The organism is Streptomyces sp. NPDC004609, assembly GCF_042873655.1.
In the GTDB taxonomy this organism is placed as follows: Bacteria; Actinomycetota; Actinomycetes; order Streptomycetales; family Streptomycetaceae; genus Streptomyces.
The window spans coordinates 1-57,671 of record NZ_JBIALS010000018.1 but is presented as its reverse complement, the minus strand read 5'-3'; the positions used below and the strand labels follow the sequence as shown (position 1 = coordinate 57,671).

The following is a 57,671-nucleotide window of genomic DNA, read 5'->3' as shown; positions in this document are numbered from 1 at the left end:
GAACGTTTCGAGTACGCGATGACCGCGTCGTTGTCGGTGTGGTGGAAGTGGATGTCCCGCAGCTGCTGGAGCGCGGGGTTGTGGCGGCGGATGCGGTTGAGCGCGGTGATCAGGGGGGCGATGGTGCGGCCCTCGCGCTCGGCGGACTCCCAGTCGCGGGGGCGCAGTTGGTACTTCTCGGAGTGCAGGTACTCCTCGCTGCCCTCGCCCGCCGCCGTGTTCTCGCACAGTTCGAAGCCCGCGTACACGCCCCAGGACGGTGAGAGGGTCGCCGCCAGCACGGCGCGCACCTCGAACGCGGGACGGCCGCCGCACTGGAGATAGGCGTGCAGGATGTCCGGGGTGTTCACGAAGAGGTTGGGACGCATGTACGAGGCCGTCTCGCCGGACAGCTCGGTCAGATACTCCGTCAGCTCGTGCTTGGTGGTGCGCCAGGTGAAGTAGGTGTACGACTGCTGGAAGCCGACCGCCGCGAGGGCGCGCATCATCGCCGGCCGGGTGAACGCCTCGGCCAGGAAGATCACATCCGGGTCGGTGCGGCCGATGTCCGCGATCACCTGCTCCCAGAAGACGACGGGCTTCGTGTGGGGGTTGTCCACGCGGAAGATCCGGACACCGTGGTCCATCCAGAAACGCAGCACCCGCAGCGTTTCCCGGACCAGTCCGCTCATGTCCTGGTCGAACGCGATCGGATAGATGTCCTGGTACTTCTTCGGCGGGTTCTCGGCGTACGCGATGCTCCCGTCGGCGCGGTGGCTGAACCACTCGGGGTGCTCGGTCACCCAGGGGTGGTCCGGTGAGCACTGGAGCGCGAAGTCGAGGGCGACCTCCAGCCGCAGGGCGCGGGCCGTCTCCACGAAGTGGGCGAAGTCCTCGAAGCCGCCGAGGTCCGGGTGGAGCGCGTCGTGCCCGCCGTCGGGGGAGCCGATGGCCCACGGCACCCCGACGTCGTGGGGGCCCGGGGTGAGACTGTTGCCGGGGCCCTTGCGGTGGGTGGTGCCGATGGGGTGCACGGGTGGCAGATACACCACGTCGAAGCCCATCGCCGCGACCGCGGGCAGCCGCTCGGCGGCGGTGCGGAACGTACCGGAGACGGGCGGCCGGCCCTCCTCCACGACCGCGCCCTCGGAGCGCGGGAACAGCTCGTACCAGGAGCCGTACAGGGCGCGGCGGCGCTCCACGAGCAGCGGCAACGGGCGTGAGATCGTGACCAGTTCACGCAGTGGATGCCGGCCGAGCACGGCGGAGACCTCGGCGGTCAGCGCCTCGGCGAGCCGGGCCCCGGGGGACAGGGCGTCGTCGCGCAGCGCGTCCACGACGGCGAGTACGGCCTCCCTGCCGTCGTTCTTGGGCACGGAGTCCGCGGCGCGCTCGTACAGCCGTGCGCCCTCCTCCAGGACGAGCGCGGTGTCGATGCCGGCCGGGATCTTGATCTCGGCCTGGTGGAGCCAGGCGGCGACCGGGTCGCCCCATGCCTCCACCGCGTAGGTCCACCCCCCCTCGGCGTCCGGCGTGATCTCGGCGCCCCACCGGTCCGTGCCGGGAGCGAGCTCCCGCATCGGGGTCCAGGGGCCGGAGTGGCCGTTCGGGTCGCGCAGGACGACGTTCGCGGCGACGGCGTCATGCCCTTCACGGAAGACGGTGGCGCTGACCTGGAAGGTCTCGCCGACCACCGCTTTTGCGGGCCTCCTCCCGCAGTCGACTTGGGGACTGACGTCCAGGACGGGGATGCGACCGATCATGGGTTCACCTGAGGGCTGTGCGGGCAGGGCAGGTTGAGATGTATGTGTTGTTTTACCGTTTTTGTTGAAGATTTCTGGTATTTGTAACTGCTCGGTCGACGACTGACGTGCTGGGGGCATGGCCGCTCCTGTCCGCGTTCACTCGGTGGGCGGAAAGAACTGGGCGGATGACGGTCGACGAGGGGGTCTGCCAGGGGTCGTGCCCGGCGCGCGCCACGACGCTCACGCGATGCGCACCGGTCGCTCGGGTACGCGTACCGGTTGAGCCTTCCCGCGTCCGCGGGGAGGGCAACCCGGTGTCCCGCTTCCTATCGCCCCCCGACCGGGCGCACAAGGTGGCACGGGGGTGCGGGAGCGGCGCGAAGGGGACCGGGCGACTGGGCCACGGGTGCGCCGGTGTGCGCGGTGTGCGGGGTGCCGGCGGGTGCCCGTCCCGGGCCGGTTTCTGCGCGGCGGCCGTGCGGGCCCGGTTTCTGCGCGGCGGGCGTGCGGGGTTCGGGTGTCCCGGCGGGCTGGCCCGGGCCCGCGCGAGGCTCGGGTGTCCCGCCGGGCGCCCTCTTGGTGTCGCCGCCCCTCACGGTGCGGCCGTCCGGCTGGGGCTCTGCCCCAGACCCCGCGCCTCAATCGCCGGCGGGGCTGGTGGTTTCGGTTCCGCCCTCTGGAGGGCAGGGGTCTGCACCGCCTGATGGGGCTGGTGGGTTTGGTTCCGTCCGGGGGAGGGCGGGGCTTTCGTTGCCTGGCGGGGTTGGTTGGTAGAGCTACCCCGACCGTTGGCGGGCGCCTTTACCGCCCGGTGGGGCTGGTGGGTTCGGTTCCGTCTGCGGGAGGGCGGGTCGCCTTGCCGGGGCGGTGGGTTCGGTTCCGCGTTTCGGAGAGCGGGGCCGCCATCGCCTGGCGGGCTGGTTGGCAGGGCTGCGCCGACCGGTGGCGGCGGGGGCGTTGCGCCTTCGTCGTGTGCGGGGTTGGTGCCGTCCCGGCCGTGTCGCGGGGGTCGGCAAACTCAGCCTCGCCGGCGATTGAGGCGCGGGGTCCGGGGCAGAGCCCCGGTGGGTGCGGTGGGGCAGCGTGCCCCCTCGCCCGGGCGTGAGGCGTTCCGGTGTCCGGAGGCCGGCGCGGCGATCCCGTCCCGCCGGCATGGAGACCTCTGGTGTCCACCAGGCTCGCCGCCGACCGCGGACGGCAGGTGCACAGCGTGCCCCGCCGGTACGCGGAGGACTTCGGTGTCCGCCGGGGCGGGGCCGTGTCGCGGGGGTCGGCGAACTCAGCCTCGCCGGCGATTCAGGCGCAGGGGCCCGAGGCGCGGCGCCCCGGCGCGAGCGGCGGCGTCAGGCGGGGGCGAGTTCCCAGCTCGGCTCGCCCGGGAGGACCCCCGCCGGAAGCAGGCTCACGCCTCCGCCTCCGTCCACATCCGCCACGGCTGCCGCGCCACCCACTCCTCGACGGACGCGGGCTTCACCGACAGCGCCGTCGCGGACGCTCCGTCGTCGCCCGCCATCAGCTCCGGCTCCACGCCGCTGGCCATGTAGTGGTAGACGCCGGACACGCCGGACGCCGACTCCGCACCCAGGAACTGCGCGAGCCCCTGCTCGAACACCGAGGGCTCCAGCGGCACGTACCGCACCGGGCGCCCGAGGCCCTGGGCGAAGCACTCCGCCAGCTCCGCCCCCGTCACCGTCCGCGAGCCGCCGATGCCGAAGACACGCCCGGCGATGCCGTCCACGGTGAGCGCAGCGAAGACCGCCTCCGCGAGGTCGAGGTGCGAGATCCACGCCGTCGGCGTGTCGGCGGGCAGCGGATAGGCGAGGACGCCCTCGTGCACCAGGGCCGGGCCGTTCCACGGACTGAACAAATTGTCCAGATAGACCGCGGGCCGAATGACCACGAGCTCCACGCCGCTGCGCGCCAGACTCTCCCGGAACACCGTCTCCGCCAGTCGGCGGGTCTCGAACGCGACGACATTGGTGGTCCGGTCGGGGATCCGCGTATTGGTGTTGTAGACGAGCCGCCGTACGCCGGACTCACGCGCCGCCTCGGCGATGTGCTGCGCGTAACGCATGACCTTCTCCGCCTGATATACCAGCGGCATCACGACCGCCGCGTGGGTCGCGCCCTCGAACAGCTGCCGTACATCCTCGTAACGCCCCAGGTCACCACTGCCGAAGGTGACTCCGGGCAGCTCCGGCCGGTCCGCCTCGGGCCTGCGGCTGAGCGTACGGACCTGATGTCCCCGTTCGACGAGCAGCCGTGCCGCGGCACCTCCCTGGAAGCCCGTCGCCCCCACGACGGCCACGCGCATCGGAATGTGATCGGACATGAGTCTGATGAGCCCTTCGATAGGGTGTCTTCGTTGCCGTGTACGGCCCTACCAGGCTGGCGGCGGCGGCTTCGGCCGATCAATTAACAAACCGGGTCGGAGGTTGAAGGATCGTCCATGGACTCCGTTGAGACTGCTGCGACCGAAGGCGACGACCTCCTCAGCGAACTGCTGAAGCCCCTGCGCCTCACCGGGGTGTTCGACAGCCGCTGGCATGTGCGTGCCCCATGGGCCATCGAGGGCGACGCGGAAGAGAGCTGCGCCGTCCTGCACTTCATCACCCAGGGCGGCTGCTGGATCACCGCGGACGGCCGCACCCCGTTCCAGTTGCACGCCGGTGACCTGGCGGTTTTCCCCACCGGGCTCGCTCACCGGCTGTCGGACCACCCCGAGCGCCGGGGCGGTGTCGCGCTCGGCACGATGCTGCCCGAGCGGGAGCCCGGCACGTCCGGGGAGATCCGGATCGAGGGCGACGGACCGGTGAGTCGGCTGCTGTGCGCGGGCCTGCACTACGACGCGTCCGCCGCCACGGGTCTCTACCAGGCCCTTCCCTGGGCCCTGGTCCTCGACTGCTCCCAGGTCGACCAGGAGCCGCTGCTGCGCGACACGCTGAGGCTGCTCGCCACCACCGACCGCCCCGTGGGCCCGGGCGACCGGCTGGTCACGCTGCGTGCCTTCGAGATGGCGCTCGTCCTGGCCCTGCGTCCGCTGCTGCGCGAGCTGGCGGACAACCCCTCGTCCCTGCCCGTGCTGCGGCACCCCGGAATCAGCAAGGCGATGGTGATCATCGCCACCCGGTTCGCGGAGCCCTGGACGATCGAGTCGCTCGCCAGAGAGGTCGGTATGTCCCGTTCCGCCTTCACCGCGGCCTTCCGTGAGCTGGTCGGCGAGGCGCCCGCGCGCCATCTCGCCGGACGGCGGATGCAGGAGGCCGCCCGGTTGCTCGGCGAGACGTCGATCCCGCAGTCCGCGGTACCCCAGCGAGTCGGCTACCAGAGTTCGGTCGGATTTCATCTGGCGTTCAGGAAGTGGTACGGGATGACTCCCGGGGAGTATCGGGCAGGACGTCCCTCAGCTGCATGACTGGCCGGTTCTTAATCACCGCTGGACGGTCGTTCATTGCCCCGTGTCCGTAGCGGGAGCGAGGCTCAGCTTTGTCGGGGGACGTTCCGTTTGAGGAGAAACGTTGATCAGGTCTGGTCGGAAATACCTCGATTCGCTGGATGACGGGCGTGAGGTGTGGCTGGACGGTGAACGCGTCAAGGACGTGACCAGCCATCCGGCCTTCCGCAACACCGCGTCCTCCATCGCGCGTCTCTACGACCTGGCCCACGACTCCGAGCACAGCCACCTCCTCACCTCGGACGGTGTCCACCGGGCCTACGTCGTCCCCCGCACCCACGCCGACCTGGTCGCACGCCGGGAGGCGTACAAGGTGTGGGCCGAGTCCAGCTTCGGCTTCCTCGGCCGTACGCCCGACTACATGGCGAGCGGCGCGGCCGGCTTCGCCGCGATGCCCCGGCTGTTCACCACCGACACCTTCGACGGCTCCGACAACGTTCTCGCGTACCACCGCAGACTCGCCGAGGAGGACCTCTACTGCGCCTTCACCATCAGTGATCCGCGGTCCGGCACCGGCGAGGACGACCTCGTCGTCCGGGCCGTCGAGGAGCGCGACGGCGGGATCGTGGTGCGGGGCGCCAAGATGATCGGCACGGGCGCCGTCTTCGCGGACGAGGTCGTCGTCGGCACCATAGAACCCCTCGCGCCCGACGACGTCGATCACGCTCTGTGTTTTTCCCTCCCCATCGACACGCCCGGGCTGAAATTCGTTTCGCGCGTGTCGTACGAGGCGCAGGCGCGGGGCGTCTTCGACAACCCGCTCTCCTCCCGCTTCGACGAGAACGACTCGCTGCTCGTCTGCGAGGACGTCTTCGTGCCGTGGGAGCGCGTACTGACCTACCGGAACGTGGCAGCCACCGCCGCGATGTGGTGGGAGACCCCCGCGTATCTCAACTTCGTCCACCAGGCCTCCACCCGCTTCTGGACCAAACTGGAGTTCCTCGCCGGCGTCGCCATCCTGCTCACCCGCTCCAACGGCACCCATGAACTGCCCGCCGTCACCCAGTCCGTCGGGCGCCTGCTGGGGATGGTCGCCCAGGCGAAGGCGTTCGTCCTGGCGGCCGAGGCGTCCTGGGAGCACGTCGACGGCGGCTGCGGCGGGGTCATGCCCGGCACCGAGATCTCCTTCGCCCAGCGCATCATGGCCGGTGAGCTGTATCCGCGCGCCGTCCAGGAGATCAGGCAGCTCGCGGGCAGCTCCGTCATCCAGCTCCCCGCGTCCGCGGAGGACCTGCTGCACCCCGAACTGGGCCCGGTCGTGGGCACGTATCTGCGGACGCCCGGCACCCCCGCGAAGGACCGGATCAAGCTGCTGAAGCTGGCCTGGGACGCGCTGGGGTCGGAATTCGCCGCGCGCCACGAGCAGTACGAGCGCTTCTACCACGGCGCGCCGCACGTCTATCTGACGATGCAGAACTGGGCCGGCGGTGCGCAGAACTGCGAACGCCTGGCCACGGCGTGCCTCGACGGCTACGACCTGGACGGCGCCCCCACGCGCTCACCCGGGGCCTTGCAGTGACCACGGGCCCGAGATCCACCCGGCGCGTCCCCGCCCGCGCCGGGAACGCGCCCGCCCACCCCCCACCCGGCGCGGCACCAGGACCTCCCGTCACCTCACGGCCCAGGGCCGCGCTCGCACTGCTGGCCTGCACCCAGCTGCTGGTCATCATGGACACGGCGATCATCAACGTGGCGCTGCCCTCCATCGGCGGGGAACTCGGCGCCGGCGCCGCCGGGATGGCCTGGGTCGCCAACGGCTTCCTCATCACCTTCGGCGGGCTGCTGCTGCTCGGCGGGCGCGCCGCCGATCTGCTCGGGCACCGCCGGGTCTATCTCACCGGGCTCGCGGTGCTCGCCGCCGCGTCCGCGGCGGGCGGGCTCGCCACCGGCACACCGGCACTGATCGCCGCCCGCGCGGTGCAGGGAGCCGGCGCCGCGTTCGCCGCGGCCGCCGCCTTCGCCCTGGTGCTCCGGCTCTTCCCGCACGGGCCCGCGCGCCACCAGGCGCTCGGCGCGTTCGCCGCGATGGGCGGGCTCGGCGGAGTCACCGGAACCGTCCTCGGGGGAGTGCTCACCGACACCCTCGGCTGGCGCTCCACGTTCTGGCTCAATGTGATCGTCGGGCTGCTGCTCGGCGGGGCGGCGCTGCGACTGCTCAACGGGGGCAGCCGCAGCGCCGCACGGGGTTTCGACCCGGTCGGCGCGCTCACCGCCACCGGCGGCCTCGGCCTGCTCGCGTACGCGCTCGTCGGCGCGGGCGAGGCGGGCTGGACCGCCCCCCGCACGCTCGCCGCGGGCGGTGCCGGGCTGGCCCTGCTGGCCGCGTTCGCCGCCGTCGAGACGAGGACCGCCCACCCCCTGGTGCCGCCCGCCGTGCTGCGCCGGTCCGCCCGGCGGGACGCGAACATCATCAGCGCCCTCGCACAGATGGCGCTGTTCCCGATGTTCTTCCTGGTCAGCCTGTTCCTTCAGGCCGTCCTCGGTGTGTCCCCGCTCGTCGGCGGACTCGGGCTGCTGCCGCTGTCGCTGGTCGTCATCGCCGTGTCACCCGGGGCCGGAGCCCTCATCGCCCGGCTCGGACTGCGCGGCACGATGACCCTCGGCTTCGCCCTGCTCACCGGCGGACTGATCTGGCTGGCGTTCGCACTCACGGCCGAAGGAACCTTTTTCTCGACGATCTTCGCGCCCAGCCTCCTCATCGGAGTGGCCCTGCCGCTGGTCATGGTCACCACCAACGCGGCCGCCACCGCCGACGCCGCGCCCGACGAGGCCGGTCTCGCCTCCGGGCTCGTCAACACCAGCCAGCAGTTCGGCGCGGTCCTCGGACTCGCGATCCTCGTCGCCGTCGCCACGGGCGGCACCGGCTCCGGAGCGGGCCCGGACGCCCAGACCGCGGGATTCCGCTCGGCCCTGCTCACTGGCGCGGGCTTCGCGCTCCTGGCCGCGCTGCTGTCCGTACGACTGCGCGTCCCGGCAGCGGATACCCCGGTATCCGTACCGGAGCAGGCGTCCGCCCCCGGGCGGGCCTCCCGCACCGGGAAGACCCCGGAGGATCTGCCGGAGCACGCGCCCGGGAAGCCCGCCGTCCCCGGGGAGCCCGCGCCCGGACAGCCAGCGCCCGGACAGCCCGCGCCCGGACAGCCCGCGCCCGGACAGCCCGCGCCCGGAGAGCACGCCCCCGCCCCGGGGACGGCCGGGACCGGTCCCTTTTTCCGCCCCGGGTCCTTACCCGGTTCCGCCACCGGCTCCGGATCGGTACGCCCGGACCGGTAGGCGGAGCCCCGGAGTGACGGTGCACGCACGGCGTGCGGCGCAGCACAGGCGCCGGGGCGGCTGGGGGGCCGTCCGCCACGCGAGAACCGCGCAATCCACCACCCAACCGATTTCCTCGACGCGTCCGAGGGGGGTCCATGATGACCATGTACGACCTGGTCGCACCCGGTCTCACACAGCGCGGTGACCCGCGTTACCGCATAGCCGAGATACGCGCGGCCGATCCACTCGGGGCCGACGCCCCGCTCGCCACCGTGCCCGCCATGAACGCCGCCGCCGACGTCCCCGCGCTCACCCGCGCGCTGCGCGGCCTGCTCCCCCTGCCGGAACAGCTCGCCGGATTCGGCATCACCGACGCTCTCGCCGCCATGCGCGACCTGGGAATCCTCCTCGGCTCGCTGAAGAAGCACGGAGTCCAGCCCGTCGCGGCCGTGCCCGAGGTCCTCCCCGTACTGCTGCGCCTCGGCCGGCTCACCGACATGGTGCCGCGCGACACCGTCCACCACTACACCACCTGGAACCCCCTCGGCCGCCGTCAGCGCATGTACACCGGCGACGCCATGGAAACCGCCCTCCAGGACGCGGTCCGCATGGTCTTCCCCGGCCTGGTCGCCTCCCTCGACTCCTGTTCCGATCTCGCCCGCCGTGAACCGTACGACCCGGGCTTCGCCGTCGCCCTCGACCGCACCGCCCACCACGTCCAGGCCATGGTCGACTCCATCGACTTCACCGTCGCCCATGTCTCCCCGGTCTTCTTCGCCACCGAGATGCGCTCCTACTTCGAGGAGATCGATGTCGCCGGGGTGGACTACCTCGGCCCCGCCGCAGCGCAAGTGCCGCTCTGGCTCATCGATCTGACGCTCTGGCAGTGCGACCGCAGCAACCCCGCCTACGACGGCTTCCTGGAGGAGTCCGTCGTCTACAGCCTCCCGGCGTGGCGCGCCCACTACGCCGCACACCGGGGCGGCACCTCCGCCGTCTCCAAGCTGTCCGCCGCGATCAGCTGGGAGGCGGACGACCGGATGCCGCCGCAGCTCGCCCGGTCCGCGGTCTCCCTCGCCCGGGTGCTGCGCATCCTCAAGGCGTTCCGCGCCCGGCACATCACCATCGCCCGCAAGGCGTACAGCGAGGAGGTGCGGATGTACGAGACGGGCAGCGGCGGCGCCCCGATCGCCCTGCTGCGCTCGGTGCTCGACCTCACCCGGGACAACGAGACCCTGGTGCGCCGGTCCGTCGAGCCCCGCCGCGCCCCCGCCCCCATCACCGACGCGCCGGGAGAGCCGATCCCATGACCCACTTCATGATCGCCGGTGGCGGTATCGCCGGGCTCACCACCGCCCTCGCCCTGCACGCGGCGGGCTTCCGCCGCGTCACCGTCGTCGAGGCGGCCCGCGAGATCCAGCCGGTCGGCGCGGGGCTGAACATCATGCCCAACGCGGTACGCGAACTCGACGCGCTCGGACTGCTCGACGCCCTGGAGAGCCGCGGCCTGCCCACCCGGGAGCTGCGCTACTACCACCGCAGCGGCGCGCTCGTCTCCCGCGAGCCGCGCGGACGCGGGGCCGGATACCACTGGCCCCAGCTCTCCATAGCGCGTGGTGACCTCCAGCTCGTGCTCGCCGACGCCGTACGCGAACGGCTCGGCCCCGGCTCGGTCGTCGGCGGGGTCCGGGTGACCGCCGTCGAACAGCTCGTGGGCGGCCGCCCGCGCATCCAGCTGGAGCACCGCGACGGGGCACGCCGGGGCAGCGCCTCGCTCGAACCGGACGTGCTGATCGGCGCGGACGGCATCCGCTCGGCCGTCCGCGCCAGTCTCAACCCCGGTGAGGGCGAGCCGCCGTGGAACGGGATGCTCGTGTGGCGCGGGGTGTCCCGAGTACCCGCCCGGCAGATCGGCGGCTTCATGTTCATCGCCGGTGACGACCGGCAGAAGGCCGTGATCTACCCGATGAGCGCTCCCGACAGGACGGGGAAGGTGCTGGTGAACTGGGCGCTGGCGATGCCCGCCGACGCGTCACTCACCGGCGCGCCGGACTTCCCGGAGCCGCCGGGTCCCCCGGGCACACCGACTTCCGCGGGCACGCCGGGTCCCCCGGGCGCCCCACGTGAGCCGGGCACGGCACACGCGCCGGGCACGGCACATCCGCCGGGCGGGCCGGACGCACCGGGCGGGCGGGTCTCCCCCGGCGGGCGGGACGCGCCGGGCGGATCACCGGCACCGCGCACGTCACACACGTACGGGCACATGTCCGGCGCCCCCGTCGCCCCCTTCCGCGGTGACTGGAACCGGGCCGTCCCCGTCGAGCGATTCCTCCACCACTACCGGGGCTGGGAGTTCGGCGGAGTCGTCGTCGAGGACATCCTGAGGGCCGCGGACGGCGCCTGGGAGTACCCCATGGTCGACCGTGAGCCCCTCGCCCGCTGGTCCCACGGCCGTACGACCCTGATCGGCGACGCCGCCCACGCGATGTACCCCATCGGCTCCAACGGGGCGACCCAGTCCATCGTCGACGGCCGCGCCCTCGCCCACGCCCTGGCCCGGCACCCCGACCCGGTCGACGGCCTCGCCGCGTACGAGGCCGACCGCCGCCCCGCCATGACCGAACTCCAGCGTGCCAACCGCCGCCTCGGCCCCGAGGTGGTCATCAACCTCGCGCACCAGCGCGCCCCGGAGGGCTTCACCGACATCGACGAGGTCATCCCGCCGGACGAGCGCACCGAGATAGCGGCCCGGTACGCCACGGCCGGCGCGTTCGACCCCGAGTCGGTCAACCTCGGCTCGCCGTACGCCACGGCGGTGCGCCCGAGGGGGTGAACGGGAAGCGCTCGCCCGGGGCCCGTGCCCCGGCGAGCGCCCCAGCGCGCGCCCCCGGCCGACGTACTCCCGCGCACCGGCGACCGCCCTCCCCCGGGACCGGCCCCACGCCCGTCCGAACCCGGCCCGGCACCCGGACGACGCCGGTCCCGCGCCTGTCGGGCCCCGGTTCCGCGCCCGTCGGGCCGCGACCTCGCGCCCGGCCGGCCCGGCCCGTACCCCCGCCCCGGCGCACCCCCACCGCCGGCGCGCGCCGTCGCCGGTACGGGCGGCGTGGGGCTAACGTCGTCGGGTGACGGGGAGACGCACACCGCCGTGCGTCCCCTCGGATGCGTACCTCCCCTGCGAAGGTGGGACCCGTGAAGGCCATTCGTCGATTCACCGTCCGCCCCGTCCTCCCCGAACCGCTCTGCCCGCTCAGCGACCTCGCCCGCAATCTGCGCTGGTCGTGGCATACCGAGACCCGTGATCTCTTCCAGACCGTCGACCCCGAGGGATGGCAGGCGGCCGGGCGTGATCCCGTACGGCTGCTCGGCTCCGTGTCGGCCGCCCGGCTCGCCGAACTGGCAGGGGACCGGCGCTTTCTGCGCAGACTGACCGCCGCCGCCGACGATCTGGACGACTATCTGCACGGCCGCAGGTGGTACCAGACACACAGTTCACCCACCCCCCGAGCCCCCGACGGCTCCGACGAGTCGTTCCCCGCCGCGATCGCCTACTTCTCACCCGAGTTCGGCGTCACCGCCGCCCTCCCGCAGTACTCCGGCGGCCTCGGCATCCTCGCCGGTGACCACCTCAAGGCCGCGAGCGACCTCGGCGTACCGCTGATCGGCGTCGGCCTGCTCTACCGGCACGGCTACTTCCGCCAGTCCCTGTCCCGCGACGGCTGGCAGCTGGAGCACTACCCCGTCCTCGACCCGAACGAGCTGCCGGTCGCCCTCATGCGCGAGCCCGACGGCACCCCCGCCCAGGTCTCCCTCACCCTCCCCGCCGGCCGGCTGCTGCGCGCGCACATCTGGATCGCCCGGGTCGGCCGCGTACCACTGCTGATGCTCGACTCCGACGTCGAGGAGAACGAGCCCGGCGAACGCGATGTCACCGACCGGCTCTACGGCGGCGGCAGCGAGCACCGGCTCCTCCAGGAGATGCTGCTCGGCATCGGCGGAGTACGGGCGGTACGGGCGTACTGCCGGCTCACCGGACACCCCGGACCCGAGGTGTTCCACACCAACGAGGGCCACGCGGGCTTCCTCGGCCTGGAGCGCATCCGCGAGCTGGGGACCGGCCCCGAACCACTCGACTTCGACGCCGCCCTCGAAGCGGTCCGGGCGGGCACCGTGTTCACCACCCACACCCCCGTCCCCGCCGGAATCGACCGCTTCGACCGGGAACTGGTCACCCGCCACTTCGGCGAGCGCGGCGAACTGCCCGGCGTCCCCGTCGACAAGATCCTCCGCCTCGGGATGGAGACCTACCCCGGCGGTGAGCCCAACCTCTTCAACATGGCCGTGATGGGCCTGCGGCTCGCCCAGCGCGCCAACGGCGTCTCCACCCTCCACGGGGCCGTCAGCCGGGGCATGTTCGCCGGACTGTGGCCGGGCTTCGACGACGACGAGGTGCCGATCACGTCCGTCACCAACGGCGTCCACGCGCCCACCTGGGTCGCGCCCGAGGTCTTCCGCCTCGGCGCCCGCCAGATCGGCGCGGGCCGCGCCGAGGACGCGCTCACCGTCGGCGGCTCCGATCTGTGGACCTCGGTGGTGAACATCCCCGACGCCGAGATCTGGGAACTCCGCCGCGAACTGCGCGAACAACTCGTCACCGAGGTACGGCGGCGGCTGCGGGCCTCCTGGCGCCAGCGCGGCGCGGGCGCGGCCGAACTGGGCTGGGTCGACGGAGTGCTCGACCCCGACGTCCTCACCATCGGCTTCGCCCGCCGGGTCCCCTCCTACAAGCGCCTCACCCTCATGCTGCGCGACCGCGACCGGTTGATGGAACTGCTGCTGCACCCCACCCGCCCCGTCCAGATCGTCGTCGCGGGCAAGGCGCACCCCGCCGACGACGGCGGCAAGCGGCTCGTCCAGGAACTCGTGCGGTTCGCGGACGATCCACGGGTCCGCCACCGGATCGTCTTCCTGCCCGACTACGGCATGGGTATGGCGCAGAAGCTCTACCCCGGCTGCGACGTCTGGCTGAACAACCCGCTGCGCCCGCTGGAGGCGTGCGGCACCAGCGGAATGAAGGCCGCGCTCAACGGCTGTCTCAACCTGTCCGTCCTCGACGGCTGGTGGGACGAGTGGTTCGAGCCGGACTTCGGCTGGGCGATCCCCACCGCCGACGGCTCCGCCACCGACGAGGACCGCCGCGACGACCTAGAGGCCGCCGCCCTCTACGAGCTGATCGAGAACCGGGTCGCGCCCCGCTTCTACGACCGGGGCGCGGCCGGGCTCCCCGAGCGCTGGATCGAAATGGTCCGCCGCACCCTGGCGACACTCGGGCCCAAGGTGCTGGCGGGCCGGATGGTCAGGGAGTACGTGGAGCGCCTCTACACCCCCGCCGCCCACGCCCACCGCGCCCTCGACCCCGTCACCGCCCGTGAACTCGCGTCCTGGAAGGCCCACGTCCGGGCCGCGTGGCCGAAGGTGGCCATCGACCATGTGGAGGCCCTGGAACAGACGGACTCCGCCGAGTCGGCCACCACCGCCGAACTGGGCGCCACCCTCGCGCTCCGGGTCCGCGTCTGTCTCGGCGAGCTCCAGCCGGACGATGTGGAGGTCCAGGCGGTCGCGGGCCGCGTCGACCCCGACGACGCGATCGCGGACGCCCGCACCTTCCCCCTGAAGCCGTCCGGCGGCCCGGACCTGGAGGGCCGCCGGGTGTACGAGGGCCCGCTCTCCCTCGACCGCACCGGCCCCTTCGGCTACACCGTCCGCGTCCTGCCCGCACACCGGCTCCTGGCCGCGAACGCAGACCTCGGCCTGGTCACCCTCCCGACGGACACCCCGGGGGAGGACGCGGGCCTGCTGATGCGGTAATCGCCTCGGGGGGTGGCCATGGAGCGCTTCGGGGGTGGTTGTGAGGCGCTTCGGTGGTTGGTGCTTGGTGGGTGGCTTCGGTGGGTGGTGCTCGGGGGGCGGTGCCCTGGTGGCGCTGATGCGGTAGCCGCGTCGGTGGGGGGAGTTCGGCGGGGGCGGGCCCTCTTCGGGGCTTCGTCCGGGAGCCGCCCGCCGGCCTCACGGCGAGGCGTCACCCGACGCGCGGTGCTCCTCGTTGGCGACGTCGACCACGATCGCCTTCGACACCAGGCGCCCGTCCTTGAAGCAGAGCCGGTACGCGGGGGTGTCGCTGAATCTCTCGACGCGGTAGTACACACAATCGCCCGCGTCCGGGGGCTCCCGGTCGACGCCCGCGGGCCGCTCCTTCAGGGAACGCTCCGGCAGCCGGGCCGAAACGACCGCGCGCGTGTCGCCGACCCGGATCGTGTCGTACTGGCCCCGGTCGAGAACCGTACGGGTCCGCGTGTACTGATCGAACCCGAACATCAGCACCCCCAGCACACCGATCACGGTGACCGGTACGACGACCGCCTGCACCAGATTGCGCCGCACCCGCCGCTTCGCCCGGACCAGTTCCCGCTGCGACGTGGACGCCTCCGGCCCGGGGGCGAGCGGCGGCAGGCCCGTGCCGGTGGGCAGCCGGGCGGTGACGGTGAAGCCGCCGTCCGGCCGGAGCCCGTGGGTGAGCGTCCCGCCCGCGAGCCGTACCCGCTCGTCGAGACCGACCAGTCCCGTACCCCCGGACGCGAGCTCCGCGGCCGCCCGGTCCGGAGGGCCGCTGCGCACACTCGCCGTCACCGAATCCGCCCCGCGCACGATCTCCACGGTCACCTCCGCGCCGGGCGCGTGCTTGGCCGCGTTCGTCAGGGACTCCTGGACGACCCGGTGGACCGCCCGCCCGGTCATCTCCGGCAGCCCGTCCCCGGGTCCCTCCTCACGCAGCTCCACCGCGACCCCGGAGTCCCGCGCCCGCTCCACCAGCGCCCGTACGCTCTCGTCGCGGGGCACGGTCGACGCGCCCTCCTCCCCGGTCCGCAGCACCCCGACGATGTCCCGCAGCCGTGCCGTCGCGTCCGCCGCGGCCTCCCGCAGCTCGCGGGCCGCCGTCCGCTGCCGCTCGTCGAGGGCCCGGTCGACCTCCAGGGCCCCCGCCCGCAGGGCGATCAGCGACAGATCGTGGCCGAGTGAATCGTGCATGTCCCCCGCGATACGGGACCGCTCCCGCAGCCGCTCCCGGTCGGCGACGGCCCGCTGCCCTCGCTCCAGCCGGTCCGCGAGCTGCCAGCCCGTGCGGACGAGCTCCGCGTACTGCCGGACGTTCCGCCCGAGCAGCCACGGCACGACGACGATGAACAGCAGCGAGCCGGCCTGGACGAACCAGACCATGAGGTCCTCGCCGGCGATGAGCGTCACCACCAGCCCCGCGCCCACCGCCCCCGCGAAGGTGTACAGCGCGGGCCGCGCCCGCTCCGAGTGCCGTCCGGCGAGATACCCGAAGACGGCCATCGCGGGGCCGTGCGCGGGACTGACCAGCTCCACGCTGTGCAGGGCGCACAGGACGAGCGCGATGCCGAGCGACACCAGCGGCACCCGCCGCCACACCGCCACGGCACCCCCGAGCGCCAGGACCCCCACGGCGACGCCCCACCAGGAGCCGCCGTCGTTCGGATCCCCCTTGAGCAGCACGGGGATGCTGATGAGCCCCCAGAGCGCGAGATCGAGGGCGAGGGGGCGGAGCTGTTCTCTGTGCATGACACCCACTTTGCCGGAGGTTTGTTTTTGTGGTTCGTCCGGCTCCGGACGGAGTGTGGGGGGAGCCCACCGGGGGGCGTTTGGTGGGGGGTGGGGGAGGTGGTGCTGGGTGGGTGGGTGGGTGGGTCGGGGGCGGGGCAGGGCGGGCGGTGGGCCGTGGGGCCGGAGGGGGTGGGCCGGGGGACGTGGGCTGGACGGTGAACGACGCGCTGTGTTTTTGTGGTTCGTTCTCCCCTCAGACTCCGTGCGGGGGGACCTCCACCGCCTTTGGTGGGGGGTGGCGGTCGATGGTGCTCGGCCGGGGGGCCGTGGGACCGCAGTCCGGATGGTGACCGACGCGCTGTATTTTTTGTGGCTCCCTCGCCTCCGGGGGCCTTTAGTGCGTGTCGACGGTCGATCGTGCTCGACCGCTCGTTCCTCACGGCCTCCGCGCGTTCTCCCTTTCGACACCCACGGCCCCCTTCGGCTCACTCACCAGGCCCAAGGCGTGAGGTGATCCGCCCGGGGTCGGCCTACCCTTCCCAGCCTGTCCGGCGTTTGAGGACGGACCTTGTGTCTGGGGGCGGGTGCTTTGTTCCAGCCCGTCCGGCGTTTGGGGACGGACTTTGAGCGGGAGGTGGGTTGCTTGGGGTGGGGCGGGTCGGGGTGCTTTGTTCCAGCCCGTCCGGCGTTTGGGGACGGACTTTGAGCGGGAGGTCGGTCGTTTGGGGAGGGGCCGGGGTGAGGTGCCTCTTTCCAGCCCGTCCGGCGATTGAGGACAAAACCCTGCGCGGGGGCCGGGCACTCGGCGAGAACCCGGGGCGGAGACCGGGCCCCACCCCGTGGCAGACGCACACCGGGGCCAGGCCCGACGGAAGGGGCCTACGTCACACCGGGCGCGGGCCCGACGGCGCCCGCCTCGTACGCCAGGATCGCCAGCTCCACCCGATTCCGCAGGGCCAGCCGCGCGAGGACCGCGCTGACGTGGGCCTTCACCGTGCCCTCCACGACATGGAGCCGGGCTGCGATCTCGCCGTTCGACAGGCCCGCCCCGACGAGGGCGACGACCTCGCTCTCCCGGCCGGTCAGCGGCTCCAGCCTGCGCCGGGCCTCGGCGGCCCGGGACAGCCGTCCGCCGCCGAGTTGGGAGATGACGCGCGCCGCCACCTCGGGCGAGAGGAACGCGGCACCCTCCGCGACGGCCCGTACCCCCGCGATCAGATCCCGGGGGTCGCCGGACTTCAGCAGAAACCCGCTCACCCCCGAGTCCAGCGCGCGGGCGATGTACTCGTCCTCCGAGAACGTCGTCAGCATGACGAGTGCGGCCTCCGGCAGCACCCGCCGCAGTTCCTGCGCCGCCCGCAGTCCGTCCAGCCCCGGCATCCGGATGTCCAGCAGGACGACGTCCGGCCGGTGACCGAGTGCCAGCTCCACGGCCTCCCGCCCGTTCCCGGCCTCGGCGACGACCTCGATACCCGGCTCACCGGCGAGAATGGCCCGCACCCCGGCGCGGATCACGGCCTCGTCATCGGCGAGCAGCACACGTACGGGCGGGTCGGTGGTGGGCGCATTCATGACGACCAGGGTAGAGCGGGGCCGTCGGTCCTGGACCCGGAGCCGGCACGCCGGGCCGCGACCCCGCGAGGGAAGGCCCCGTACGACTCTCGCTCCGGCCCGTCAGCTTCCGCGCTTCAGCCGGCCCCGGATCGCCAGCGCCGCCAGACCCATCAGGACCGGTTCGGTGAAGCGGGACACCATCTCCACATAGCCGCCCGCCGTCGTCAGATCCTGGCCGCTCGTGCGGAAGACGACCGAGTTGAGCGTCACCGAGAGCGCCTTGTCGAACCGCTTGCCGGTGAAGCGGTCGGCGAAGGGCTTCGTCAGACGCGGATCCGGCTTGTCGAGGACGGTGACCGTCCCGCTGCCGGAGGCGACCCGGCGTATCTCCTGCCGGGGAGTCTCGTCGGGCAGCCCGAAGCCCATGATCAGCACGATCGTGGTGAACATGGCGAGGGCCAGCCAGCCGAGGGCACGGGAGGCGCGCAGCCCGTACCCCGACAGCAGCCAGTAGGCGTCCAGCAGCCAGCGTTCCGCCCGCCGGCGGGTCTGGCCGTGCCGGCGCATCTCCATCTCGCCGTAGTAGAGGTCGGCGGCCCCGGGCTCGTCCTTCGCGTCCTCGCGTGCCTTGCGCAACTGCCGGTAGACCGTGGTGAGCGTGGCCAGCCCGGGGGTGTCCTCCGGGGCCTGCGGCGGCTCGCCCCACCCGGCCCGCGCCCGCGCCGAACGCCCCGGCCAGGCCCGCCACAGCCGCTCCTCCGCGAGGACCTGCCGCCGGGTCCTGCGCAGTCCGGGCGGGGAGTACGCCAGGATCCATCTGCCCTCCAGATGCACCTGGTCCAGATGGAACGAGCCCGCGAACCGGCACTCGGACAGATCCGTGTGGGCGAGCGACAGCATCGCCGCGTCCACGCCCCGCAGGGACAGGATCCGTACGGCGGGATCGAGCGCGGCGAACGCCGACTCGTCGGCCGCGTCCCCCTCGAAGGGAGAGGAGCGCGCGCTGACGGCGACGGGCTGGAGGAAGACGGCGTCGGTGAGATCGACCGTGGTATAGCGCAGCACGACGGTCGACTTCTCCTCGAACCGTGCCCCCTTGAAGAGGACCTCCGGCGCGCAGAGGGAGAGCCCGGCGGGGGCGCGGAAGGCCGCGCGGGTGAAGTCGGCCGCGGCGTGCAGCCGGGCGACACCGACGAACTCGCCCCCGAAGTCCGCCCCGATGAACCGCGCCCCGGCCTCGAAGACCGCGCCGTCCAGGTTGACGTCCTGGGCGACGCGCAGACCGTCCAGGACGGCCGGACCGGTGACGCGGCAGCGGGAGAGGTCCGTAGGGCCGTCCGCGACCGTGGTGTCGTTGAGGGACACGTACTGCCGGAAATCCGTACCGCTGAGGTCCAGCCGCTCCGTGATCCGCATCTCGGAGAGCGTGGCGGTCGCGTCGACCGTGGACCCGGAGAAGCTCAGCCCGCCCTCGACCTCCACACGGCGCAGCTGCACCTCCCCGTGGTACCGCCCGCCCGCCAGACCGAGGTAGTGGCCGAAGGTGCCGCCCTCCAGATACAGGGTGCCCTCGATCTCCGTACCGCCGAAGTCGATCCCGCCGGGGGCGGTGAGGGACGGCGCGTGGACGTCGCCTCCGAAGCGGGTCCCCGCGAAGTCGACGAACGCCTCGAAGGTGGCCTGGCCCAGGAAAACCGGCCCCGCGAAGTGGAATCCGAAGAGATCGGCCCGCCCACCGGTGACCGTGCCCCCCTGGAACTGGAGCCGGCCGATCCGCGGTATGCCGTGCTCGTCCCGTACGGCCGCCCGAAGGCGCGGGAACACCTCGGCGGACAGCCGGCACTCCCGCAGATCGAGGTCCGTGCCCGGAGTCAGCGACGCCAGCCAGTCCGTCAGCCGGTCCTCCGTCAGATGTCCGGGGCACCGCCCGTCCAGGACACCCGTTCCCCCGCAGTCGGTGACCGCGCACACGACCCGGGCCTGCGGCGGTGTGATCATGCGCAGATCCTGCCATGAACGCCGACGCGCCCGGAAGGAACCGGAGTTCCTCCCGGGCGCGCGGATCGGACGTCGGGTCGTGACGGCCGTGACGGCCGTGACGGCCGTACGGCCATGCCGGGTCGTGCCGTGCTCAGGTGGTGCGGTGGGGCGTCAGTCGCTCGGGCGCTGCGTGTCCCGGCGGTACGTGCCCCGGTGGTACGGGAGTGGCGGCGCCGGCGCTCAGAAGGTGAGCCGCACCTTGTTGATCTGGCCCTCGTCCTGGGCCGCGAGGTCCTGGACCCGCAGCCTCCAGGCGCCGTTGGCCGTCTCGGAGGAGGCGTTGACGTAGTACGTCTCCTGGACGTTGTCCGCCGAGTCGGAACCGCTGAACGGCTTCAGCGGGTACACGGTCCCATCCGGGGCGAGCAGGTCGACCACCAGGTCGCCGCGCCAGGGGTGGATGATGTCGACGTCGACCTGGAGGGCGGCAGGCGCGTTGCCCGGGACGCCGGAGACGACGACCGAGGAGTTCACCGGCGGGCCGTTGTCCGGGATGGAGATCACGGCCGCGCTCTCGAACGACGGGCGGTTGGGGTCGGTCGTGCGCGGGCCGACGTTGACGCCCGCCCAGGCGTCCGTCACGGACTTGGCCTCAAGGCTGTTGGGGCCGTACAGCTCGGCGGCGACCGCGAGGGTGCCGGCGCGGGCCGCCGCGTAGTTGGTGGTCGAGTTGAACTTGGTGGTGAGGGCCTTGTACCAGATCAGGGCGGCCTTGTCCCGGCCGATGCCCGCGACGGGGAGACCGTCGGAGGTCGCCGAGTTGTAGTTGACGCCGTTGATGGTCTTGGCGCCGCTGCCCTCGGAGAGCAGGTAGAACCAGTGGTTCGCCGGGCCCGAGGAGTAGTGGACGTCGACCCCGCCGATGCCGGAGTACCAGTAGTCCTTGGACAGACCGTCCTTGCTGGGCGTGTCCATGTGACGCAGCGGGGACCCGTTGCCCCTGATGTCGATCTTCTCGCCGACGAGGTAGTCGCCGACGTCCTGGGTGTTGTTGCCGTGGAATTCGACGGCGGCGGCGAAGATGTCGGACGTGGCTTCGTTGAGGCCGCCGGATTCGCCGCTGTAGACGAGCCTGGCGGTGGCGGAGGTGACGCCGTGGGTCATCTCGTGGGCGGCGACGTCGATCGCGGTGAGTGGCTTGAGGTTGGCCGCGCCGTCTCCGTAGGTCATGCAGAAGCAGGAGTCCTGCCAGAAGGCGTTGACGTAGTTGGTGCCGTAGTGGACCCGGGAGGAGGCTCCGGCGCCGTCGCCGCGGATTCCGGTGCGGCCGTGGACGTTCTTGAAGTAGTCCCAGGTCAGGCCGGCGCCGTAGGCGGCGTCGGCGGCGGCGGTCTCCGGGTCGGCCGGATTCCCGTTGCCCCAGGTGTCGTCGGGGCCGGTGAAGAGGGTGCCCGCGCCGGTGGTGCCCCGGTTGAGGTTGGTCGTCTGGTGGCCGCCGCGGGCGGTGTCGGTGAGCTGGTAGGCGTTGGTGGTGCGGGTGCTGTTGACGTTCACCTGGCCGCTGTACTGGGTGTTCCCGGTGCCGGTGTGCACGCCTTGCCACTCGAAGAGTTTCTTGCCCGAGCGGGCGTCGGTGACGACGTGGAGTTCGTTGGGGGTGCCGTCCTTCTGGAGGCCGCCGATGACGGTCTCGTAGGCGAGGACGGGTGTGGTGCCCTGGGCGAGCCAGACGACCTTGCGGGGGGCGCGCTGGGCGTCGGCGGCGGTGGTGCCGTCCGCTCTGGCCAGTCCCAGGGCCTGCTGTTCGGCGGTGGCCGGGGGGAGGGCGGCGGTGGTGTCGGTGCCGGCGAGTTTTGTCTTCGACGCTTTGGTGACGGATTCGGTGGTGCCGGTGCGGGTTTCGGAGACGAGGAGGTCGCCGCCGAGGACGGGGAGGCCGGAGTAGGTGCGTTCGTAGCGGGTGTGGGTGGTGCCGTCGCGGTCCTGGGCGACGTCGCGGACGAGGAGTTTCTCCTGGGGAGACAGGCCCAGTTCCGTGGCGGTGGCGGCGGTGGTCGCGGACTGCTTGCGGATGAGTTCGGCGCGCTGGGAGGGGGTCAGGCTCAGGGGGAGGGCGCCGGGGTCGGCCTTCCCGGCCTTCACCACGGGCGCGGCCGTGCCGGTGGTGGCTGCTGCGGAGGTGCCGGACTGGAAGCCGGCGGCGAGCAGGGCCGCGGTGGCGATGAGGGCACCGGTCGTGGTGGTGCGCCGACGGGGCGTGGATCTCACGCGAACTCCTTCTGCGAGGGGGTTGCCGGACAGCGAGGTGCCGGCGTCCGGACAGGGGGATGCGAAGCAGGTCGGGCGTGGAACGGAAAACGGGGGAAGAGTTGCAGGAGTGAAAGCCCCCTGTCAGGGCCGCGTCAACGAAATGGCCAAAAATGGTTCGTTCATCGCTTCGTCATGTTCGCTGAGCGGACGCTTCGTCGATCGTCAGGGCGGCGCCATGGGCAGGCAAAGGGCGGGTATAGCCCGGACTTCGCGCGCCTGTACGAGTACCGGGCACCTGTCCGCCGGACCCCTCGGGAAGCCCGCCCTATTCGAACAGAGCACCCACGCACAGGTTCCGATGCCGCCGGGCCGACTCTGTGGAGTGTGGCGTGTTCCGAACGGGGCGGGAGGTACGGAAGGGGCGCGCCGGGCGCGGGGCGCGGTCGCTGTCAGGCCGTCGCGGGATCCGGATTCCCGTCAGCCGCACGGTGCGATCACGCCAACGGGCCCTGAACCGACCGATGGTGTTCCCGCACGCCGGGGTGTGGCCCCTGCTCCCCGACCACGGGGGTCTCCGCGTACCGGAGACTCCTCGTACTCCGCGACCGGCTCCCGCACCGTGTCGGCCAGGACCCGCGGCCTGCCCGCGCTCTGGTCGGCGGTGACCGCTTCAGGGGCCGCCCCGGTCGCGTACTTCTTCCCGAGGCGGTTCACCTCGCCGGTGCGCGACTCCTGAGTGTCGAGCCAGACCGCGAGGAACGCGGGACGCGCCGGATCCGCGCCTTCGAGCTTCGCGATGACCGACGCGATGAGGGAGGCACGCCCTCGTGCACGGTCAGAGGGCGATCCCGGACAGCTTGGGCCGCTTCACCAGGCCCGGGTTGCTGCGGCGGTGGAGAGAGGAGACGACCCGGAAGACTTCCCGTCCCATCGGATGGATCCGTGCCATCTGGGGGGCGATGTCCCACGCCCGGGCCAGGTCTTCCAGCGCGCCGTCCCGGTCCCCGACGTCGAGCTTCGCGCGCGCCGCATTGATGTACGTCGGTGCCGTACGGGTCGCGGGCAGACCCGCCAGCGAGGCGGACAGGTCGTCGGTCAGGCCGAGCGCTTCATGAGGCCGCCCCAAGTCCACATAGGTCGCCACCTCATTCTTCCCAGGGTGCGCGGATGAACGCCCGGGCGCTGACCGCGTCCGCGCCCGAACCGCTCACCGCCGTGTGCCTGCACTGTGGGCGGCCCACCTCCGCACCCGTGCCCATCCGTTGGAGGGAACGCTCGCTCCACTACGCATGCCCCCAGTGCGCACCCCACCTCACCCCCGGGCCCACCCCCGGCGAACACGAACCGCGGGAGCCCGAACCGCACCCACGCGAACCGTGGGAACGCTGCCCTGAGGTACACACCCCCGCCTGAGCCTCCGCCCCCGCGGGGGCGGGCCCGCGTACAGTAACGACACGCGGGCCGGGGGTCAGACCAGGCTGTCGCGCCAGGCGCGGTGCAGATCCGCGAAACGGCCCGTGCCGCCGATGAGGTCCGCCGGGGTGCCGTCCTCCACGATCCGGCCGCACTCCATCACCAGCACCCGGTCGGCGACCTCCACCGTGGAGAGCCGGTGGGCGATCACCACCGCCGTGCGCCCGTACAGGACCGTGTCCATCGCGCGCTGCACCGCCCGCTCACCCGGGATGTCCAGCGAACTCGTCGCCTCGTCCAGGATCAGGACCGAGGGGTCGGCGAGCAGCGCCCGCGCGAAGGCGACCAACTGCCGCTGACCGGCCGAGATACGGCCGCCCCGCTTCCGTACGTCCGTGTCGTACCCGTCCGGCAGCCCGGCGATGAAGTCGTGCGCGCCGATCGTCTTCGCCGCCTGCTCGATCTCCTCGCGGGTCGCGTCGGGCCGCCCGATGGAGATGTTCTCGGCGACCGTGCCGGAGAACAGGAACGCCTCCTGGGTCACCATCACGACTCCCCGTCGCAGTTCGGGGGTGCCGAGATCGCGGATGTCCACGCCGTCGAGAAGGACCCGGCCGTCCGTCGGATCGTAGAAACGGGCCAGCAGCTTGGCGAGCGTGGACTTGCCCGCGCCCGTCGAGCCGACGACGGCGACCGTCTGACCCGCCGGGACGGTCAGATCGAAGCGGGGCAGCACTTCGCCGCCCGTGCGGTAGGCGAAGCGCACGCCGTCGAAGACGACCTCACGGCCCGGGTGCTCACCCCGGCGCGGCGGCAGCTCCCCGGGGTCGGCGGCCTCCGGGACCGACGGTGTCTGGGCCAGCAGGCCCGCGATCTTCTCCAGGGAGGCGCCTGCGGACTGATAGGAGTTGAGGAACATGCCGAGCCGGTCGATCGGGTCGTACAGCCGCCGCAGATAGAGCACGGAGGCGGCCAGCACACCGAGCGCCAGGGTCCCGCCCGCGACCCGGTACGCGCCCCACAGGACGATCCCGGCGACGGCGGTGTTGGCGACGAGCCGTGAGCACAGGACATAGCGGGCCATCTCCAGCATCGCGTCACCGTTGCTGCGGCCGAGGCTGTCGTTGAGCCCCTTGAACGCCGCGTCGTTCGCCGGCTCGCGACGGAACGCCCGTACCGGACGGATCCCGTTCATCGTCTCCGCGAACTTCACGATCACCGAGGCGAACGCGGTCGACCGGGCGCTGTAGATGGCCTTCGCGCGCCGCTGGTAGACCCGGATGAACGCGTACAGCGGTACGAAGGAGGCGACGGCCACCGCGCCGAGGCCGAGGTCCAGCCAGAGCAGCATCGCCGAGATGTAGACGAAGGCCAGGACGACGTTGATCAGCTCCTGGAGCCCCTCGTCGAGGAGTTCGCGCAGGGACTCGACATCCGTCGTCGAACGGGAGATCAGCCGCCCGGAGGTGTAGCGCTCGTGAAAGTCGATGCTCAGGGCCTGCGCGTGCCGGAAGATCCGGCCGCGCAGATCGAGCAGGACGTCCTGGTTGACACGCGCGGAGGCGGTGATGAAGAGGTACTGGAGCAGCCCCGCCCCGAACGCGCTCACCGCGTATCCGACGGCGACGGCGATCAGCGGGCCGTAGTCGTTCTCCCGGAAGGCGGGGACACCGCTGTCGATGGCGTACGCGACGAGCAGGGGACCGGCCTGGACGGCGGTCTGCTGGAGGAGCAGCAGGACGGCCACGACGGCGACCCGGCCGCGGTGGGGCGCGAGCAGCGAACGCAGCAGGGCGCCGGTCGCGCCCTTGGGCGTCGGCAGATCGTCCTGGTCGAAACGGTCGGTGCCGGACCCGTCCTCGTCGCCGGGCGCCGCGGTGGACGTGGTCGTGGCGGTCATCGGGCCTCCCCTTCCATGACGCTTCCGGAGCGTTCGTCCTGGTCCGCGTCACGGTCCCGGCTGTCCCGGCTGTCCCGGCTGTCCCGGCTGTCCCGGCCACCCGTGCCGTCCGCGCCGTCCTGGTCCGCGTCGCTGTCCCTGCCACCCGGGCCATCCGGGACACCCGCACCGTCCTGGTCCGCGTCGCCGCCTGGGCCGTCCAGGCCACCCGCGCCGTCCGCGCCGATCGGGCCCTCCGGCGGACCCGCGCCGTCCGCCCCCGCTCCCGACATCAGCCACGCGTACTCCGCGTTCGTCCGCAGCAGTTCCTGATGGGTGCCCACCGCGGCGATACGGCCGCCGGAGAGCAGCGCCACCCGGTCCGCGAGCAGGACGGTCGACGGGCGATGGGCCACCACCAGGGCCGTCGTGTCCGCGAGGACACGGCGCAGGGCCGCCTCGACGAGGGCCTCCGTATGGACGTCGAGCGCCGACAGGGGGTCGTCCAGCACCAGGAAGCGGGGCCTGCCGACCACCGCGCGGGCCAGGGCGAGCCGTTGGCGCTGACCGCCCGAGAGGCTCAGGCCCTGCTCGCCGACCTCGGTGCCCGTGCCGTGCGGGAGGGACCGTACAAAACCGGCCTGCGCGATCTCCAGAGCGCGCTCCACCTCGGCGTCGCCGGAGCCGTCCGCCGCGCCCATCAGGACGTTCTCCCCGACCGTCGCCGAGAAGAGGGTCGGCTCCTCGAACGCCACCGCCACCAGGCCCCGCAGCCGGTCCCGGGGCATCGCGGCGATGTCCTCGCCGTCGAGGGTGATCCGGCCGCCGGTCACCTCGTGCAGCCGTGGCACGAGCGCGGTGAGCGTGGTCTTCCCGCTGCCGGTGCCGCCGACCAGGGCCATGGTCTCGCCCGGGCGTACGGCCAGATCGATCCGCGCCAGGACGGGCGCGGAGTCCGCCGGCGCGTCCGGGTAGCGGAACTCGACCCCCTCGAACCGCAGCCCGGCCCCGGCACGCTGCCCGGGCTCCTTGCGCAGCCCGGCCCCCGTACGCCGTCCGCCCCCGCCGCCCGGCCGGGTCGCCCCGGCCGGAGGCGCCTCGCGTTCCTCCTCGGCGTCCATCACCTCGAAGTACCGCTCCGTCGCGGTCGCCGCCTCCTGGCTCATCGCCAGCAGGAAGCCGATCGACTCCACCGGCCACCTCAGCGCCAGCGCCGTCGACAGGAAGGCCACCAGCGTGCCCGCCGACAGACCCCCGTCGGCGACCTGGACCGTGCCCAGCACCAGCGCCGCACCGATGGCGATCTCCGGAATGGCCGTGATCAGCGCCCAGATGCCCGCCAGGAGCCGCGCCTTGGCCAGCTCCGTGCCGCGCAGTTCCCGCGACAGCTCACGGAACGCGGCGGCCTGGCTGCGGTGGCGGCCGAAGCCCTTGATGATCCGGATGCCGAGCACGCTCTCCTCGACGACCGTCGTCAGATCGCCGACCTGGTCCTGCGCCCGCCGCGCGGCGCGCGAGTACCGCGACTCGAAGTACGAGCAGAGCACCACCAGCGGCAGGATCGGGACCATGAGCACCAGGCCGAGCGTCCACTCCTGTCCCAGCAGAATCACATAGCCGACCAGGATGGTCGTGCCGTTGACCACCAGGAAGGTCAGGGGGAACGCCAGGAACATCCGCAGCAGCATCAGATCCGTCGTACCGCGCGAGAGCAGCTGTCCCGAGGCCCACCGGTCGTGGAACGCCACCGGCAGCCGCTGGAGATGCCGGTACAGATCCGCCCGCATCGCCGCCTCGACTCCCGCCAGCGGCCGGGCCACCAGCCACCGCCGGAAGCCGAACAGGACCGCCTCCGCGATGCCGAGCACGAACAGCGCGAACGCCCCCAGCCACACCCCGCCGGGGTCCCGGCCGGCCACCGGTCCGTCCACGATCCACTTCAGGACGAGCGGGATGACCAGGCTCAGACAGGAGGCGACGATCGCGACGAAGGCCGCGCTGAACAGGCGGGTGCGCACGGGCCGCACATACGGCCACAGCCGCAGCAGCGAACGTACGGCCGAGCGTTCCTCGGCGGGGGCAGGTGTCGTGGGCATCAGGAGCGAGCCTACGGTTCACCACTGACAGCCCTCATCCCCATTTCCCGCCGGGATCCTCCGGTCGTACCCGGCGATCAACCGATCGGCCGATGACTCCTCCAGCGTGATGGGCGATGTGCGGGACGATCTCCGGCCGGGACCCTCGGGGGTATGAAAGCGGTCGAAGTGCACGAGCTGCACAAGGCGTACGGCGGACGGACCGTCGTCGACGGGGTGGGCTTCTGTGTGGAGGAGGGGGAGATCTTCGGGATCCTCGGGCCCAACGGCGCGGGCAAGACCACCACGGTCGAGTGCGTCGCAGGGCTGCGGATGCCCGACTCCGGGACGGTGCGTGTCGCCGGGTACGACCCGGCCGTGGACCGTGCCGAGGTCACCCGGCTCCTCGGCGTACAGCTCCAGGAGAGCGAACTCCAGGCGAAGATCACCGTCCGCGAGGCCCTGGAGCTGTACAGCGCGTTCTACCCCCGGCCGGCCCCGTGGTCGCCGCTCGCCGAACGGCTCGGGCTGGCGGAGAAGCTGGACACCCGGTTCGCGAAGCTCTCCGGCGGCCAGAAGCAGCGGCTGTTCGTCGCGCTGGCGCTCATCGGCGGGCCCCGGGTCGTGGTCCTCGACGAGCTGACCACCGGGCTCGACCCGCGCGCCCGCCGTGACACCTGGCAGCTGATCGAGGAGATCCGGGACTCGGGCGTCACCGTCCTTCTCGTCACCCACTTCATGGAGGAGGCCCGGCGCCTGTGCGACCGGATCGCCGTCATCGACCGGGGCCGCATCGCCGCGCTCGACACCCCGTCCGGGCTGATCCGCAGGTCCTCCGCCGCCATCGTCGTCTCCTTCGCCCCCTCGGCCCCGCTCGACCGGCGCGAACTGACCGCGCTGCCGGGAACGGCCTCGGTCGAAACCGGTGAGCGGGTCGTCATCCACGGCAGCGACGAGACCGTCACCGCGCTCCTCTCGCTGCTCGCCCGCCTCCGGGTCACCGCGCACCAGCTCCGCGTCGCCGACGCCGGTCTTGACGACGCCTTCCTCGATCTGACGGAACGGGAAGTGCCATGACCTCCTCCTCCGCGTCCGCCGCCGTACTGAAGGCCGAGGCCCGGCTGTTCGCCCGTGAGCCCGGCTTCCTGTTCTGGATCACCGCCTTCCCGACCGTCCTGATGACGATCCTCGGGCTCGTCCCGGCCTTCCGCGAGGTCTCCGACGACTTGGGCGGGCGGCGCCTCATCGATCTGTACACGCAGGTCGCCGTGCTCCTCGCCCTGATCTTCGCCGGACTCCAGACGATGCCGCCCGTCCTCACCGGCTACCGGGAGCGCGGCATCCTCCGCCGGATGTCCACCACCCCCGTCCGTCCCGGCTCCCTCCTCGCCGCCCAGCTCCTCGTGCACGGCGCGGTGGCCCTGTGCGCCGCCGTCCTCCCGATCACCGTCGGGAGGATCGCCTTCGGCGTACCGCTCCCGCGCAGCCCCGCCGGGTACGCGTCGGCGCTGCTCCTCGCCACGGCGAGCGCGCTCGCCCTCGGAGCGGCGGTGTGCGCGATGTCCCGTACCCAGAAGGCGGCCGGCGCCATCGGCTCCGCCGTCGTCTTCCCCACCATGTTCACGGCGGGGGTCTGGCTGCCCGTCCCGTCGATGCCGGACACGCTCGCACAGATCGTCGGCTTCACCCCCTTCGGGGCGGCGGCCGAGGCCCTCGGCAGCGCGGCCACCGGCTCCTGGCCCGCCTGGGACACGTTCGCCGTCATGGCCGTCTGGACCCTGCTCCTCACCGCCGCGTCGGCCCGGTGGTTCCGATGGGAGTGACCGCGCTGCCCCAGGGGTGGCCGGGTGAGACTGAACCCATGACCGATGCGCACGGCCCGGCCACCACGGGCGCAACGAGGGGCCGGGCCCCGGACGGGCACGCGACGGGGAAGTCCCCGGACGAGCACGAGGCGGGCGGGGCCGCGGGGGTACGTAAGCCGGGTGAGGCTCCGGGGCCGAGGGCCTGCGGGTCAGCCCCGGGCCCCGCGACGGCCCTCGCCGCCCTGCGCTGGGGCCAGTTCGTCCGGTACGGCCCCTTCGCGGTACTCGCCCTCGCCACCCTCGTCTCGGCCGCCGCCCACAACCTCATGAACCGGACGGAGACGTACGCCGCGGGCGTCCTGGTCGTGCTCGCGGTCGTGCTCCAGCTCTGGTGGCACGGCCCCAGCCGTCCAGAAGCAGCACCCGCGGACGAGCCGGCGTCCGCGCACCGGAAGCGGCCGGTGGCCGGGCAGGTCTACTACTGGCTGCGGTCCGTCATCGCCCTGGGCCTCAGCTGGGCGAACCCCTTCTTCTGCATCTACGCGGTCATCGGGTTCTACGACGCCTCGCATCTGCTGTCCGGACGGTGGATCCGAGGCGGGCTGCTGTTCACGGCCGTGGTCATGGCGGGCTCCCAGTCCGGCGGGCTGCCGCCCCGCACCCTGATGAACTGGGCCCTGTTCGGTGCGCTCTTCGCCCTGAACGCCTCCCTCTGTCTGCTGTTCGCGCACATCGGCGACCACGAGGAAGAGGCCGCCCGCCAGAAGGCGGCGACGATGGACGAGCTGGAGCGCACCAACGCCCGTCTGGAACAGGCCCTGGAGGAGAACGCGCATCTGCACACCCAGCTCCTGGTGCAGGCCCGCGAGGCGGGCGTCGCCGACGAGCGGCGCAGGCTCGCCGCCGAGATCCACGACACCATCGCCCAGGGCCTGGCCGGCATCATCGCCCAGCTCCAGGTGGTCGCCGCCGCGGGCGACGAGCGGCTCGCCCGGGAGCATCTCGCCCGCGCCGCCGCCCTCGCCCGTTCCAGCCTGGGCGAGGCCCGCCGTTCCGTGCAGAACCTCAGCCCCGCCGCCCTGGAGCACGACACGCTCTCCGAGGCGCTGGAGAAGACCGCGGCCGAGTGGTCCGAACGCCATCGAGTGCCCGCCCGGTTCACCGTCACCGGCACCGAGGAGCCCCTGCACGACGAGGTCGCGGCGACCCTGCTGCGCATCGGCCAGGAGGCCCTGTCCAACGTGGCCCGCCACGCGCGCGCGGCCAGGGTCGGGGTGACCCTGTCGTACATGGGCGACGAGGTCACCCTGGACATCCGCGACGACGGCCGGGGCTTCGACCCGCTCGCCTTGCCGCCCCCGTCGGGCGACGGCGGCTTCGGCCTGCGCGGCATGCGGGCCCGCGCCGAACGGGTCGCGGGAAGCCTGGAGGTGGAGGCCGAGCCCGGAGGTGGGACGGTCGTCTCGGCTCGCGTACCGTTGGTCCGCCATGGCTATGCGGAATGAGCGGGACGAGCGGACCGTCACCCTGATCGTCGTCGACGACCACCCGGTCGTACGGGACGGTCTGCGCGGCATGTTCGAGTCGTCCCCGGGCTTCACCGTCCTCGGCGAGGCGGACAACGGCGTGGACGCCGTCGACCTCGCCGCCCGGCTCGACCCCGATGTCGTCCTGATGGACCTGCGGATGCCCGGCGGCGGGGGAGTGGACGCGATCGCCGAGCTGACCCGCAGACGCGCCCGCGCGAAGGTGCTGGTACTGACCACGTACGACACGGACAGCGACACCCTCCCCGCGATCGAGGCGGGCGCGACGGGCTATCTGCTCAAGGACGCCCCGCGCGAGGAACTGTTCACCGCGGTCCGTGCCGCCGCCGACGGACGTACGGTCCTCTCCCCGGCCGTCGCCTCCCGGCTGGTCTCCCGGGTCCGCACCCCGTCGGCCCCCGGCCACGAGGGGCTCACCGCGCGGGAGCGCGAGGTCCTCGTCCTGGTCGCCAGGGGAACGTCGAACAGGGAGATCGCGCGGGAGCTGTTCATCAGCGAGGCGACGGTGAAGACCCATCTCACGCACATCTTCGGCAAGCTCGGCGCGAAGGACCGCGCGGCGGCGGTCGCGGTGGCCTACGACCGGGGCATCCTCGGCTGACCGCGCCGGCCCGTGACACCCGCCGCCTCTCAGGCGGTGACCTTCAGCAGGACGACCGACCGCGCGCCCACCGGCACCGTCGTCCCGCCGCCGTACACCGTGCCCGGCGCTTCGCCCTGGTCCTCCTCGGCGGTGTCGACGAGCACCTCGTACGACGATGCCCACGGCTCCCCCGGAAGCCGGAAGTCCACCGCGCCGCCACCCGCGTGCAGGATCACCAGAAAGCTGTCGTCCGTGATCTGCCGCCCGCGGGCGTCCCGGCCGGGTATGTCCCGCCCGGAGAGATAGAAGGCGACCGTGGCCGAGGGCGCGTACCAGTCCTGTTCGGTCGCCTCCGTGCCGTGCGCGGTGAACCAGGCCAGATCCCGCAGCCCGTCCGCCGTGTGCGCCCGGCCGGAGAAGAAGGCGCGGCGGCGCAGCACCGGATGGTCCCGGCGCAGGGCCAGCAGCCGGACGGCCAGGGCGAACAGCCCGCGCGGACCCGGATGCTCCAGAAGCGACCAGTCGACCCAGCTGACCTCGTTGTCCTGGCAGTACGCGTTGTTGTTGCCGCCCTGCGTACGGCCCATCTCGTCGCCCGCGACCAGCATCGGGACACCCGTGGAGACCAGCAGGGTGGTGAGCAGATTGCGCAGCTGCCGCCTGCGCAGCGCGTTGACCGCCGGGTCGGCGGTCTCCCCCTCGGCGCCGCAGTTCCAGGAGCGGTTGTCGTTGGTGCCGTCGCGGTTGGACTCGCCGTTGGCCTCGTTGTGCTTGTGCTCGTAGCTCACCAGGTCGCGCAGGGTGAAGCCGTCGTGCGCGGTGACGAAGTTGACGGACGCGTACGGCCGCCGTCCACCCCACGCGTACAGATCGCTGGAACCGGACAGCCGGTAGCCGAGGTCGCGGACGTCGGGCAGCGCGCCGCGCCAGAAGTCCCGTACGGCGTCTCTGTAGCGATCGTTCCATTCCGTCCACAGGGGCGGGAAGGCGCCCACCTGGTAGCCGCCCGAGCCCACGTCCCACGGCTCGGCGATCAGCTTCACGCGCCGCAGCACCGGGTCCTGCGCGATCACCGCCAGGAAGGGGGAGAGCATGTCGACGTCGTGCATCGAGCGCGCGAGCGCCGCCGCCAGATCGAAGCGGAAGCCGTCGACTCCCATCTCGCTCACCCAGTACCGCAGCGAGTCGGTGATCAGCCGCAGCACCTGCGGCTGCACCACATGGAGGGTGTTTCCGCAGCCGGTGTAGTCGCGGTACGCCCGGGGGTCGTGCTGGAGGCGGTAGTAGCCGCGGTTGTCGATGCCCCGCAGCGAGAGCGTGGGGCCCAGCTCACCCGCCTCGGCCGTGTGGTTGTAGACCACGTCGAGGATGACCTCGATCCCCGCCGCGTGCAGCGCCCGCACCATCCGTTTGAACTCGCCGACCTGCTGTCCCCGTGTCCCGCTCGCCGAGTACGCGGCGTGCGGGGCGAAGTAGCCGATGGAGTTGTACCCCCAGTAGTTGCGGAGGTTCCGCTTCAGCAGGTGGTCCTCATGGGCGTACTGATGCACCGGCAGCAGTTCGACGGCGGTCACCCCGAGGCGTACGAGATGGTCGATCGCCGCCGGGTGCGCCAGGCCCGCGTACGTGCCCCGCAGCTCCCGGGGAACCCCCGGGTGCAGCCTGGTGAACCCCCGTACGTGCAGTTCGTAGACGACGGAGTCCGCCCACGGCGTCTTGGGCCTGCGGTCGTCCATCCACTCGTCGCCGGGGGAGTCGTCGTGGACCACGACCCCCTTGGGGACGTACGGAGCCGAGTCGCGGTCGTCGCGCACGGTGTCCGCGACATGCTGCTGCGGCCAGTCGCGGACATGCCCGTACACCTCGGGCGGCAGCGAGAAATCGCCGTCCACGGCGCGCGCGTAGGGGTCGAGCAGCAGCTTCGCCGGGTTCCAGCGGGCCCCCGTCCAGGGGTCCCAGCGTCCGTGCACCCGGTAGCCGTACCGCCTGCCGGGGCGGACACCGGGGACGAAGCCGTGCCAGATCTCGTGCGTCAGCTCGGTCAGCGGCAGCCGGGACTCGGTGACCCGCCCGCCCTCGTCGTCGAAGAGGCACAGCTCGACGGCCTGTGCCCCGGCGGCCCAGAGCGCGAAGTTGGTACCCGCGACCCCGTCCGGGCCCACCCGGAATCTGGCCCCCAGCGGGGTCGGCGACCCCGGCCACACCATCGGCCCGGACTCGGCTGCGCTCGACACCTGCGGCCTCCCGCGGCTCGTGGGGACCGCGGGCGGCCGGTGGCACGGCGTCCCGGCCGCTCCACCGCGCGTGGTCCTCCCACCTGTTCTGCCCGTACTGCCCTTCTCCCAACATCCGCCCACGTTTCCCCCGGAGGTCCGTGATCGTTGGGTGGGCGTGAGACACGTACTGAAGCGGGCAGGGCGGGGCGCGGCCGTCGCCCTGACATGGGCAGGACTGATGGCCGGGCTCTCCGGCTGCACCGACGGGACCCTCAACATCAGCAGCAAGCAGCGGTCGGTCGAGGACACCATTCGGGTGGTTCCCGGGGACGGGGCCAGGGGCGTCGCCCTCGGGACCCCCCTCCAGGTGCGGCTGCCCAGCGGGCGGCTCGAACGGGTCAGGGTCACCCAGATCGAGGACGAGGCCCCCACCGAGGTCCCCGGCCGGATCTCCGAGGACGGGCTGCGCTGGAACCCCGCCCCGGGGGCCGGCCTGAGCCTCGCCGCCAAGTACAGCGTCGATGTGGTGGCCATCGACGGACACGGCCGCCGGACGGCCCGTCACACCACCTTCACCACCGAGGTTCCCGACCACCGGTTCATCGGCTACTTCAAACCGGAGAACCGCTCCACCGTCGGCACCGGCATGATCATCTCCTTCGACTTCAACCGGAAGATCACCGACCGGGCCGCAGTGGAACGGGCCATCCGGGTCACCTCCGAACCGCAGGTCGAGGTCGCGGGCCACTGGTTCGGCGGGGACCGGCTCGATCTGCGCCCCGAGGAGTACTGGACCCCGGGCACCAAGGTCACCGTCGACCTGCGGCTGCGGGACGTCGAGGCCGCACCGGGCGCGTACGGCATCCAGGACAAGACCGTCTCCTTCACGGTCGGGCGCTCCCAGATCTCCCTGGTGGACGCCGAGGCGAAGACGATGCAGGTACGGCGTGACGACACCGTCCTCGCGACCGTGCCGATCACCGCGGGAGGGCCCAAGTCGACGACGTACAACGGCAAGATGGTCGTGAGCGAGCTGTTCGACGTGACCCGGATGAACGGTGCGACGGTCGGTTTCACCGACTCCACCGGCAAGGGTGAGTACGACATCAAGGATGTGCCGCACGCGATGCGGCTGACCGACTCGGGCACCTTTCTGCACGGCAACTACTGGGCCGAGCCCGAGATCTTCGGCTCGGTGAACGTCAGCCACGGCTGTGTCGGGCTGCGCGATGTGAAGGGCGGCGACGGGGACACCCCGGCGGGCTGGTTCTTCGACCGGACGCTGATCGGGGACGTCGTCGAAGTGGTCAACTCGCGGGACAAGACCGTCGATCCCGCGAACGGGCTGAGCGGCTGGAACATGGACTGGAAGTCCTGGAAGGAGGGCTCCGCCCTGCGCTGATCCCTCAGCGGGGCTCCCGCGCCGGCACCCCGAGACGGCCTCCCGGACCGGTGCGCGAGACGGCCTCCCGCGCCCCGCCGGTCTCCCCCGGCCCGCCCCCCACTCCGTACTCCCTCCGGTCCCTGAGCAGGCGGACCGGTTGGGACGGAACAGTGACAATCACGGGAACATTCAACTACCCCGGGTGTGATTGTCTGTCGAAGTGCGTACGAGAGTCGCACGGGGGAGCGGGCCGTGGCGGGGCCAGGCCGTGTGAGGGGAGACCGGAGTGAATGGGCATCCGATATCGGGGGGCACGGTCGGCGCCGGACGCGGACGTGGGGGTTCCGCGCTGCTGGCGCTGATGGTCGGGGCGCTGCTGGTACTGGTCACGGCCTGCGGGGGCGGGGGCTCCGGCAAGGGCGGTGACGGCAAGGAGCGCAAGGACGGCGGCAAGGTCGGGAACTCGGCCTCGAAGGCCGTGGTCACGGTCTCGCCCAAGGACGGCGCCACCGCGGTCGCCACCAGCGGCGTACTGAAGGTCACCGCGGCCAACGGCAAGCTCAGCGCGGTCACGGTCCAGGACGACGAGGGAGCGGCGGTCGAGGGCAAGATCTCGGCGGACGGCGGCTCCTGGCAGCCGACGCACCATCTGGCCGGCTCCACCCGGTACAAGGTGCACGCGATCGCCAAGGACGGCGAGGGCCGTGAGTCCGCCAAGGACACCACCTTCACCACGCTCGTACCGAAGAACACCTTCATCGGCCACTACACGCCGGAGAACGGCTCGACCGTCGGCGTCGGTATGCCGATCAAGATCAAGTTCACTCGGGGGATCACCGACCCGGAGGCCGTCGAGAAGGCCATCAAGGTGACCGCCGTGCCGTCCGTGCCGATCGAGGGCCACTGGTTCGGCAACGACCGGCTCGACTTCCGCCCGGAGAAGTTCTGGGCGCCGGGCACCAAGGTGACCGTGAAGCTCAACCTCGACGGCGTCGAGGGCCGCCCGGGGGTCTACGGCAAGCAGGCCAAGACGGTCTCCTTCACCATCGGCCGCAGCCAGGTCTCCACCGTGGACGCCACATCCAAGCGGATGGTCGTCGTCCGGGACGGCAAGGAGATCAAGAACATCCCGATCACCGCGGGCGCGCCGGCGACCACCACGTACAACGGCACGATGGTCATCAGCGAGAAGCACAAGGTGACCCGCATGAACGGCGCGACCGTCGGCTTCGGCGGCGAGTACGACATCAAGGACGTGCCGCACGCGATGCGCCTGTCCGACTCGGGCACCTTCATCCACGGCAACTACTGGGCCTCGTCCGGCACCTTCGGCTCGCAGAACGTCAGCCACGGCTGTGTGGGGCTGCGTGACGCCCGGGGCGCGGGCGACGGAGGCACCCCGGCCGCCTGGTTCTACGACCGTTCGCTCCTCGGCGACGTGGTGATCGTCAAGAACTCGAAGGACAAGCAGATCGCTCCCGAAAACGGTCTCAACGGCTGGAACATGCCGTGGTCGGAGTGGATCAAGTAGCTCTCCCGTCCCCGGGGCCCCGCGGCGCAGCACGCGCGCGGGGCCCCGGGCCGTTGTCCCGGGCCCGGTGTGAGCCACCGCACTGGGCCTCTTTGCGTTAGCCGCGGTTAACCTGCCTCCATGACGACTGTGAAACTTGAGGTCTCCGAAGGCGTCGGCACCATCCGACTGGACCGCCCGCCGATGAACGCGCTGGACATCGCCGTCCAGGACCGCCTGCGTGAGCTGGCCGACGAGGCGAGCCGCCGCGACGACGTACGGGCGGTGATCCTGTACGGCGGCGAGAAGGTGTTCGCGGCGGGCGCGGACATCAAGGAGATGCAGGTCATGGATCACGCCGCGATGGTGGTGCGCTCCCGCGCGCTCCAGGAGGCGTTCACCGCGGTCGCCCGTATCCCCAAGCCCGTCGTCGCGGCCGTCACCGGCTACGCGCTCGGCGGCGGCTGCGAGCTGGCGCTCTGCGCCGACTTCCGGATCGCGGGCGACAACGCCAAGCTCGGTCAGCCGGAGATCCTGCTGGGCGTGATCCCGGGGGCGGGCGGCACCCAGCGCCTCGCCCGGCTGGTCGGCCCGTCCAGGGCCAAGGACCTCATCTTCACGGGCCGTCAGGTCAGGGCGGACGAGGCGCTCGCGATCGGTCTGGTGGACCGGGTCGTCCCCGCCGCCGAGGTCTACGAGCAGGCCCACGCCTGGGCCGCGAAGCTCGCCCAGGGGCCCGCGCTCGCGCTGCGCGCCGCGAAGGAGTGCGTCGATGCCGGTCTGGAGACCGATATCGAGACGGGCCTCGCGATCGAACGGAGCCTGTTCGCCGGTCTGTTCGCGACGGAGGACCGGGAGCGCGGGATGCGGAGCTTCGTGGAGGAGGGACCGGGCAAGGCCACGTTCGTCTGAGGTCCCGGCCTGGGGGCCCGGGTCACCGTCAGGGGGTCCGGAAGGTACGGGAGTCGGGACGGCGCGACCGGGGCCGGGCTCTGCTTCCCGGGTCTCCCGGGCCGCCGGAGCCCGGGCCGGTCGGGCGTCCTCTCCGAGTCCCGGGGCGGGCTCCCGGACGGGGGACGGGGTGCCCGGCCCCGGGCTCCGGCGGCCCCGGGCGCTGTGCGATCCTTAGCCGAGCCTTAAGGGAGCATTAAGGAATCCGGGGTATTCCCGGACCGTAGGCTCCTATTGACAGGGTGTCAGTGCAGCTCGGAGTGGGCAGGAGTGCTCGTATGGGGCCGCTGTCATATGCCAACACAGGTACTCGGAACGGGCAGTTCCGGGATTCTCATTCCGCTGGAACGGCCACGGAATCCGCGACCAGCGGCCATGATGGGGGCATGGCGGGCCTCGAAGGTGTGGAACAACCGCGGGAGCGCGGCAGCGCTGTCGCAACGCGGTGGGTGACGGCCATCGAGGACGAACAGACCCTGAAGTCGCTGGAGTTGTTCGGGAATCCCACCGAGGAAGAGGTCCGTCTCCCATCCCGTCCCGAGTCCGCGGCCACCGCCCGCCGGCTGACGCACTCGGTCGTGGTGCGCCAGTGGGCGCTGTCCGCGCAGATCGCCGAGAACGCGGTCCTGCTCGTCTCCGAACTGGTGGGGAACGCGGTCCGGCACACCGGCGCCCGTGTCTTCGGGCTGCGGATGACACGCCGCCCCGGCTGGATCCGGGTGGAGGTCCGGGACCCCTCGCGCGGACTGCCCTGTCTGCTGCCGGTCCAGCCGATGGACATCAGCGGGCGCGGGCTCTTTCTCGTCGACAAGCTCTCGGACCGGTGGGGCGTGGATCTGCTGCCGCGCGGCAAGACGACCTGGTTCGAGATGCGGGTGCCCCAGCGGCACTCGGCCTCGCCGCCCGGCTGACGGACACCCGGCGCGCGGGTGCCGGGGAGCCTCGGGGTGCGCCGGCGCCCGGGAGGTCCCGGCCCGGCATCTGATCCCGGGTGCACAGAAGCCCCCGTACCGGCCGGGGGTGGCGGCGCGCCGGGGGCTTCTGTGGAGCGCCGTGGAATGGGGGGTGTTTCCACGGCCGCTGTCGACGACCGAGCCCGGGTCGGAGGCGGTCGTGCTCTCGACTATGCCAGACCGGACCGCCGTACCCAAATCCCCCACTCCGGCATAGCTCGTAAAGTGTGACACATCGGTGATCAATCACAGGTGAAATGACCGCCTGGCCTGGCAAGTATCGAGCATGGTCCGTCGGTGGTGTGTATTCCGATGCTTCGCCTCGTCGTGCGCATGTCGAGCGATCCTAGCTCGCAAAACTACCTGAATTGGGGTAATCGTTACTTTTTTCTGATGTTGTATCTACTGTCCTCTCCCGTGACCCCGATCGACCGCCGCCGCGCGCTGCACGCCGGAGCGGGGGTCGCCGTCGCGGGCGCTCTCGCCACGAGCTGCGCCGACGACGGCGGTCCCGCCCCGGCCGCGCCCGCGGCACCCGCCGCCTTATCCCCGGCCCCCTCCCCGGGCCGCGCCCGCGACGCCCGTCCCGCCGCCGCGCCCGCGGCCCGCCGCTTCCCCGGACGGCCCGCGCAGATCACCCACGGCCCCCGGGACCGCGATCGGGTGGCCCTCACCTTCCACGGCGCCGGCGACCCCGCCACCGCGGACGCGCTACTCACCGAGGCCGAGCGCGCCGGCGCCCGGGTCACCGTGCTCGCCGTCGGCGACTGGCTCGACGAGCACCCCCGCTTCGCCCGCCGGATCCTCGACGGCGGCCACGACCTGGGCAACCACACCCGGCGCCACCTCGCGATCAACGAGATGTCCGAGGCCGACGCGTACGCCGAGATCACCGGCTGCGCCGAGCGGCTGCGCAGGCTCACCGGCTCCATCGGCACCTGGTTCCGCCCCTCCCGTACGCAGTACGCGACCCCCCTCGTCATCCGGCTCGCCCGGCGCGCCGGCTACCCGCACGTCCTCTCGTACGACCTGGACTCCCTCGACTCCACCTCGCCCGGCGCCACGGCCGTGACCCGTACCGTCGCCGGGCGGATCCAGCGCGGATCGGTGGTCAGCCTCCACTTCGGCTACGCGGACACGGTCGCCGCACTGCCCGCCCTCCTCGACGACCTCCACCGGCGCGGACTGCGCGCGGTGACCACCACGGAGCTGCTGAGCTGATGCACCCGAGAACCCCCCTGAGACTGACCCGGCGGACCGGCGCCCTGCTCGCCGGGGCCCTGATCGCCGTGCTCGCCGGCTGCGGCACCGGCGGCGACCGGGGCCTACGCGCCGACGGCACCGAGGCGGGCGAGACCAAGGCCGTCGCGTCCAAGCGGCCGGCGGCCCGCGCCGGACTGCCCGGGATGCCCCCGGTCACCGACCCCAAGGACATCTACGCCGCCGACCGGCCGGGCAGGCTCTCGCCCGTGGTCAGGGAGTTCCCGTCGAAGGTGTACGTCCCCAACACCAAATCCAACACGGTCTCCGTCATCGACCCCGCCACCTACAAGGTCGTCGAGACGATCCCCGTCGGCATCCAGCCCCAGCACGTCGTCCCCTCCTGGGACCTCAAGACGCTGTGGGTCAACAACAACCGGGGGCACACGCTCACCCCGATCAACCCCGCGACCGGCAAGGCGGGCAAGGCGGTGGAGGTCCACGACCCGTACAACCTCTACTTCACGCCCAATGGCAAGTACGCCGTCGTCATGGCCTCCATGGACCGCGAACTCGTCTTCCGCGATCCGCACACCATGGAGCGGAAGAAGACGGTCCCGGTCACCTGCTTCGGCGTCAACCACGCCGACTTCTCCGCCGACGGCCGGTACTTCGTCGTCTCCTGCGAGTTCTCCGGCGAGCTGCTGAAGGTCGACACCGAGAAGATGGAGGTCGTCGGCCAGCAGAAGCTGCCCTTCGACGGCGCGATGCCGCAGGACGTGAAGCTCTCCCCGGACGGCAAGACGTTCTACATCGCCGACATGACGGCGCACGGCATGTGGGCGCTGGACGGCGAGAAGTTCACCACCCCCACCCTGCTGCCCACCGGCAAGGGCTGCCACGGCCTCTACATCAGCCGTGACTCCAAGGAGATGTACGTCTCCAACCGCGGTGAGGGATCCATCTCCATCTTCGACTTCACCAAGAACGGGCTGACCAAGAAGTGGTGGCTGCCCGACGGCGGCAGCCCCGACATGGGCGGGGTCTCGGCGGACGGCAAGGTGCTGTGGCTGTCGGGGCGCTACGACTCGGAGGTGTACGCGATCGACACGAAGACGGGCAAGCAGCTGGCCCGTATCCCCGTCGGCGGCGGTCCCCACGGGCTCGCCGTCTATCCGCAGCCGGGCCGCTACTCCCTCGGCCACACCGGAGTCTTCCGCTGAGGCATCCTCGCCCGGCCGTCCGGCCACCGCGAGACACCCGCGACCCGCTGTACGAGGCCCGACCCGCCGTACGAGGCCCGACCCGCCGTACGACACGCGACCCCGCCGTACGACACGCGGCGGCCGACCCGCCGTCCCGACCCCTGTCCGTCACCCCGCCGCTCAACTCGCCCACCCACGAGTGAGGTTGCCCGGCCCGGTGCCGCACGGCCGAGAGAGTGATCTTCATGATGACCACTCGACCGCGGCGCCGGGCCGCCGTTCTCGCCCTGACCCTGTCCGCCGCTCTCGCCCCCGCCGCCACCTCGGCCGCCACCGCACCCGCCGAGCGGGCCGTACCGCGGCCCGCCGCCGCGTCCGGGCCGAGCGCCGTCAAGGCCGCCCCCGCCAACTCCTGCCCCGCGGTCGGCGACCGCCTCTACGCCGCCGCCGACCGCCGCGTCGACATCGGCCGGATCACCCCCGACCCCGCCTGGCGCACCACCTGCGGCCAGCTCTACCGCTCGGACGGCCGGGGTCCCGAGATCGTCTTCGAGGAGGGTTTCCACCCCAAGGCCCCCCTCGACGGCCAGTACGACATCGAGAAGTACGTCCTCGTGAACCAGCCGTCGCCGTACGTCTCGACCACGTACAACCACGACCTCTACAAGTCCTGGAAGAGCGGCTGGAACTACTACATCGACGCCCCCGGCGGAGTCGACGTCAACAAGACCATCGGCGACACGCACAAGTACGCCGACCAGGTCGAGGTGGCCTTCCCCGGCGGTGTCGCCCGCGAGTTCATCGTCGGGGTGTGCCCGGTCGACAAGGCCAAGAAGACCGAGATCATGAACGAGTGCCGGGACAACCCGTACTACGTGCCCTGGCGGAACACCTACCCGGCCGCCACCACCACGGCCCAGTCCGCACCGGCCGACTCGGCCCCGGCCCCGGCGTCCGCAGGCTCGGCCCAGGCCGCCCAGGTCCCCGCTACGACAGGCTCCCATTAGCCGACAGCAGGGCCTCCGAGCCGACCGCCCGGAACCCCGCCCGCTGGAACGCCCGCACACTGCGGGCGTTCCCCGGCGCCACCTGCGCCCACACCGCCGCGTCCGGCACCAGATGCCGGGCCGCCCGCGCCAGCGCCACCCCGAGCCCGCGGCCCCGGGCGTCCTCGTCCACCTCGACCGCGCACTCCCAGCGGCCCGCGAGACCCCGCCCGAGGACCACCACCCCGCCGTCGGCCGCCCACACCCGTACACCGTCGCGGTACGCGAGCGCCCGCGCCACCCTCGGATGCCCCGGGTCCCCGATCTCCCGCAGCTCCACCTCCGGCGGGCCCGGCAGCGCCTTCGCCACCGTCGTCAGATCGATTGTGCTCATCGTGCGGCCGGTGCGCGCCAGCAACTCCGCCAGGAACACCGGGTTCATCGCCGCGGCCAGCGGATCCGACGGGGCGGCCGCGAGCCGCTCCCGTACCCATGCGGGATCCTCGTCCGTGAAGACCACCGAGTGGGCGGTGAAGGCGAGCACACCCGCGTCGCGCGCGTTCGGCTGCCCGATCACGCTCGTGGTGCCGTCCGGCGCGGGGAACTCCCCGCGCGCCGCCGCCTCAAGGATCCGCCCCAGCTCATCGCTCATACGCCCATCGTGCCCCGCACACCCTGGGACCGGGCGGGCGGGATCCCCGGATAATCTGACATCGTCATTCGGTGCACCTAGGAGGGGCGAGAGCAGTGGTGGACAAGGAAGAGGCCCGCAGGGCGTTCGACCGGTACGACCTGAACGGCGACGGTCTGATCACGGCGGCGGAGTACAAGAGTGTGATGGCGCAGCTGGGCGACTTCAACGTCACCGAGCCGGTCGCCGAAGCGGTGATCAGGACGAAGGACGCCAACGGGGACGGGGTGCTCACCTTCGAGGAGTTCTGGAACTCCCTCAACAAGGGCTGACAGCCCTTCGCGGCCAGGGCTGACGGAACTCCCTCGGCGAGGGGCGCGACGGCTGAAGCCTCCCGCCTCTCCACCGGCCGGCGCGCGGGACCGTGCCGGTCGCACGCCCTGCGGCCAGCGGCCGCTCCCGGGCTCCGTCGGCCCGTGGCCGTCTTCGCCGGTTTCCGGACCACCGCCCCCGCAGGGCTGGTTGCCCTGTCGGTGACGGCGGTACCGCCGGTGCGGGTTGCCGGGCCGGTGACGGCCGTGCTGCCGGTGACGGCCGTGGCGCGCCCCGGTCCTCGGGTTGGCACCGCCGGTACTCCCGGCGCCGTGGACACCTGCGGCTTCCGGCGCACCGCGCCGCTGTGGGCGGCCGCCTTCGTGGCGGCCGCCCACTCGCGTCCGGCCCCGCATCGCGCATCTGCGGCCTCCGCCGCCGGCGGGCGGACAGGGGACAGGGGGCTGTCGGAGGTGGCGGTTTTCGGCCTCTGGCCCCGATCCGCCGCACCCGGTGGTGTACTCGAACTTCCCGTCGCCGGAACGGAGTTCGAGAACCGGCGTCCGGGTGAATGATGTGCGGGGACGGCCCGTCACGACAGGGCCGACCCGTCTCGCACGCCGAACGGAAGGATCCCCCCACCGTGCAGGTAAGACGTTTCGCTCCCGCGCTCGCGGTGAGCATGATGGCGACGCTGGCACCGGCGCTCGTCTCGGCTCCGGCCACCGCCTCACCCACCCCGCGCGCGGTCCCCACGGCCGCGTACGCACAGCAGAAGGTCACCTGGCAGAAATGCCGCGCCGACCTGCCGCCCTCGCTGGAATGCGCCACGGTGAAGGCGCCGCTGGACTACCGGCGCCCGCGCGGCGCACAGCTCGACATCGCGATATCCCGGATCGCGGCGACCGACCCCGCCAAGCGGCGCGGTGTGCTGCTCATCAACCCCGGCGGCCCCGGCGTCTGGGGGCTCGACATGCCCGCCTACCTCCACGGGGCCTTCCCCGCCTCCGTACTGGAGCGGTACGACCTCATCGGGTTCGACCCCCGGGGCGTCGGCAGCAGCGCGCCGATCACCTGCGGACTCTCCCCCGAGGAGCTGGACGGGGAACGCCCGTACAAGCCGGAGACCTTCGCCCGCCATGTCGCCCTGACCCGCGGTATCGCGGACAAGTGCCGCGACAAGTACGGCGAGGACACCCTCAGGCAGTTCACCACCCGTAACACCGCCCGGGACATGGAGGTGATCCGGGCAGCGCTCGGAGAGCGGAAACTCAACTTCCTGGGGTACTCCTACGGCACCTACCTCGGGGCCGTCTACGCCCAGATGTTCCCCCGGCGCGTCGACCGGTTCGTCCTCGACAGCGCGGTCGACCCCGCCGGCGCGTGGCACGGGAGCTTCAAGATCTGGGCGCCCGAAGCGGAGCGGGCGTTCAAGCGGTGGACCGAGTGGACGGCCGCGCGTTCGGCCACGTACGGACTCGGCGACACCCCGGCCGCGGTCTCCCGGACCTTCTGGGACATCGTCGCCCGGGCCGATCGCGAGCCCGTCCTGCTGGGCGGCACCCGCTACAGCGGCACCCAACTCCGGGCCGCGCTGCGCACCACCTTCTTCAAGCCGCGCCTCGGCGCCGAGTGGGTGGTGAACCTGAAGAAGGCGGCGGCCGGTGAACCCACTCCGGACCTGCCGGCCCCCTACCCCTGGGACGACAACGCCACCTCCATGTTCTGGACCGTGGTATGCGGCGACACGCCCTGGTCGAAGGACCCGGAGAGCTACCGCCGTGACGCGGTCCGTGACGCGGTCCGCTATCCGCTGTACGGGGACCACGCCTCCAACATCGCGCCCTGCGCGTTCTGGGGGAGGACCGCCGAACCCGCCACCGAGATCGACAACGACGTTCCCGCGCTGATCCTCCAGAACGAGTGGGACTCGCAGACCCCGCTGTCGAACGCCCACGGTCTGCGGCGCGCCCTGGAGGGCTCCCGGATGGTGACGGTCGACGAGGGCGAGGGCCACGGCGTGTACGGGACGCTCGTCAGCGACTGCGCCGAGCAGGTCGCCAACACCTATCTGACGACCGGCCGCCTTCCCGCGAAGGACGTCGTCTGCGCGGCGAATCCCGCGCAGCAGCAACAGCGCAAGGGCACCAAGGTCCCGGTTCCGGTACGGGGGCCGCTGGCGCCCTGACCGCCGCGCCTCCCGGTGGCGGGCTTCGGACCGGCCCGCTGATCCGGCGCCGGACCGGGTGGGTTCCCAAGACGCCGTGCACCTCGGGTACGTCGGTACGCCGGATGCCTCGGTTGCCTCAAGTACCCCGGGTGTCGGCCGGGTGCCCGGTCTGGTCGGCGACGGTCGCGGGTTCCGCTGTCGGCGGGATCCGCGACCGCGCTTCCGCACCCCGGTGCGGAACGGAGCGCGCGATACGGAATCCCACGCCGTCGATCCGGACCACCCCCGCCTGCGCGGGGAGCACGCGCTCGCCATTTCCTCCAGGTACGGCTGAGCCGGACCACCCCCGCCTGCGCGGGGAGCACTCCGGTACGGCCACGGCGAACGCTGCTGCTTCAGGACCACCCCCGCCTGCGCGGGGAGCACTCAGCGAGCGCATGGTGCTCGCCGGACTCCTGCGGACCACCCCCGCCTGCGCGGGGAGCACGTCCTGAACCTGACCGGACAGCTCCTCAACTACGGACCACCCCCGCCTGCGCGGGGAGCACGGCAAGGAGACCGAGGCCGACGGGACGATCCGCGGACCACCCCCGCCTGCGCGGGGAGCACTCCTGAAGCGCCTCCCGCGCGCACGCCTCGGCCGGACCACCCCCGCCTGCGCGGGGAGCACGTGGATCAGGCCGGAACCGGCTCGCCCTTGGCGGACCACCCCCGCCTGCGCGGGGAGCACCCGGCCGTGAAGGACCCGGAGCTGGGCAATCTCGGACCACCCCCGCCTGCGCGGGGAGCACGCCTGCCCGCCGTCATCACCCCCGTACGAACCCGGACCACCCCCGCCTGCGCGGGGAGCACCCGTCGACAACACGAACGACAGCGTTACCCGCCGGACCACCCCCGCCTGCGCGGGGAGCACGAACCAGCCCACCCAGCCCGACAGCCAGACGGCGGACCACCCCCGCCTGCGCGGGGAGCACAGCCGGACCGGGACCTGGATGGTGCGGGTGCCCGGACCACCCCCGCCTGCGCGGGGAGCACTCTTCCTGAGCTGCGGTGTCAGAGGGGCTTTGCCGTTGTTTTGCCTTGAGGTGGGTGCACAGTTTCATGGTGGCAGAGGGATGCGGTCGCGTGGCCCGCAGCCAGGAGTTGCTCGACAGCGGTACTCGGGCCCGCCGGGAGGGGCCGGGCCAAGGGAACCTGGACCAACACCCCCGGAAGTCCGGGAACACCATCGTGTGGTGAGCGAGCCCTCGGGGGCACCGCCGGCCCTTGCAGGGCCATGAGGGGGTCACCCGACCCCTGGTGGCGACCTGGCCGAGGAAGGGTGAGAGCAGCACCGTCTCCTCGGGCGACAGGGCCTGGACTTCGTCGAGGTGCAGCGTCGGCAGACAGAGGCGCGCTGGTCAAGCCCCGGACCTCAGCACTCGATGATGTTCACCGCGAGCCCGCCCCGCGCCGTCTCCTTGTACTTCACGGACATGTCGGCGCCGGTGTCCTTCATGGTCTTGATGACCTTGTCGAGGGAGACGAGGTGGCTGCCGTCGCCGCGCATCGCCATCTTCGCGGCGGTGACGGCCTTCACCGCTGCCATGCCGTTGCGTTCGATGCAGGGGATCTGGACGAGGCCGCCGACCGGGTCGCAGGTGAGGCCGAGGTTGTGCTCCATGCCGATCTCGGCCGCGTTCTCGACCTGTTCGGGGGTGCCGCCGAGGACCTCGGCGAGGGCGCCCGCGGCCATGGAGCAGGCGGAGCCGACCTCGCCCTGGCAGCCGACCTCGGCGCCGGAGATGGAGGCGTTCTCCTTGAAGAGCATGCCGATGGCGCCGGCGGCGAGCAGAAAGCGGACGATGCCGTCCTCGTCGGCGCCGGGGACGAAGTTCATGTAGTGGTGCAGGACGGCGGGGATGATGCCGGCCGCGCCGTTGGTGGGGGCGGTGACGACCCGGCCGCCCGCCGCGTTCTCCTCGTTCACGGCCATGGCGTAGAGGGTGATCCACTCCATCGCGCGGGCCGCGGGGTCGCCCTCGGCGCGCAGCTGGCGGGCCGAGTTGGCGGCGCGGCGGCGGACCTTGAGGCCGCCGGGGAGGATGCCCTCGCGGGACATGCCCCGGGAGACGCACGCCTGCATGACGTGCCAGATCTCCAGCAGACCCGTGCGGATCTCGTCCTCGGTGCGCCAGGCCTTCTCGTTCTCCAGCATCAGCGCGGAGATGGAGAGCCCGGTCTCGCGGGTGAGCCGCAGCAGCTCGTCGCCCGTGCGGAAGGGGTACTTCAGCGGGGTGTCGTCGAGCTTGATCCGGTCTTCTCCGACGGCGTCCTCGTCGACGACGAAGCCGCCGCCGACGGAGTAGTACGTCTTCTCCAGGAGGGTCTCGCCCCCGGCGCCGTACGCGAGGACCGTCATGCCGTTGGCGTGGTACGGCAGGGCCTTGCGGCGGTGGAGCACCAGGTCCTCGTCGGCGTCGAAGCCGATCTCGTGCATGCCGAGGAGGCTCAGCCGGCCGGAGTCCTTGATCCGCTGGACCCGCTCGTCGGCGGTCTCGACGTCGACCGTACGCGGCGAGTCGCCCGCGAGGCCGAGCAGGACGGCCTTGGGGGTGCCGTGGCCGTGGCCGGTCGCGCCGAGCGAGCCGTACAGCTCGGCCCGTACCGAGACGGTGTGGGCCAGCAGGCCCTCGTTCTTCAGCCTGCGGGCGAACATCCGGGCGGCGCGCATCGGGCCGACCGTATGAGAGCTGGAGGGGCCGATGCCGATCGAGAACAGGTCGAAGACCGAGATGGCCACGTGAACTCCTAGGGAGGCTGGTAGACGCCGTTGTCTGCCGGGTGGTGCGGAAGAAGCGCGCGATGCGCGGGAGAAGCTCTGAGGACCCGAGCCCTGAGTGAAGAAGCTCGGAGGAGGACCGGGGTGCGGAGGTGCGGGGCGGGGCGGGGGCGGGCCGTGGTGCGCGCGGGGCCGCCGCTACGGGTGGGGGCACCGCGCTCACCGTCCAGTGTGCGCGGTGCCCCCGGGCCGCATGCGGTACTGCGTACGGGCTACAGCCCCGGGTACAGGGGGTGCTTCGCCGCCAGCGCCGACACGCGGGCGCGCAGGCCCTCGGTGTCGTACGACGGCTTCAGGACCTCGGCGATGATGTCCGCGACCTCGCGGAAGTCCGCCTCCTGGAAGCCGCGGGTGGCGAGCGCCGGGGTGCCGATCCGCAGGCCCGAGGTCACCATCGGCGGCCGGGGGTCGTTCGGGACGGCGTTGCGGTTGACGGTGATGCCGACCTCGTGGAGGCGGTCCTCGGCCTGCTGGCCGTCCAGCTCGGACGCGCGCAGGTCGACGAGGACCAGGTGCACATCCGTACCGCCGGACAGGACGGACACGCCGTGCCGCGTGACGTCGTCCTGGACCAGGCGCTCGGCCAGGATCCGGGCGCCGTCCAGCGTGCGCTGCTGGCGCTCCTTGAACTCCTCGGTGGCCGCGACCTTGAAGGAGACCGCCTTCGCGGCGATGACATGCTCCAGCGGGCCGCCCTGCTGACCGGGGAAGACCGCGGAGTTGATCTTCTTGGCCAGCTCCTGCGTGCTGAGGATCACTCCGCCGCGGGGGCCGCCCAGGGTCTTGTGGGTGGTCGTGGTCACGACATGGGCGTGCGGCACCGGGTTGGGGTGCAGCCCCGCCGCGACGAGGCCCGCGAAGTGGGCCATGTCCACCATCAGATACGCGCCGACCTCGTCCGCGATCCGGCGGAAGGCGGCGAAGTCCAGCTGGCGCGGGTACGCGGACCAGCCGGCCACGATCAGCTTCGGCCGGGACTCCTTGGCGAGCCTCTCGACCTCGGCCATGTCGACCTGGCCGGTGGCGTCGTCCACGTGGTAGGCGACCACGTTGTAGAGCTTGCCGGAGAAGTTGATCTTCATGCCGTGGGTCAGGTGCCCGCCGTGCGCGAGATTCAGGCCCATGATCGTGTCGCCCGGCTTCAGCAGCGCGAACATCGCCGCCGCGTTCGCCTGCGCGCCCGAGTGCGGCTGGACGTTCGCGTGCTCGGCGCCGAAGAGGGCCTTGATGCGGTCGATCGCGATCTGCTCGACGACGTCGACGTGCTCACAGCCGCCGTAGTAGCGGCGGCCGGGGTAGCCCTCGGCGTACTTGTTGGTGAGAACCGAGCCCTGGGCCTCCATGACCGCGACCGGAGCGAAGTTCTCCGACGCGATCATTTCGAGCGTGGACTGCTGGCGGTGGAGCTCGGCGTCGACGGCGGCGGCGACGTCCGGGTCCAGCTCATGGAGAGGGGTGTTGAGGAGCGACATCTCTGATCCCTGGAGGTCTGGTGAGGTCAGTTGCTGGAGAATTCCGCGTATTCATCCGCGGTGAGCAGGTCCTTCGGCTCCTCGCCGACCCGCACCTTGAACAGCCAGCCACCCTCGAAGGGGGCGGTGTTCACCAGCGACGGATCGTCCACGACGTTCTGGTTGATCTCGGTGACCTCACCGGAGACGGGGGAGTACAGGTCGCTGACGGACTTGGTCGACTCCAGCTCGCCGCAGGTCTCGCCCGCGGTCACCGTGACGCCGACCTCGGGGAGCTGGGCGTACACGACGTCACCGAGCGCGTTGGCCGCGAATTCCGTGATGCCGACCGTCGACACGCCGTCCTCGGCGGCCGACAGCCACTCGTGCTCCTTGCTGTAGCGAAGCTGCTGGGGGTTGCTCATGACCTGAATTCTCCTGTACGCGGGAAGTGCGGATGTACGGGCAGGGGGGTGGGACGCGACGGTGTGCCGAGGGTCACTTCCGGCGCCGGTAGAACGGCAGCGCGACGACCTCGTACGGCTCGTGGGTACCGCGGATGTCCACGCCGACACCCTCGGTGCCGGGTGCGGCGTGCGCCGCGTCCACGTAGGCGATGGCGATCGGCCGGCCCAGGGTGGGGGAGGGCGCGCCCGAGGTGACCTCGCCGATCACCCTGCCGCCGGCGACGACCTCGTATCCGGCGCGGGGGACCCGGCGGCCCTCGGCGATCAGACCGACGAGCCGGCGCGGAGGGGCGGTCTCGGCGCGCTTCGCGGCGGTGGCCAGGGCCTCGCGACCGACGAAGCGGCCGTCGTTGGAGGTCTTCTCGAACTTCACGACCCGGCCGAGACCGGCGTCGAAGGGGGTCAGCGCGGTGGTCAGCTCGTGCCCGTACAGCGGCATGCCCGCCTCCAGGCGCAGCGTGTCCCGGCAGGCCAGACCGCAGGGGACCAGGCCGGCGGCCTCACCCGCCCCGGTCAGCGCCCGCCACAGCCCCTCCGCGTGCCGCGGCTCGACGAACAGCTCGAAGCCGTCCTCACCGGTGTAGCCGGTGCGGGCGATCAGGGCCGGGACGCCCGCGACCGTGCCGGGCAGGCCCGCGTAGTATTTCAGGCCGTCCAGACCGGCGTCGGTGACGGACTTCAGGATGCCGGGGGACTCGGGGCCCTGGACGGCGATCAGCGCATAGGCGTCCCGGTCGTCGCGTACCTCGGCGTCGAAGCCGTCGGCACGCTCCGTGATGGCGTCCAGGACGATCTGGGCGTTGTCGGCGTTCGCGACCACCATGTACTCGGTGTCGCCGAGGCGGTAGACGATCAGATCGTCGAGGATGCCGCCGTCCTCCCGGCAGATCATGGTGTAGCGGGCGCGGCCGGTGCCGACGGTGCCGATGTTCCCGACCAGCGCGTAGTCCAGGAGGGCGGCGGCCTGCGGGCCGGTGACCGTGATCTCGCCCATGTGGGAGAGGTCGAAGAGGCCGGCCCTCGTGCGTACGGCGTTGTGCTCGTCGCGCTCGCTGCCGTACCGCAGGGGCATGTCCCAGCCCGCGAAATCGGTCATGGTCGCGCCGAGCGACCGGTGCAGGGCGTCAAGGGCTGTATGACGGAGGGCGGTGCTCATAGACGGGGCTCCCAGGGCATGGCCGACGAGGACGATGATCCTCCCCATCTGTCATCGGAACCTGAGAGGTTCGTCGCGACCGTACGTACAGGTGGTCGTGACTTGCACCTTGGGTGGAGCCGGCGTGAGCGGCTCGCTTTTCAGATCTGCCTCATCGCGCGCGGTACGGGGCCTGAGAGATTCAAGGGAGGATCTTGCTCCTTCGGCGTCCAGCCGGGTGGCCGGAACTCTCCCGCGCGGATTCAAGCGGCCGGTATGCAGTTGGCGGGCACATCATTGCACGCATCCCGGCTGAGTGGGGTGTACGGGCCCGACCGGTTCCGCCGGGGCCGTTCCTGGAACCGCAACACGGGGCAAGACGCTCTTCGGAGGGAAATCGGTTGTGCCGCATTACCATTTCTTTACGCTTCATGGGCAAGGGTTGTGTGAGCTGACATGGGGGAGGGTGTGATGACGTTGCAGCACTCCAGTGCTTACGCGACGACCGCGGGGGTGCCCGCTCAGCCACAGGCGCCCGTCCGGGAGCTGGCCGGGGAGCAGGCGCCCGTCCTGCGCGATCTGAGGGCCCGCTCCGGGCGCAGCCCGCGGCGGGTGATGTTCGGCGCGGGTGATCTCGTGGTGGTGTCCGGGCTGCCCGGCAGCGGCAAGTCCACCCTGATCCGGCGGGCGGCGAGCGGTTGCCGCATCGACTCGCAGGACACCCGGGACCGCTGGGACGCGCGGATGCCGAGGCTGCTGCCGTACGGGGTCTACCGGCCCTTCGTCCGCCTGGCGCACTACGCCGGGCTGCGGCGGGCGCTGCGGTCCGGGGAGAGCGTCGTCGTCCATGACTGCGGGACGCAGGCGTGGGTGCGCAGGTGGCTGGCGCGGGAGGCGAAGCGGCGGGGGACGGCCCTGCATCTGGTCCTGCTGGACGTCTCGCCCGAGATCGCGCGCCAGGGGCAGCGGCAGCGGGGGCGGGGAGTGTCGGGGTACGCGTTCGCCCGGCACCGCCGGGCCGCGGGGCGGCTGATCGCGGACGCGGAGGCGGGGAGGCTGCCGGTGGGGTGCGCGTCCGCGGTGCTGCTCGACCGTGACGCGGCGACGGTTCTCACCCGGCTGGGCTTCGGCCACGCCTGAGCCCGGGGCGCGGTCTCCTGTCGGGGACGCGGTTTCCTGTCGGGGGCGCTGCCCCCGAACCCCCGCGCCTCAATCGCCGGCGGGGCTGGTTGCGCCTGGGCCTGGACCACCCAGCCCGTCCGGCGTTTGGGGACGGACCCGTGGCCCGGGCAGCGGGCAGGCGGCGTGGGCCCCGCGGTGGGGCGCGGTCGAAGAGGCCCGGGCCGCAGGGCCATGGGCCGGGCCCGTCCGGCGACAGGGGGCGACCCCACCCGCGGGCGCGGGAACCCGGCGGCCCCGCATCGGACCCACCCGCGGCGCTAAGGTCGGGCACACGCAGTCGTACGGCGCCCGGCGCCGCCGCCGGGGGAGAGGGCCAGCAGGATGACCATTCCGGAGCAGGCGCATGCGCACCCGTACGGGGAGTGGCCCGGTAACGAGCTCGAAGAGGCGCTCGCCGCCTCCCTCGGGAACACCGCCGCCGGGGCGCGCCTCGTCGAGGTGCTCGGCCGGAGCCGCATCTGGATCCCGCTCCCCAACGGCGGGGGCCCCGAGAGCCCGGACCTCGATCTGCCCACGATGGAGATCGACGGCGGTGCCTACGTCCCCGTGTTCAGCTCCGAACAGCAGTTCATGGCCTGCGTCGGCGGCCATATGTCCTTCACGGTCGCCCCCGCCCGCGAATTCGCCCGGGGGCTGCCCCCGCAGCTCGGTATCGCCGTGAATCCCGGCGGCACGGTCGGCACCCCCCTGCCTCCGCCCGCCGTCGCCGAACTGTGCCGGGCGGGGCGTACTCCGCTGGACGGACCGGCGAGCGGCGGACGGGTACGGATGTTCGAGCCGGACTGGCAGGAGGACCCCGTCGACTTCCTGACCGCCGCGGCCGCGGAGTTCGAGGAGTCCGGTGTCGTCCTCAGCGCCCGCAGGGCACTCGCGTCCGTCGAGGGCGACCCGCCGGCGCTCTTCGTGGGCGTCCAGATCTCCTCCCTCGACCCCGACGGCCGCGCCGCTCCCCTGGACGCGCTCGGCCGCGCGCTCGGCCGGGTGCCGGTCGCCTGGCCGGTCAACCTCGTCCTGCTGGACGTGGCCCAGGACCCCGTGGCGGACTGGATGCTGGAGAAGGTGAGGCCGTTCTACCGGCGGGAACACACGTCGTAGGACGGGCCCGCTGGGCAAGGTCGCCAAGTCGGCGCCGGTACGGCCGATTAAGCTGGTTCCCGGCCCGCGCAGCGGCATCGCGGTGGGCCGGGCCTCCCGCCGGCCGGGGGGGCACGACCGGTGGAAGCCGGACGGGGCGAAGCCGGACGGACGCGGATCCGGCCGGACGGAGAAGCCGGGCGGAACAGGGCCGGACCGAGAAGACGGTCAGACAGAGGGGCGGGACCAGGGTGAGCGCGTCAGGCACCGCGGCGGCCGGGCAGGTCGAGCACATGCTCCGCCAGGTGACGCCCGGACGCTACGACGCGTACGAAGCGCTGCTCAAGGCGCTCGCCGACCCCGCGGGCGGCCAGGTCTGGATGCTGCTCTGGAACGGCCGGGCGGGCTCCCCGGACGCCCAGTACGGGAACATGGAGATCGACGGCGTCGGTTACGCCCCCTGTGTCACCTCTGCCCAGGAGCTCTCCGCCTCCGGCTGGACCCGCGCCCACGAGGTGGTCGGCGGGCTCGACATCGCCCGGGCCCTCTACCCCGACCGCTGGGGCATCTGGCTGAACCCGCACGCGCCGGGCGGAGGCGTCGGCATCCCCTGGCCGGATCTGCGGCGTATCGCCACGGGATTGGACCGGATGCCCGCGGGACCGCTGCGGCTGTCGGAGCCGGCCATCGAGATCCCGCACTTCTACGCCCTGCTGGCGCAGAACGCCCACCGCACCACCGCCGTCCGCTCGCTGCGGCGCGCGTGGGTGCAGCCCGCGCTGGGCGCCCCGTACCTCGCCATCGGGCTCGATCTGTACGACACCGGCAGGCAGTCCGTCGACGCGGTGCGCGCGATGATGCAGCAGTCGATCGGCGCGGTACCGGAGGGGCTGCCCGTCTCGACGGTCGCCATGTCGGACGAGTACGACCCGGTGACGATGTGGCTGCGGGCCAACGCCCGCCCGTTCTACGACCGCGACGCCCCGGGCGCTCCGGGCGGCGGCTACGGCTACCCCCCGCCGCAGGGCCGCTGACCCCCGGTACCGCGCCTCATCCGTACCGAACCCTCGCCCCCGTACCGAACCTCATCCGTACCGACCCTCCCTCTGACCCCCGACCGGATCCGTACGGCCCCGCCGCCCTGCGCCCGCTGACGCACCGACACCGCCCGGGGACCGCACAGATCCGCGCGGCGCAAGGGACCGTACGCACCGCCGCTGTCGCAGGGGCCGCGTCCGGTACCACCTTGGGGGAGCGCCGACACCGCCTCCGTCAGCGGCCGCTGACGGACCGGCGTCGCAGGTGGCCGCCGACCCATCGGATTCGGCCATACCCGGCCACGTGATGTGCGGCCACCGTGAAGGGGCGCACACCCCGGCTCCGTACTCCACCACGCGTTGCCGCACAACTGCCGCCCCGTTTGCACGTGTCTGCGGCGCCATGCCCTGCTCATTCCCTGGACACGATCGTGTCCGTATGGCGGGCCATGCCTCAACTTTCGCCCGTTTCAAGCCAATTGATGATCCGCTGAGTCGGAGGTCTCGTCCGGATAACGGAACACCCTGGCATGCATCACGTTTGAGCAAACATTGCTCAGGGGGTCTGGCGGGTGATCGCAGGACCGTTGAAGACTCCCGCTCCAAGAGGCGGCGCGCCCCGCGTACGGCCGGGTAACACGTCCTTCCGTACCAACTGCTCCACACGCACCGGATGTTGTGAACGAAGCCGCCGCAGCGGCGGGTACGGGCCGGTCACCTCCGGCCGAGAGGGGTCCCCACCACGATGACGGCACCATTGCACGACACCGGCGCGGACGCGGCCGAGGCCGCGCCCGGCGACGTCGCGGCGGCTGTAGTCGGGAAGCCCGTCGAGGGGCGGTCGCTGAGGCGGATCGCCTGGACCCGATTGAAGCGGGACAAGCCCGCACTGGCGGGCGGCATCGTTGTCATCTTCCTCGTTCTGGTCGCGGTCCTCGCCCCGCTGATCGTCGGTCTGCTCGGCCATCCGCCCGACGAGTTCCACCAGGACAAGATCGATCCGCTGTTCGGCACACCGATCGGCTCGTTCGGCGGGATCAGCTCGGAGCATCTGCTCGGTGTCGAGCCGAACAACGGGCGCGACGTCTTCAGCCGTATCGTCTACGGCGCCCGCATCTCGCTCCTGGTGGCCTTTCTCGCCGCCCTGGTGGCCGTGCTCCTCGGCACCGTCCTCGGCATCGTCGCCGGGTACTTCGGCGGCTGGGCCGACTCGCTCATCAGCCGGGTGATGGACATGCTGCTGGCCTTCCCGCAGCTGCTGTTCATCATCTCGCTGGTCTCCGTGCTCCCCAACGACCTGCTGGGCATGACCGGCACCAATGTCCGGATCGCGATCCTCGTCACCGTGATCGGCTTCTTCGGCTGGCCGTACGTCGGGCGCATCGTCCGCGGTCAGACGCTCTCCCTCCGGGAGAAGGAGTACATCGAGGCCGCCCGCAGCCTGGGCGCCGGCCGGCGGTACGTGCTCTTCAAGGAGCTGCTGCCCAACCTGGTGGCCCCCATCACCGTGTACGCCACCCTGATGATCCCCACCAACATCCTGACCGAGGCCGCGCTCAGCTTCCTCGGCGCCGGAGTGAGGCCGCCCACCGCCTCGTGGGGGCAGACGCTCTCCTCGGCCGTGAAGTCCTACGAGTCCGATCCGACCTTCATGGTCGTGCCCGGTCTCGCGATCTTCCTCACGGTGCTGGCCTTCAACCTCCTCGGGGACGGCGTGCGGGACGCGCTCGACCCCAAGGGCACCCGCTGACCGCTCCCGGACCCCGCGGCGCCGTCCAGGCCGCGGACAACTGAACCCGCCCCTGTCACCGATGTCAGGCGGCACACCGATGGACTCCCGGCGTCGAGCAGGGACCGCGCTATCCCGGAGGTTGCAGGAACGATGACTCCCCCACGTACGTCGAGGACCAGGCGCATCGCCGGAGCGGCACTCGCCGTGGCCGCCCTCACGGCCACCGCGGCGTGCGGCGGCGGTTCGGGTGACGGCGACAACGGCGGCAAGGGCGCCGGCTTCAACGCCGGGGCCAAGGGTGTGGCCAACCCGTCCACCAAAACCGGCGGCACACTGAAATTCATCGGCAAACAGGATCTCGACTCCGCCGACCCGCAGCGCCAGTACTACGGCATGGCCTGGGACTTCTCCCGGTTCTACGCGCGCCAGCTGGTCTCCTACGCGACCAAACCGGGCGCCGCGGGCGCCGAACTCGTGCCCGACCTCGCCAAGGCCAAGGGCGTCGTCTCCAACGGCGGCAAGACCTACACCTACCAGCTGAGGGACGGGATCACCTGGGAGGACGGCTCGCCGATCACCTCCAAGGACATCAAGTACGGCATCGAGCGCATCTGGGCCACGGACGTCATCACCGGCGGCCCGCAGTATCTGCGCCAGGTCCTCGACCCGGGGGAGGAGTACAAGGGCCCGTACAAGGACACCACCCCGGACAAGCTCGGCCTGAAGGCCGTCCAGACCCCGGACGACAAGACCATCGTCTTCAATCTGGCGACGCCCAACGGCGACTTCGAGCAGATGCTCGCCATGCCGTCCGGCTCCCCGGTGAAGAAGGACCGGGACACCGCGGCCAAGTACCAGCTGAAGCCGTTCTCCTCGGGGCCGTACAAGTTCCAGTCGTACACGCCGAAGAAGAGCATCGTCCTCGTCCGCAACGACAAGTGGCAGAAGGCGTCCGACCCGATCCGGCCCGCGCTGCCGGACAAGATCACCGTCACCATCAACACCAATCTCGAAGCGATCGACGAACTGCTGGTCAAGGGCGAGTACGACCTGGATCTGAACGCCACCGGCATGGCCCAGGCCGGCCGCACCAAGGCGCTCAAGGAGCACAAGGAGAACGTCGACAACATCGAGACGAGCTTCGTCCGCTATGTCGACATCGCCACCAAGGTCGCGCCGTTCAACAACATCGAGTGCCGCAAGGCCGTCATCTACGCGACCGACTACACCTCGCTCCAGACGGTCCGCGGCGGCCCCCAGGCCGGCGGTGAGATCGCCACGAACATGCTGCCCAAGGGCATCAAGGGTGCCGACGACTACGACCCGTACGGCATCAGGGCACGGAACGGCAAGCCGGATGTGGAAGCGGCGAAGGCGGCCCTGAAGGCGTGCGGCAAGCCCAGCGGCTTCTCCACCAACATCAGCGCCCGCAGCAACCAGCCCAACGAGGTCCAGGCGGCCGAGGCGCTCCAGCAGTCCCTGGGGGCCGTCGGCATCAGGACCGAGGTCGAGGCGATCGACGGCGCCGAGTCCGCCAGCATCACCGGTTCGCCGGCCGTGGTGAAGCGGCGCGGCCTGGGGCTGGTCATGACCGGCTGGGGCCCGGACTTCCCCACCGGCCAGGGCTTCTCGCAGCCTCTCGTCGACGGACGTTTCATCGCCGACAACGGCAACTACAACGTCTCCGAGACGAACGACCCGAAGATCAACAAGTTCTTCGACGACGCGCTCAAGGAGTCCGACCCCGACAAGGCCGGGGCGATCTACCAGCAGATGAACCACACCGTCGCGGATCTCGCCGTCCAGATGCCGTTCATCTACGAGAAGAACATCACCTGGCGCAGCTCGCGGCTCACGAACGCCTACTCCACCACGGCGTACAACGGCCGCTACGACTACGTCTCGCTGGGCGTCGCCGAGTAGCCCGCCGATCGCCCGTCTCCCCACCATCGCCCAACCGCCAGTCCCGAAGGGCAGGTGATGGCCTCGGGGGGGGGGGGGGGGGGGGGGGGGGGGGGGGGGGCGCGGGGGGGCGGCCCGCCCCCCCCCCCCCCCCCCGCGCGCCCCCCGCCCCCCGCGGGGGGGGGGGCGGGGGACAGAGTATTAGTGTGA

At 71.9% G+C, this 57,671-nt stretch carries 38 protein-coding genes, 2 pseudogenes, 1 CRISPR repeat array and 1 riboswitch (1 of these 42 running past the window's edge); of the genes and pseudogenes, 24 read left to right on the top strand and 16 right to left on the bottom strand.

All coding sequences use genetic code 11. The features are described from left to right. Both ACFYT4_RS19160 and ACFYT4_RS19155 read right to left on the bottom strand, forming a co-directional pair. Positions 1 to 1,742, bottom strand: partial view of an alpha-1,4-glucan--maltose-1-phosphate maltosyltransferase gene (locus tag ACFYT4_RS19160; protein ID WP_389269932.1) — the 5' portion only. The gene continues 247 nt to the left of window position 1, outside the view; 1,742 of the gene's 1,989 nt are visible here — the first part of the coding sequence; its start codon is at positions 1,740 to 1,742; its stop codon lies off the left edge, out of view. A gap of 1,384 nt (positions 1,743 to 3,126) precedes the next feature. Then, entirely contained in the window at positions 3,127 to 4,056 is a 930-nt protein-coding gene (locus ACFYT4_RS19155; RefSeq protein ID WP_389269930.1) for an SDR family oxidoreductase, read from the bottom strand. Between the two features lie 117 nt (positions 4,057 to 4,173). Between ACFYT4_RS19155 and ACFYT4_RS19150 the strand changes: the two genes are divergently transcribed. From ACFYT4_RS19150 to glgP, 6 genes are all read left to right on the top strand, one after another. Further along, positions 4,174 to 5,139 carry an AraC family transcriptional regulator gene (locus tag ACFYT4_RS19150; RefSeq protein ID WP_389269928.1) on the top strand — a complete coding sequence of 322 codons (966 nt, stop codon included), beginning with the start codon at positions 4,174 to 4,176 and terminating at the stop codon, positions 5,137 to 5,139. Between the two features lie 103 nt (positions 5,140 to 5,242). After that, positions 5,243 to 6,697: a 4-hydroxyphenylacetate 3-hydroxylase family protein gene (locus ACFYT4_RS19145; protein ID WP_389269926.1), complete on the top strand. Its 1,455-nt coding sequence runs from the start codon at positions 5,243 to 5,245 to the stop codon at positions 6,695 to 6,697. Then, on the top strand, positions 6,694 to 8,451 hold the full coding sequence (locus ACFYT4_RS19140; protein ID WP_389269924.1) for an MFS transporter: 1,758 nt from the start codon (positions 6,694 to 6,696) through the stop codon (positions 8,449 to 8,451). Before ACFYT4_RS19145 ends, ACFYT4_RS19140 begins: the two co-directional genes overlap by 4 nt. 137 nt (positions 8,452 to 8,588) lie before the next feature. Further along, the gene (locus ACFYT4_RS19135; RefSeq protein WP_389269922.1) at positions 8,589 to 9,743 is read left to right on the top strand and encodes a monodechloroaminopyrrolnitrin synthase PrnB family protein; all 1,155 of its coding nucleotides are present in this window, start codon (positions 8,589 to 8,591) and stop codon (positions 9,741 to 9,743) included. After that, complete coding sequence (locus ACFYT4_RS19130; RefSeq protein WP_389269920.1) at positions 9,740 to 11,266, top strand: FAD-dependent monooxygenase; 1,527 nt, start codon at positions 9,740 to 9,742, stop codon at positions 11,264 to 11,266. Before ACFYT4_RS19135 ends, ACFYT4_RS19130 begins: the two co-directional genes overlap by 4 nt. Positions 11,267 to 11,625: 359 nt before the next feature. Beyond that, entirely contained in the window at positions 11,626 to 14,301 is a 2,676-nt protein-coding gene (glgP, locus tag ACFYT4_RS19125; RefSeq protein WP_389269918.1) for an alpha-glucan family phosphorylase, read from the top strand. 198 nt (positions 14,302 to 14,499) lie between these two features. On the opposite strand, the gene ACFYT4_RS19120 is transcribed toward glgP, so the two are convergent. The 8 genes and pseudogenes from ACFYT4_RS19120 to ACFYT4_RS19085 all read right to left on the bottom strand — a co-directional run bounded on the left by ACFYT4_RS19120 (position 14,500) and on the right by ACFYT4_RS19085 (position 27,228). Next, positions 14,500 to 16,074 carry a sensor histidine kinase gene (locus ACFYT4_RS19120; protein WP_389269916.1) on the bottom strand — a complete coding sequence of 525 codons (1,575 nt, stop codon included), beginning with the start codon at positions 16,072 to 16,074 and terminating at the stop codon, positions 14,500 to 14,502. A gap of 861 nt (positions 16,075 to 16,935) precedes the next feature. Further along, the gene (locus tag ACFYT4_RS19115; protein WP_389269914.1) at positions 16,936 to 17,628 is read right to left on the bottom strand and encodes a response regulator; all 693 of its coding nucleotides are present in this window, start codon (positions 17,626 to 17,628) and stop codon (positions 16,936 to 16,938) included. 102 nt (positions 17,629 to 17,730) lie between these two features. Beyond that, a complete protein-coding gene (locus ACFYT4_RS19110) occupies positions 17,731 to 19,608 on the bottom strand; it encodes a pentapeptide repeat-containing protein (RefSeq protein WP_389269912.1) in 1,878 nt (625 codons plus the stop codon). Positions 19,609 to 19,830: 222 nt separating this feature from the next. Continuing rightward, positions 19,831 to 21,858 (bottom strand): M4 family metallopeptidase, encoded by a 2,028-nt coding sequence (locus ACFYT4_RS19105; RefSeq protein WP_389269910.1) that lies wholly within the window; start codon positions 21,856 to 21,858, stop codon positions 19,831 to 19,833. Positions 21,859 to 22,428: 570 nt separating this feature from the next. After that, positions 22,429 to 22,662 (bottom strand): annotated as a pseudogene (locus ACFYT4_RS19100) (HAD family hydrolase); the annotation flags it as partial. A 13-nt stretch (positions 22,663 to 22,675) separates the two neighbouring features. Beyond that, complete coding sequence (locus ACFYT4_RS19095; protein ID WP_389269908.1) at positions 22,676 to 22,984, bottom strand: hypothetical protein; 309 nt, start codon at positions 22,982 to 22,984, stop codon at positions 22,676 to 22,678. Positions 22,985 to 23,308: 324 nt separating this feature from the next. After that, positions 23,309 to 25,153: an ABC transporter ATP-binding protein gene (locus tag ACFYT4_RS19090; RefSeq protein WP_389269906.1), complete on the bottom strand. Its 1,845-nt coding sequence runs from the start codon at positions 25,151 to 25,153 to the stop codon at positions 23,309 to 23,311. After that, on the bottom strand, positions 25,150 to 27,228 hold the full coding sequence (locus ACFYT4_RS19085; RefSeq protein ID WP_389269904.1) for an ABC transporter ATP-binding protein: 2,079 nt from the start codon (positions 27,226 to 27,228) through the stop codon (positions 25,150 to 25,152). The genes ACFYT4_RS19090 and ACFYT4_RS19085 overlap by 4 nt, the downstream gene beginning before the upstream one ends. Positions 27,229 to 27,381: 153 nt before the next feature. On the opposite strand from ACFYT4_RS19085, the gene ACFYT4_RS19080 reads away from it, so the two are divergent. Genes ACFYT4_RS19080 through ACFYT4_RS19065 form a run of 4 tightly spaced genes read left to right on the top strand, consistent with a single transcriptional unit; the run spans position 27,382 to position 31,160 of the window. Further along, complete coding sequence (locus ACFYT4_RS19080; RefSeq protein ID WP_389269902.1) at positions 27,382 to 28,284, top strand: ABC transporter ATP-binding protein; 903 nt, start codon at positions 27,382 to 27,384, stop codon at positions 28,282 to 28,284. Further along, a complete protein-coding gene (locus ACFYT4_RS19075) occupies positions 28,281 to 29,030 on the top strand; it encodes an ABC transporter permease (RefSeq protein ID WP_389269900.1) in 750 nt (249 codons plus the stop codon). The genes ACFYT4_RS19080 and ACFYT4_RS19075 overlap by 4 nt, the downstream gene beginning before the upstream one ends. A 38-nt stretch (positions 29,031 to 29,068) precedes the next feature. Continuing rightward, positions 29,069 to 30,517, top strand: coding sequence for a sensor histidine kinase (locus ACFYT4_RS19070; protein ID WP_389269898.1), 1,449 nt, complete (start codon positions 29,069 to 29,071; stop codon positions 30,515 to 30,517). After that, on the top strand, positions 30,507 to 31,160 hold the full coding sequence (locus tag ACFYT4_RS19065; RefSeq protein ID WP_389270101.1) for a response regulator: 654 nt from the start codon (positions 30,507 to 30,509) through the stop codon (positions 31,158 to 31,160). Before ACFYT4_RS19070 ends, ACFYT4_RS19065 begins: the two co-directional genes overlap by 11 nt. 29 nt (positions 31,161 to 31,189) lie before the next feature. Here the strand turns inward: ACFYT4_RS19065 and glgX are convergent, their stop codons facing one another. Continuing rightward, positions 31,190 to 33,349 carry a glycogen debranching protein GlgX gene (gene glgX / locus ACFYT4_RS19060; protein ID WP_389270099.1) on the bottom strand — a complete coding sequence of 720 codons (2,160 nt, stop codon included), beginning with the start codon at positions 33,347 to 33,349 and terminating at the stop codon, positions 31,190 to 31,192. A 184-nt stretch (positions 33,350 to 33,533) separates the two neighbouring features. On the opposite strand from glgX, the gene ACFYT4_RS19055 reads away from it, so the two are divergent. The 7 genes and pseudogenes from ACFYT4_RS19055 to ACFYT4_RS19025 all read left to right on the top strand — a co-directional run. After that, on the top strand, positions 33,534 to 34,760 hold the full coding sequence (locus ACFYT4_RS19055) for an Ig-like domain-containing protein (protein WP_389269896.1): 1,227 nt from the start codon (positions 33,534 to 33,536) through the stop codon (positions 34,758 to 34,760). Positions 34,761 to 35,028: 268 nt separating this feature from the next. Further along, on the top strand, positions 35,029 to 36,273 hold the full coding sequence (locus ACFYT4_RS19050; protein ID WP_389269894.1) for an Ig-like domain-containing protein: 1,245 nt from the start codon (positions 35,029 to 35,031) through the stop codon (positions 36,271 to 36,273). 120 nt (positions 36,274 to 36,393) lie between these two features. Next, a complete protein-coding gene (locus ACFYT4_RS19045) occupies positions 36,394 to 37,164 on the top strand; it encodes an enoyl-CoA hydratase/isomerase family protein (protein WP_389269892.1) in 771 nt (256 codons plus the stop codon). Between the two features lie 425 nt (positions 37,165 to 37,589). Next, complete coding sequence (locus tag ACFYT4_RS19040; protein WP_389269890.1) at positions 37,590 to 38,114, top strand: ATP-binding protein; 525 nt, start codon at positions 37,590 to 37,592, stop codon at positions 38,112 to 38,114. A 459-nt stretch (positions 38,115 to 38,573) separates the two neighbouring features. Then, complete coding sequence (locus ACFYT4_RS19035; protein WP_389269888.1) at positions 38,574 to 39,377, top strand: polysaccharide deacetylase family protein; 804 nt, start codon at positions 38,574 to 38,576, stop codon at positions 39,375 to 39,377. Further along, positions 39,377 to 40,579, top strand: a complete 1,203-nt coding sequence (locus tag ACFYT4_RS19030; protein WP_389269885.1) for a YncE family protein — start codon at positions 39,377 to 39,379, stop codon at positions 40,577 to 40,579. Before ACFYT4_RS19035 ends, ACFYT4_RS19030 begins: the two co-directional genes overlap by 1 nt. A gap of 227 nt (positions 40,580 to 40,806) precedes the next feature. Continuing rightward, positions 40,807 to 41,445, top strand: a pseudogene (locus ACFYT4_RS19025) (ADP-ribosyltransferase); the annotation flags it as partial. A gap of 103 nt (positions 41,446 to 41,548) precedes the next feature. Here the strand turns inward: ACFYT4_RS19025 and ACFYT4_RS19020 are convergent. After that, a complete protein-coding gene (locus ACFYT4_RS19020; RefSeq protein WP_389269883.1) occupies positions 41,549 to 42,199 on the bottom strand; it encodes a GNAT family N-acetyltransferase in 651 nt (216 codons plus the stop codon). A 95-nt stretch (positions 42,200 to 42,294) separates the two neighbouring features. Between ACFYT4_RS19020 and ACFYT4_RS19015 the strand changes: the two genes are divergently transcribed. Both ACFYT4_RS19015 and ACFYT4_RS19010 read left to right on the top strand, forming a co-directional pair. Beyond that, on the top strand, positions 42,295 to 42,510 hold the full coding sequence (locus tag ACFYT4_RS19015) for an EF-hand domain-containing protein (RefSeq protein WP_389269881.1): 216 nt from the start codon (positions 42,295 to 42,297) through the stop codon (positions 42,508 to 42,510). A 623-nt stretch (positions 42,511 to 43,133) separates the two neighbouring features. Continuing rightward, entirely contained in the window at positions 43,134 to 44,678 is a 1,545-nt protein-coding gene (locus ACFYT4_RS19010; RefSeq protein ID WP_389269879.1) for an alpha/beta hydrolase, read from the top strand. Positions 44,679 to 44,935: 257 nt separating this feature from the next. Then, positions 44,936 to 45,695: direct repeats of the CRISPR family, unit length 29 nt; unit sequence CGGACCACCCCCGCCTGCGCGGGGAGCAC. A 379-nt stretch (positions 45,696 to 46,074) separates the two neighbouring features. On the opposite strand, the gene ACFYT4_RS19005 is transcribed toward ACFYT4_RS19010, so the two are convergent. From ACFYT4_RS19005 to gcvT, 4 genes are all read right to left on the bottom strand, one after another. Next, a complete protein-coding gene (locus ACFYT4_RS19005) occupies positions 46,075 to 47,442 on the bottom strand; it encodes an L-serine ammonia-lyase (RefSeq protein ID WP_389269877.1) in 1,368 nt (455 codons plus the stop codon). A gap of 251 nt (positions 47,443 to 47,693) precedes the next feature. Continuing rightward, the gene (glyA, locus tag ACFYT4_RS19000; protein WP_389269875.1) at positions 47,694 to 48,953 is read right to left on the bottom strand and encodes a serine hydroxymethyltransferase; all 1,260 of its coding nucleotides are present in this window, start codon (positions 48,951 to 48,953) and stop codon (positions 47,694 to 47,696) included. Between the two features lie 26 nt (positions 48,954 to 48,979). After that, the gene (gene gcvH / locus ACFYT4_RS18995) at positions 48,980 to 49,357 is read right to left on the bottom strand and encodes a glycine cleavage system protein GcvH (RefSeq protein ID WP_389269873.1); all 378 of its coding nucleotides are present in this window, start codon (positions 49,355 to 49,357) and stop codon (positions 48,980 to 48,982) included. A gap of 73 nt (positions 49,358 to 49,430) precedes the next feature. After that, a complete protein-coding gene (gene gcvT / locus ACFYT4_RS18990; protein ID WP_389269871.1) occupies positions 49,431 to 50,555 on the bottom strand; it encodes a glycine cleavage system aminomethyltransferase GcvT in 1,125 nt (374 codons plus the stop codon). Positions 50,556 to 50,706: 151 nt separating this feature from the next. Continuing rightward, a riboswitch (glycine riboswitch) is annotated at positions 50,707 to 50,800 on the bottom strand. Between the two features lie 205 nt (positions 50,801 to 51,005). Here gcvT and ACFYT4_RS18985 point away from each other — a divergent pair. The 5 genes from ACFYT4_RS18985 to ACFYT4_RS18965 all read left to right on the top strand — a co-directional run bounded on the left by ACFYT4_RS18985 (position 51,006) and on the right by ACFYT4_RS18965 (position 57,482). After that, complete coding sequence (locus ACFYT4_RS18985; protein ID WP_389269869.1) at positions 51,006 to 51,674, top strand: AAA family ATPase; 669 nt, start codon at positions 51,006 to 51,008, stop codon at positions 51,672 to 51,674. A 363-nt stretch (positions 51,675 to 52,037) separates the two neighbouring features. Next, positions 52,038 to 52,811 (top strand): enhanced serine sensitivity protein SseB, encoded by a 774-nt coding sequence (locus tag ACFYT4_RS18980; protein WP_389269867.1) that lies wholly within the window; start codon positions 52,038 to 52,040, stop codon positions 52,809 to 52,811. Between the two features lie 230 nt (positions 52,812 to 53,041). Continuing rightward, positions 53,042 to 53,824 carry an enhanced serine sensitivity protein SseB C-terminal domain-containing protein gene (locus ACFYT4_RS18975; protein ID WP_389269865.1) on the top strand — a complete coding sequence of 261 codons (783 nt, stop codon included), beginning with the start codon at positions 53,042 to 53,044 and terminating at the stop codon, positions 53,822 to 53,824. A 748-nt stretch (positions 53,825 to 54,572) separates the two neighbouring features. Then, a complete protein-coding gene (locus ACFYT4_RS18970) occupies positions 54,573 to 55,577 on the top strand; it encodes an ABC transporter permease (protein ID WP_389269863.1) in 1,005 nt (334 codons plus the stop codon). Between the two features lie 132 nt (positions 55,578 to 55,709). Continuing rightward, the gene (locus tag ACFYT4_RS18965) at positions 55,710 to 57,482 is read left to right on the top strand and encodes an ABC transporter substrate-binding protein (protein ID WP_389269861.1); all 1,773 of its coding nucleotides are present in this window, start codon (positions 55,710 to 55,712) and stop codon (positions 57,480 to 57,482) included. The last annotated feature ends 189 nt before the right edge of the window (positions 57,483 to 57,671 follow it).

What these genes read in the sequence shown, in the direction of transcription:
- ACFYT4_RS19155 (WP_389269930.1), bottom strand. Translation starts at nt 4,056, where the DNA reads ATGTCCGATCACATTCCGATGCGCGTGGCCGTCGTGGGGGCGACGGGC.
- ACFYT4_RS19150 (WP_389269928.1), top strand. Translation starts at nt 4,174, where the DNA reads ATGGACTCCGTTGAGACTGCTGCGACCGAAGGCGACGACCTCCTCAGC.
- ACFYT4_RS19135 (WP_389269922.1), top strand. Translation starts at nt 8,589, where the DNA reads ATGATGACCATGTACGACCTGGTCGCACCCGGTCTCACACAGCGCGGT.
- ACFYT4_RS19130 (WP_389269920.1), top strand. Translation starts at nt 9,740, where the DNA reads ATGACCCACTTCATGATCGCCGGTGGCGGTATCGCCGGGCTCACCACC.
- ACFYT4_RS19120 (WP_389269916.1), bottom strand. Translation starts at nt 16,074, where the DNA reads ATGCACAGAGAACAGCTCCGCCCCCTCGCCCTCGATCTCGCGCTCTGG.
- ACFYT4_RS19115 (WP_389269914.1), bottom strand. Translation starts at nt 17,628, where the DNA reads ATGAATGCGCCCACCACCGACCCGCCCGTACGTGTGCTGCTCGCCGAT.
- ACFYT4_RS19110 (WP_389269912.1), bottom strand. Translation starts at nt 19,608, where the DNA reads ATGATCACACCGCCGCAGGCCCGGGTCGTGTGCGCGGTCACCGACTGC.
- ACFYT4_RS19090 (WP_389269906.1), bottom strand. Translation starts at nt 25,153, where the DNA reads ATGACCGCCACGACCACGTCCACCGCGGCGCCCGGCGACGAGGACGGG.
- ACFYT4_RS19085 (WP_389269904.1), bottom strand. Translation starts at nt 27,228, where the DNA reads ATGCCCACGACACCTGCCCCCGCCGAGGAACGCTCGGCCGTACGTTCG.
- ACFYT4_RS19080 (WP_389269902.1), top strand. Translation starts at nt 27,382, where the DNA reads ATGAAAGCGGTCGAAGTGCACGAGCTGCACAAGGCGTACGGCGGACGG.
- ACFYT4_RS19075 (WP_389269900.1), top strand. Translation starts at nt 28,281, where the DNA reads ATGACCTCCTCCTCCGCGTCCGCCGCCGTACTGAAGGCCGAGGCCCGG.
- ACFYT4_RS19070 (WP_389269898.1), top strand. Translation starts at nt 29,069, where the DNA reads ATGACCGATGCGCACGGCCCGGCCACCACGGGCGCAACGAGGGGCCGG.
- ACFYT4_RS19065 (WP_389270101.1), top strand. Translation starts at nt 30,507, where the DNA reads ATGCGGAATGAGCGGGACGAGCGGACCGTCACCCTGATCGTCGTCGAC.
- glgX (WP_389270099.1), bottom strand. Translation starts at nt 33,349, where the DNA reads ATGGTGTGGCCGGGGTCGCCGACCCCGCTGGGGGCCAGATTCCGGGTG.
- ACFYT4_RS19045 (WP_389269892.1), top strand. Translation starts at nt 36,394, where the DNA reads ATGACGACTGTGAAACTTGAGGTCTCCGAAGGCGTCGGCACCATCCGA.
- ACFYT4_RS19040 (WP_389269890.1), top strand. Translation starts at nt 37,590, where the DNA reads ATGGCGGGCCTCGAAGGTGTGGAACAACCGCGGGAGCGCGGCAGCGCT.
- ACFYT4_RS19030 (WP_389269885.1), top strand. Translation starts at nt 39,377, where the DNA reads ATGCACCCGAGAACCCCCCTGAGACTGACCCGGCGGACCGGCGCCCTG.
- ACFYT4_RS19020 (WP_389269883.1), bottom strand. Translation starts at nt 42,199, where the DNA reads ATGAGCGATGAGCTGGGGCGGATCCTTGAGGCGGCGGCGCGCGGGGAG.
- glyA (WP_389269875.1), bottom strand. Translation starts at nt 48,953, where the DNA reads ATGTCGCTCCTCAACACCCCTCTCCATGAGCTGGACCCGGACGTCGCC.
- gcvH (WP_389269873.1), bottom strand. Translation starts at nt 49,357, where the DNA reads ATGAGCAACCCCCAGCAGCTTCGCTACAGCAAGGAGCACGAGTGGCTG.
- gcvT (WP_389269871.1), bottom strand. Translation starts at nt 50,555, where the DNA reads ATGAGCACCGCCCTCCGTCATACAGCCCTTGACGCCCTGCACCGGTCG.
- ACFYT4_RS18985 (WP_389269869.1), top strand. Translation starts at nt 51,006, where the DNA reads ATGACGTTGCAGCACTCCAGTGCTTACGCGACGACCGCGGGGGTGCCC.
- ACFYT4_RS18980 (WP_389269867.1), top strand. Translation starts at nt 52,038, where the DNA reads ATGACCATTCCGGAGCAGGCGCATGCGCACCCGTACGGGGAGTGGCCC.
- ACFYT4_RS18970 (WP_389269863.1), top strand. Translation starts at nt 54,573, where the DNA reads ATGACGGCACCATTGCACGACACCGGCGCGGACGCGGCCGAGGCCGCG.
- ACFYT4_RS18965 (WP_389269861.1), top strand. Translation starts at nt 55,710, where the DNA reads ATGACTCCCCCACGTACGTCGAGGACCAGGCGCATCGCCGGAGCGGCA.